At 71.3% G+C, this 43,657-nt stretch carries 44 protein-coding genes (1 of these 44 running past the window's edge); 22 read left to right on the top strand and 22 right to left on the bottom strand.

Annotated features, from left to right (window positions below; genetic code table 11):
* Positions 1 to 47: 47 nt before the first annotated feature.
* Together alc and allB are read right to left on the bottom strand one after the other, a co-directional pair.
* Entirely contained in the window at positions 48 to 1,163 is a 1,116-nt protein-coding gene (alc, locus tag ACFVXA_RS33310) for an allantoicase (RefSeq protein WP_362024788.1), read from the bottom strand.
* Positions 1,164 to 1,260: 97 nt separating this feature from the next.
* Complete coding sequence (allB, locus tag ACFVXA_RS33305; RefSeq protein ID WP_383741496.1) at positions 1,261 to 2,610, bottom strand: allantoinase AllB; 1,350 nt, start codon at positions 2,608 to 2,610, stop codon at positions 1,261 to 1,263.
* 331 nt (positions 2,611 to 2,941) lie between these two features.
* Between allB and ACFVXA_RS33300 the strand changes: the two genes are divergently transcribed.
* Positions 2,942 to 3,745, top strand: a complete 804-nt coding sequence (locus tag ACFVXA_RS33300) for an IclR family transcriptional regulator (RefSeq protein ID WP_362024782.1) — start codon at positions 2,942 to 2,944, stop codon at positions 3,743 to 3,745.
* A gap of 4 nt (positions 3,746 to 3,749) precedes the next feature.
* Here the strand turns inward: ACFVXA_RS33300 and ACFVXA_RS33295 are convergent, their stop codons facing one another.
* Positions 3,750 to 4,424, bottom strand: coding sequence for an ABC transporter ATP-binding protein (locus tag ACFVXA_RS33295; protein WP_383741494.1), 675 nt, complete (start codon positions 4,422 to 4,424; stop codon positions 3,750 to 3,752).
* On the bottom strand, positions 4,421 to 5,458 hold the full coding sequence (locus tag ACFVXA_RS33290; RefSeq protein WP_390028137.1) for an ABC transporter permease: 1,038 nt from the start codon (positions 5,456 to 5,458) through the stop codon (positions 4,421 to 4,423). Before ACFVXA_RS33290 ends, ACFVXA_RS33295 begins: the two co-directional genes overlap by 4 nt.
* A gap of 200 nt (positions 5,459 to 5,658) precedes the next feature.
* On the opposite strand from ACFVXA_RS33290, the gene ACFVXA_RS33285 reads away from it, so the two are divergent.
* Together ACFVXA_RS33285 and ACFVXA_RS33280 are read left to right on the top strand one after the other, a co-directional pair.
* On the top strand, positions 5,659 to 6,936 hold the full coding sequence (locus ACFVXA_RS33285) for a sensor histidine kinase (RefSeq protein WP_362024773.1): 1,278 nt from the start codon (positions 5,659 to 5,661) through the stop codon (positions 6,934 to 6,936).
* Positions 6,933 to 7,565: a response regulator gene (locus tag ACFVXA_RS33280; RefSeq protein ID WP_384401387.1), complete on the top strand. Its 633-nt coding sequence runs from the start codon at positions 6,933 to 6,935 to the stop codon at positions 7,563 to 7,565. Before ACFVXA_RS33285 ends, ACFVXA_RS33280 begins: the two co-directional genes overlap by 4 nt.
* Before the next feature lie 186 nt (positions 7,566 to 7,751).
* Here ACFVXA_RS33280 and ACFVXA_RS33275 read toward each other — a convergent pair whose 3' ends face one another.
* On the bottom strand, positions 7,752 to 8,066 hold the full coding sequence (locus ACFVXA_RS33275; RefSeq protein ID WP_362024766.1) for a DUF5955 family protein: 315 nt from the start codon (positions 8,064 to 8,066) through the stop codon (positions 7,752 to 7,754).
* Between the two features lie 211 nt (positions 8,067 to 8,277).
* On the opposite strand from ACFVXA_RS33275, the gene ACFVXA_RS33270 reads away from it, so the two are divergent.
* Complete coding sequence (locus tag ACFVXA_RS33270; protein WP_384401390.1) at positions 8,278 to 8,877, top strand: NTP transferase domain-containing protein; 600 nt, start codon at positions 8,278 to 8,280, stop codon at positions 8,875 to 8,877.
* A 291-nt stretch (positions 8,878 to 9,168) separates the two neighbouring features.
* Complete coding sequence (aceB, locus tag ACFVXA_RS33265) at positions 9,169 to 10,803, top strand: malate synthase A (protein ID WP_383741481.1); 1,635 nt, start codon at positions 9,169 to 9,171, stop codon at positions 10,801 to 10,803.
* 257 nt (positions 10,804 to 11,060) lie between these two features.
* Here aceB and ACFVXA_RS33260 read toward each other — a convergent pair whose 3' ends face one another.
* The 3 genes from ACFVXA_RS33260 to ACFVXA_RS33250 are packed head-to-tail and all read right to left on the bottom strand — an operon-like array spanning position 11,061 to position 13,834.
* Positions 11,061 to 11,351 (bottom strand): SelT/SelW/SelH family protein, encoded by a 291-nt coding sequence (locus ACFVXA_RS33260; protein ID WP_383741478.1) that lies wholly within the window; start codon positions 11,349 to 11,351, stop codon positions 11,061 to 11,063.
* The gene (locus ACFVXA_RS33255) at positions 11,348 to 12,262 is read right to left on the bottom strand and encodes a HipA family kinase (RefSeq protein ID WP_362024755.1); all 915 of its coding nucleotides are present in this window, start codon (positions 12,260 to 12,262) and stop codon (positions 11,348 to 11,350) included. The genes ACFVXA_RS33260 and ACFVXA_RS33255 overlap by 4 nt, the downstream gene beginning before the upstream one ends.
* A 42-nt stretch (positions 12,263 to 12,304) precedes the next feature.
* Positions 12,305 to 13,834 (bottom strand): IucA/IucC family protein, encoded by a 1,530-nt coding sequence (locus tag ACFVXA_RS33250; RefSeq protein ID WP_384024873.1) that lies wholly within the window; start codon positions 13,832 to 13,834, stop codon positions 12,305 to 12,307.
* 105 nt (positions 13,835 to 13,939) lie between these two features.
* Between ACFVXA_RS33250 and ACFVXA_RS33245 the strand changes: the two genes are divergently transcribed.
* The 3 genes from ACFVXA_RS33245 to ACFVXA_RS33235 all read left to right on the top strand — a co-directional run bounded on the left by ACFVXA_RS33245 (position 13,940) and on the right by ACFVXA_RS33235 (position 17,978).
* Positions 13,940 to 15,724: an IucA/IucC family protein gene (locus tag ACFVXA_RS33245; RefSeq protein WP_390028135.1), complete on the top strand. Its 1,785-nt coding sequence runs from the start codon at positions 13,940 to 13,942 to the stop codon at positions 15,722 to 15,724.
* A 140-nt stretch (positions 15,725 to 15,864) separates the two neighbouring features.
* Positions 15,865 to 17,130 carry a VWA domain-containing protein gene (locus ACFVXA_RS33240; RefSeq protein ID WP_390028134.1) on the top strand — a complete coding sequence of 422 codons (1,266 nt, stop codon included), beginning with the start codon at positions 15,865 to 15,867 and terminating at the stop codon, positions 17,128 to 17,130.
* Positions 17,130 to 17,978, top strand: a complete 849-nt coding sequence (locus ACFVXA_RS33235; protein ID WP_390028132.1) for a hypothetical protein — start codon at positions 17,130 to 17,132, stop codon at positions 17,976 to 17,978. The genes ACFVXA_RS33240 and ACFVXA_RS33235 overlap by 1 nt, the downstream gene beginning before the upstream one ends.
* A gap of 140 nt (positions 17,979 to 18,118) precedes the next feature.
* Here ACFVXA_RS33235 and ACFVXA_RS33230 read toward each other — a convergent pair whose 3' ends face one another.
* Positions 18,119 to 18,754, bottom strand: coding sequence for a winged helix-turn-helix transcriptional regulator (locus tag ACFVXA_RS33230; RefSeq protein WP_390028130.1), 636 nt, complete (start codon positions 18,752 to 18,754; stop codon positions 18,119 to 18,121).
* A gap of 85 nt (positions 18,755 to 18,839) precedes the next feature.
* Here ACFVXA_RS33230 and ACFVXA_RS33225 point away from each other — a divergent pair, with 85 nt between their 5' ends.
* From ACFVXA_RS33225 to ACFVXA_RS33210, 4 genes are all read left to right on the top strand, one after another.
* Entirely contained in the window at positions 18,840 to 20,048 is a 1,209-nt protein-coding gene (locus ACFVXA_RS33225) for a pyridoxal phosphate-dependent aminotransferase (protein ID WP_390028129.1), read from the top strand.
* Positions 20,049 to 20,223: 175 nt separating this feature from the next.
* Positions 20,224 to 20,886: a histidine phosphatase family protein gene (locus tag ACFVXA_RS33220; RefSeq protein WP_383741464.1), complete on the top strand. Its 663-nt coding sequence runs from the start codon at positions 20,224 to 20,226 to the stop codon at positions 20,884 to 20,886.
* 42 nt (positions 20,887 to 20,928) lie between these two features.
* A complete protein-coding gene (locus tag ACFVXA_RS33215) occupies positions 20,929 to 21,570 on the top strand; it encodes a hypothetical protein (RefSeq protein WP_390028127.1) in 642 nt (213 codons plus the stop codon).
* A 94-nt stretch (positions 21,571 to 21,664) separates the two neighbouring features.
* The gene (locus ACFVXA_RS33210) at positions 21,665 to 22,087 is read left to right on the top strand and encodes an acyl-CoA thioesterase (RefSeq protein WP_390028125.1); all 423 of its coding nucleotides are present in this window, start codon (positions 21,665 to 21,667) and stop codon (positions 22,085 to 22,087) included.
* A 95-nt stretch (positions 22,088 to 22,182) separates the two neighbouring features.
* Here the strand turns inward: ACFVXA_RS33210 and ACFVXA_RS33205 are convergent, their stop codons facing one another.
* Entirely contained in the window at positions 22,183 to 23,553 is a 1,371-nt protein-coding gene (locus ACFVXA_RS33205) for an ATP-binding protein (RefSeq protein WP_362032533.1), read from the bottom strand.
* Positions 23,554 to 23,702: 149 nt separating this feature from the next.
* On the bottom strand, positions 23,703 to 24,359 hold the full coding sequence (locus ACFVXA_RS33200) for a response regulator transcription factor (protein WP_384024855.1): 657 nt from the start codon (positions 24,357 to 24,359) through the stop codon (positions 23,703 to 23,705).
* A gap of 292 nt (positions 24,360 to 24,651) precedes the next feature.
* Here ACFVXA_RS33200 and ACFVXA_RS33195 point away from each other — a divergent pair, with 292 nt between their 5' ends.
* From ACFVXA_RS33195 to ACFVXA_RS33180, 4 genes are read left to right on the top strand one after another with little or no spacing between them, the layout of a single operon-like run.
* Positions 24,652 to 25,176 (top strand): hypothetical protein, encoded by a 525-nt coding sequence (locus ACFVXA_RS33195; protein WP_362032492.1) that lies wholly within the window; start codon positions 24,652 to 24,654, stop codon positions 25,174 to 25,176.
* Positions 25,169 to 26,425, top strand: a complete 1,257-nt coding sequence (locus ACFVXA_RS33190) for a peptidoglycan-binding protein (RefSeq protein WP_390028124.1) — start codon at positions 25,169 to 25,171, stop codon at positions 26,423 to 26,425. Before ACFVXA_RS33195 ends, ACFVXA_RS33190 begins: the two co-directional genes overlap by 8 nt.
* Positions 26,422 to 27,228 (top strand): ABC transporter ATP-binding protein, encoded by an 807-nt coding sequence (locus ACFVXA_RS33185; RefSeq protein ID WP_384024858.1) that lies wholly within the window; start codon positions 26,422 to 26,424, stop codon positions 27,226 to 27,228. The genes ACFVXA_RS33190 and ACFVXA_RS33185 overlap by 4 nt, the downstream gene beginning before the upstream one ends.
* Entirely contained in the window at positions 27,225 to 28,430 is a 1,206-nt protein-coding gene (locus tag ACFVXA_RS33180; protein ID WP_362032483.1) for an FtsX-like permease family protein, read from the top strand. Before ACFVXA_RS33185 ends, ACFVXA_RS33180 begins: the two co-directional genes overlap by 4 nt.
* An 84-nt stretch (positions 28,431 to 28,514) precedes the next feature.
* Here the strand turns inward: ACFVXA_RS33180 and ACFVXA_RS33175 are convergent, their stop codons facing one another.
* Complete coding sequence (locus ACFVXA_RS33175; RefSeq protein WP_383741449.1) at positions 28,515 to 28,916, bottom strand: winged helix-turn-helix transcriptional regulator; 402 nt, start codon at positions 28,914 to 28,916, stop codon at positions 28,515 to 28,517.
* 90 nt (positions 28,917 to 29,006) lie between these two features.
* Between ACFVXA_RS33175 and ACFVXA_RS33170 the strand changes: the two genes are divergently transcribed.
* Positions 29,007 to 30,566, top strand: a complete 1,560-nt coding sequence (locus ACFVXA_RS33170) for an MFS transporter (RefSeq protein WP_390028122.1) — start codon at positions 29,007 to 29,009, stop codon at positions 30,564 to 30,566.
* Here ACFVXA_RS33170 and ACFVXA_RS33165 read toward each other — a convergent pair.
* Together ACFVXA_RS33165 and ACFVXA_RS33160 are read right to left on the bottom strand one after the other, a co-directional pair.
* Complete coding sequence (locus ACFVXA_RS33165; protein ID WP_384024864.1) at positions 30,512 to 31,018, bottom strand: hypothetical protein; 507 nt, start codon at positions 31,016 to 31,018, stop codon at positions 30,512 to 30,514. The two genes, ACFVXA_RS33170 and ACFVXA_RS33165, sit on opposite strands and share 55 nt — an antisense overlap.
* A gap of 65 nt (positions 31,019 to 31,083) precedes the next feature.
* The gene (locus ACFVXA_RS33160; RefSeq protein ID WP_383741441.1) at positions 31,084 to 31,701 is read right to left on the bottom strand and encodes a TMEM175 family protein; all 618 of its coding nucleotides are present in this window, start codon (positions 31,699 to 31,701) and stop codon (positions 31,084 to 31,086) included.
* 221 nt (positions 31,702 to 31,922) lie between these two features.
* Between ACFVXA_RS33160 and ACFVXA_RS33155 the strand changes: the two genes are divergently transcribed.
* Positions 31,923 to 32,738: a chitosanase gene (locus ACFVXA_RS33155; RefSeq protein WP_362032471.1), complete on the top strand. Its 816-nt coding sequence runs from the start codon at positions 31,923 to 31,925 to the stop codon at positions 32,736 to 32,738.
* Positions 32,739 to 32,854: 116 nt separating this feature from the next.
* On the opposite strand, the gene ACFVXA_RS33150 is transcribed toward ACFVXA_RS33155, so the two are convergent.
* The 7 genes from ACFVXA_RS33150 to ACFVXA_RS33120 form a co-directional block, all read right to left on the bottom strand.
* Positions 32,855 to 34,228, bottom strand: coding sequence for a nucleobase:cation symporter-2 family protein (locus tag ACFVXA_RS33150; protein WP_362032530.1), 1,374 nt, complete (start codon positions 34,226 to 34,228; stop codon positions 32,855 to 32,857).
* A 412-nt stretch (positions 34,229 to 34,640) separates the two neighbouring features.
* Positions 34,641 to 36,017 carry an 8-oxoguanine deaminase gene (locus ACFVXA_RS33145; RefSeq protein ID WP_390028121.1) on the bottom strand — a complete coding sequence of 459 codons (1,377 nt, stop codon included), beginning with the start codon at positions 36,015 to 36,017 and terminating at the stop codon, positions 34,641 to 34,643.
* Between the two features lie 185 nt (positions 36,018 to 36,202).
* On the bottom strand, positions 36,203 to 37,126 hold the full coding sequence (gene pucL / locus ACFVXA_RS33140; protein ID WP_390028119.1) for a factor-independent urate hydroxylase: 924 nt from the start codon (positions 37,124 to 37,126) through the stop codon (positions 36,203 to 36,205).
* A gap of 5 nt (positions 37,127 to 37,131) precedes the next feature.
* On the bottom strand, positions 37,132 to 37,533 hold the full coding sequence (uraH, locus tag ACFVXA_RS33135; RefSeq protein WP_390028118.1) for a hydroxyisourate hydrolase: 402 nt from the start codon (positions 37,531 to 37,533) through the stop codon (positions 37,132 to 37,134).
* Entirely contained in the window at positions 37,530 to 38,045 is a 516-nt protein-coding gene (gene uraD, locus ACFVXA_RS33130; RefSeq protein WP_362032460.1) for a 2-oxo-4-hydroxy-4-carboxy-5-ureidoimidazoline decarboxylase, read from the bottom strand. The genes uraH and uraD overlap by 4 nt, the downstream gene beginning before the upstream one ends.
* Positions 38,046 to 38,191: 146 nt before the next feature.
* Entirely contained in the window at positions 38,192 to 38,569 is a 378-nt protein-coding gene (locus ACFVXA_RS33125; protein ID WP_362032457.1) for a helix-turn-helix domain-containing protein, read from the bottom strand.
* Entirely contained in the window at positions 38,566 to 38,817 is a 252-nt protein-coding gene (locus ACFVXA_RS33120) for a hypothetical protein (RefSeq protein WP_362032454.1), read from the bottom strand. The genes ACFVXA_RS33125 and ACFVXA_RS33120 overlap by 4 nt, the downstream gene beginning before the upstream one ends.
* 171 nt (positions 38,818 to 38,988) lie before the next feature.
* On the opposite strand from ACFVXA_RS33120, the gene ACFVXA_RS33115 reads away from it, so the two are divergent.
* The 4 genes from ACFVXA_RS33115 to ACFVXA_RS33100 all read left to right on the top strand — a co-directional run bounded on the left by ACFVXA_RS33115 (position 38,989) and on the right by ACFVXA_RS33100 (position 43,106).
* Positions 38,989 to 39,828 (top strand): TIM barrel protein, encoded by an 840-nt coding sequence (locus ACFVXA_RS33115; protein WP_383741432.1) that lies wholly within the window; start codon positions 38,989 to 38,991, stop codon positions 39,826 to 39,828.
* A 42-nt stretch (positions 39,829 to 39,870) separates the two neighbouring features.
* Positions 39,871 to 40,764 (top strand): 2-hydroxy-3-oxopropionate reductase, encoded by an 894-nt coding sequence (locus tag ACFVXA_RS33110; protein ID WP_362032449.1) that lies wholly within the window; start codon positions 39,871 to 39,873, stop codon positions 40,762 to 40,764.
* 258 nt (positions 40,765 to 41,022) lie between these two features.
* Positions 41,023 to 42,480 carry a catalase gene (locus ACFVXA_RS33105; protein ID WP_384401436.1) on the top strand — a complete coding sequence of 486 codons (1,458 nt, stop codon included), beginning with the start codon at positions 41,023 to 41,025 and terminating at the stop codon, positions 42,478 to 42,480.
* A gap of 380 nt (positions 42,481 to 42,860) precedes the next feature.
* Complete coding sequence (locus tag ACFVXA_RS33100; RefSeq protein ID WP_362032443.1) at positions 42,861 to 43,106, top strand: hypothetical protein; 246 nt, start codon at positions 42,861 to 42,863, stop codon at positions 43,104 to 43,106.
* A 510-nt stretch (positions 43,107 to 43,616) separates the two neighbouring features.
* Here ACFVXA_RS33100 and gcl read toward each other — a convergent pair.
* Positions 43,617 to 43,657, bottom strand: partial view of a glyoxylate carboligase gene (gene gcl, locus ACFVXA_RS33095; RefSeq protein ID WP_390028116.1) — the 3' end only. Its footprint extends 1,744 nt past the window's final position; 41 of the gene's 1,785 nt are visible here — the last part of the coding sequence; the start codon falls outside the window, past its right edge; it ends in the stop codon at positions 43,617 to 43,619.

The raw sequence follows: 43,657 nt of genomic DNA, 5'->3' as shown, positions 1-43,657 counted from the left end.
CCTGAAAGGGCGCGGGGAACTGCGCGACAAGGGCGAAAACGCGCTTGTCAGCCGCCCAGTTCCTGGTGGCGGGCCGAGAGGCGGGTCGCGCCGTCTTCCGTCAGGGAGCCGAAGAGGCGCAGGCGGGAGATGCCGCCGTCGGGGAAGATGTCCACGCGCGCGTGCGTGGCGACGGTGGGGACGGCGAGGGTGAAGCGGTGGTTGGTGTCGGGCTGGAGGCGCGTCCGGGGGAGGATCTCGGTCCAGTCGCCGTCGTCGCCGTTCTTGACCGACACCGACGCCCAGCCCGCCGAGTTGCCCTTCAGGTACGCCGTGTCGATCTCGATCGCCCGGATCTCGGACTGGGCCACGAGCTGGTAGCGAATCCAGTCGTTGCCGTTGTCGCGGCGCCGACGGGTCTCCCAGCCGTCGTCCATCTTGCGGGAGCGGCCCGGCTGGATGGTGTTCGTGGCGGGTGAGTAGAAGAGGTTGGAGGCGTCCTCGACCTGGCCGCCGTTCTCCAGGGCGACGACGTCGAAGGTGCCGAGGACGGACAGCCACCGCGGGTCGGGCACGACCTCGCCGTACACGCGCAGTCGGGCGACGCCACCGTCCGGGTGCTGGTTGACGCGCAGGTGCGTGAAGCGCTGCTCGACGGAGACCGCGAAGCCGTTCGCGGCGTGGCCGCCGACCGCGGTCCGCGGCACGAGCGTCGTCCACTTGACGTCGTCGGCGAGGAGTTCCTCCGGGGACGGCGAGCCGGGTACCGAGGCGCCCTGGACCGACACCGCCTGCGGGTAGTTCCCGCGGAAGTGGGCCGTGTCGACGACGATGCCGCGGATCACGCCGGGCGCGCCCAGGCGGACCAGCGCCCAGTCGTGGTCCTCGGCCGTCGGCCACGGGTGCTCGGCCGAGGCACCGCGTCGGCGGCGGGTCTCCCAGCCGTCCATGATCTTGCCCTTGTGGCCGAAGTGCTCGGGATCGAACTCGGCGGCCTCGGGCACGAGGAGGTTCTCCCGCTCGGCGAAGAACTCGTCGTTGGCGGCGATGACACCGGCGCCGAGCTGCCGGTCGGCGAGGTTCGCGTACTGGGTGAAGGGGAAGTCGGCGGTGCGGTAGTCCGCGTACGGGTCGCCTCCTCCGTAGGGGTTCGCGTCGCCGGTGAAATGGGGAATCGCCGTCACGATGATCGATCTGCCTTTCGAGGGTCGGCCGTTGCGGGTGCTGGTGCTGAAGCGGGCGCGGGTGCTGGTGCCGCAGCGGGTGCGGGAGCGCGGGGTTCTATGGTCGGCGGGAGAGGAGTTGGCCGGCCGGCTCGCCGAACTCGCCCTCGGTCACGATGCGTTCGCCGCGCAGCCAGGTGGACTTGACGACGCCGCTGAGGGTCTTGCCCGCGTATGCCGTGACCCGGTTGCGGTGCTGGAGCGCCGCGGGGTCCACGGTGAAGGTCTCGTCGGGCGCGAGGACCGCGAAGTCGGCGTCGCGGCCGACCGCGATGGCACCCTTGCGGTCGTCGAGGCCGACCAGCCGCGCGGTACGCGACGACATCCAGCGGACGACGTCCTCGAGGCCGTAGCCGCGCTTGCGGGCCTCCGTCCAGACCGCCGACAGGCTCAGCTGGAGGCCGGAGATGCCGCCCCAGGCGGTCGCGAAGTCGTCCGTCTTCAGGTCTACGGTCGAGGGCGAGTGGTCGGTGACCACGCAGTCGATCGTGCCGTCGGCCAGCGCCTGCCACAGCAGGTCCTGGTTGGCGGCCTCGCGGATGGGCGGGCAGCACTTGAATTCGCTGGCGCCGTCCGGGACCTCCTCCGCGGTGAGCGTGAGGTAGTGCGGGCAGGTCTCCACCGTGAGGCGTACGCCCTCGGCCTTCGCGGCGGCGATCAGCGGCAGCGCGTCGCTGGACGACAGGTGCAGCACGTGCACGCGCGCGTTGAGCCGCCTGGCCTGGGCGATGAGGTTCTCGATGGCGGTGTCCTCGGCGTCGCGGGGCCGCGAGGCGAGGAAGTCGGCGTACTTCTGGCCGCCCTTGTGGGGGGCGGCGGCGAGGTGGTGCGGGTCCTCGGCGTGCACGATCAGCAGGCCGCCGAAGCCGGCGATCTCGGCCAGCGACTGCGCGAGCTGCTCCTGGTCCAGCTCGGGGAACTCGTCCACGCCCGAGGGCGACAGGAATGCCTTGAAGCCGAAGACGCCCGCGTCGTGCAGCGGCCGCAGGTCCTTGACGTTGTCGGGCAGCGCGCCGCCCCAGAAGCCGACGTCGATGTGCGCCTTGGGGCGGGCGACGTCCTTCTTGGTACGGAGGTTGTCGACCGTCGTCGTCGGCGGGAGGGAGTTGAGCGGCATGTCGATCAGCGTGGTGATGCCACCGGCGGCCGCGGCGCGGGTGGCGGTCCAGAAGCCCTCCCACTCCGTGCGGCCGGGGTCGTTCACATGGACGTGGGTGTCGACGAGGCCGGGCAGCAGGACGTCGTCGCCGAAGTCCTCGAGCCGGGCACCCGCCGGCACCTCGGCGTCGTGCGCGAGCACGGCCGTGATCTTCCCTCCGGAGACCGCGACCGATGCGGCGCGCGTCCCTTCGGGAGTGATGACGCGCGTCGAGCGCAGCACCAGTTCGACCAATCCGACGTCGGACACCCGGACCCCTCTCTCTGCCGCTGTTGACTCCCGATACCGCGGGTTTACTTCCACGTAACGAAATTCAACGTTCTGTTGAAGGAGTCTTCACTCCGGCCCCTGCGCCGTCAAGGGTCCGCATCTCCACTCTGCCTCCGATGCGCGCTCTCTGGACGTTTCCACAAAGTGGAATTAGACTTCCACGCAGCAGAACGTAGGTACGCACAACCCGGGGATCGACGGACTGCCGGGTAGGCTGCGTCCCTGCCCGCCCGTCACCCGCCGCCGCCCCGCCCTAATCGAGACCCTTCGGGTCGCCCCTCTCGATTCTGCGCCCTGAAAGGACCGCCTCGTGCCGCCGTCCAGCGCCAGCACCACCGACGCCGCCAAAACGCCCGCTCCCAGCGGCGGCGTCCAGTCCCTCGAGCGCGCCTTCGACCTGCTCGAGCGCATGGCGGACGCCGGGGGCGAAGTCGGTCTGAGCGAGCTCTCCGCGAGCAGCGGACTGCCGCTGCCCACCATCCACCGGCTCATGCGCACGCTGGTGGCCTGCGGTTACGTACGTCAGCAGCCCAATCGCCGGTACGCGCTCGGCCCCCGTCTGATCCGCCTCGGGGAGTCCTCCGCCCGGCTCCTGGGCACCTGGGCCCGCCCCTACCTGGCACGCCTCGTCGAGGAGACCGGCGAGACGGCGAACATGGCGCTGCTCGACGGCGACGAGATCGTGTACGTCGCCCAGGTGCCGTCCAAGCACTCGATGCGCATGTTCACCGAGGTGGGCCGGCGCGTGCTGCCGCACTCCACCGGCGTGGGCAAGGCGCTGCTCGCGCACACCCCGGACGACGAGGTGCGCGCGCTGCTGGCCCGTACCGGCATGCCCGCCGCGACGGAGAAGACCATCACCACGCCGGACGGCTTCCTCTCCGCGCTCGAAGAGGTGCGCGGTCTCGGCTACGCGATCGACGACAACGAGCAGGAGATCGGCGTCCGCTGCCTGGCCGTCTCCGTGCCCGACTCCCCCACCGCCGCGGCCATCTCGATCTCCGGGCCGGCCGGCCGCGTCACCGAGGCCGCCACCGACAAGATCGTGCCGGTACTCCAGCAGGTCGCGGCGGAACTGTCCCAGGCCCTGGCCAGCTCGGGCCCGGCCAGCTAGAACCTCACCGTCGTACGGCCGTCGTGAGCCGCCCGTCCGTCATCTCCCGTACCGCGTCCGCCTCGTCGAGGTGGGCGCGGTCGTGTGTCACGAGGACGGTGGCCGTGGCGCGCTCGCGGGTGAGGCGGGCCAGCAGGTCGAGGACGGCCGCGCCCCGCTCGTGGTCGAGCGCGCTGGTCGGTTCGTCGACGAGGAGTACGGACGGTTCGTTGACCAGCGCGCGGGCGATGTTCACGCGCTGCCGCTGACCGCCGGAGAGCTGGTGCGGCCGCCGGTGTGCCAGGTCGGCGAGCCCGACCGCGGCCAGCAACTCCCTCGCCCGGTGCGCCACGTGGCGACGTCCGTCCAGGTGGCCCATCACCTGGAGCTGTTCCAGGGCCGTCAGCGAGGGCAGCAGGTTCGGCTGCTGGAAGACGATGCCGATCTCGCGCCGCCGCAGCACCGCCCGCTCGCCGGGGCTCAGCGTTCCCGTCTCCGTACCGCCGACGAGGACGCGTCCGCGATCCGGCGTGACCAGGGTCGCGGCGACCGCGAGCAGACTGGACTTGCCGGAGCCGGACGGACCGACGACCGCCGTCACGGTCCCGGCCGGGACGTGCAGCGCGACCCCGTCGAGGGCGGTCAGCCGGCCCTCTCCGTCCGGATAGGTCAGCGTGATGTCGTCCAGAGACAGGCTCATCGGGCACTCCCCAGCGCGGTCAGCGGGTCGACGGCGGTGATCCGCCGGACGGACAGGCCCGCGCCGAGCGCCCCGAGGGCGATCATCACGGCGGCGGGCCGCAGGACGGTCGGCGTATCGAGGACGAACGGCACGTCGCCGCCGCGCACCAGCCCGCCGATCGCGGTGGCGAGCCCGGTGCCCAGGAGCGTTCCGGCGGTGAGCATCAGCACCGCCTGGCCGAGCGCGTCACGCAGCAGATACGGCGTGGAGGCGCCCAGCGCCTTCAGTACGGCGATGTCGCCGGAGCGCTGGATCGTCCAGACCGTGAAGAACGCCCCTATGACGAGCGCCGAGATGACGAAGAGGAATCCGCGCATCAGCTGGAGCGAGCCGTTCTCCGCCCGGTAGGAGCCGATGGCGCTGAGGGCGTCGTCCTTGGCGAGGGTCCTGGTGCCCGCGGCACGGTCGCCCGCCGCGAGGTCGGCGCCGTCGGTGCGGAGGGCGACCACGGTGGCGTCGCCGGACAGGGCGGTCCACACCACGGGCGTATGGCTGTACGAGGCGTCGCCCGCGACCGCCGCGACGCTCCACTCGGTGCCGCCGAGCCGTACCCGGTCCCCGGCTTCGGCGCGCAGCTCACCGGCGGCCTTCCCGGAGAGCACGATCCGACCGGGGCCGACTCCGTGCGGGGCGATCCCCGAGTCCGGGTCGACGGCGAACGTCGATACCGCCGCCGTACGGTCCCCGGCGGTCGCGTTCAGTGTGCGGATGCCGATCGGCTCCGCGGCGACGACGCCCGGCCGCAGCGCCCACGTCCGCCACACGCGCGTGTGGACCGACGAGTTGGTGAACGACACCGACTGGCCGGCGGCCGGCGCGGCGAAGGCGAGGTGGTCGGCGGGCAGGCCGGTGACCGCCGAGGTGTTCTCCTCGGCGAGCCCGGCGGTCAGCCCGGACAGCAGCCCCACGAGCAGGGTGATCAACACGATCACGGCCCCCATGAGGGTGAACCGGCCCTTGGCGAACCGGAGGTCTCTCCACGCGACGAACATGCCCCCACCCTGCGGCCCGGACGGCTCCCGGGGCATCGCGCCACGGCACGGTTCACCCGAATCGAAGGAGGGCGCGGGCATCGTCGAACGACGGAGCCCGGCCCGCCGAAGTAGGGCGCTCAGCGAGCCGAAATGCGCACCGCACTTTCAAACTTTCGGTTGACCGTGGCCCGCTCCCACCCGCCTACCCTGGAACGGCCATGGACGCCCTCCGCCGCCACACCTCCGTCGTCGCCACCCTGCGCCTGTGCCTGTACGCACTGCTCGCGGGGCTTCTGGTGCTGGCCGCGGTCCGTTCCGGGGACAGCGCGCATCCCCTGGCCGTCGTCCTGTCGGTCCTCGGGACGGGCGCGGTGTTCGCGGCGGGCGCGTGCCGCCCGGCGATGCACCGCTCGCGGCGTACGGCGGCGGTGTGGCTGGCCGCCCTGAGCGCGAGCTGGCTGGTGCTGCTCACCTTCTCGCCGGACGGCCTGTGGGTCGCGTTCCCGCTCTACTTCCTCCAGTTGCACCTGCTGCCCGTGCGCTGGAGCCTGCCCGCGGTCGCCCTGACCGCCGCCGCGGCCATCGCGAGTTTCCTGGCGCACGGCTCGCACATCACGCCCGGCGCGTTCATCGGCCCGCTCCTCGGGGCGGCGGTCGCGGTCGCCACGGTCCTCGGGTACGAGGCGCTGTACCGCGAGAGCGAGCGCCGCCGTGAGCTCATCGAGGAACTGATCGCCACCCGGGCCGAGCTGGCCGACGCCGAGCGCGCCGCGGGCACGCTCGCCGAGCGGGAGCGGCTGGCCCACGAGATCCACGACACGCTCGCGCAGGGCCTGTCCAGCATTCAGCTCCTGCTGCGCGCCGCCCAGCGTCTGCTGCCCGCCGGCTCCCCCGCGGCCCCGCACATCGAACAGGCCCGCTCGACCGCCCAGGACAACCTCGCCGAGGCCCGCCGCTTCGTCCGCGCCCTCGCCCCGCCCGGCCTGGAACACGGCTCGCTCTCCGGAGCCCTGGAGCGGCTCTGCCGTTCGAGCGCCGTCGACGCCCCACGGATCCGCTTCTCGGTGAGCGGCACCCCGGCCGCACTCCCGACGCCGTACGAGGTGGCTCTCCTGCGCATCGCCCAGTCGGCGCTCGGCAACACGCTGCGGCACGCGCGCGCCGACCGCGCCGAGATCACGCTGAGCTTCATGGACACGGCGGTCGCCCTGGACGTTGTGGACGACGGGGCCGGTTTCGCCCCCGAAGCCGTACGACCGGACCGGGCCCGGCAGGACGGCGGTTTCGGTCTGCCCGCGATGCGCTCGCGCGCGGAGTCCCTCGGCGGGACGTTCACCGTCGAGTCGGCGCCCGGGCAGGGCACGGCGGTGGCGGTCACGCTCCCGCTGCCGCTCGCGGGGGAAACGCCCGCCGCCGGGAAGGCGGCCGTCACCGAGGAGCAGGTGCGGCTGCCCCTTCGGCTGCCCTCTGCACGCGCCGCCGGGAGCCGCGCATGAGCATTCGTCTCCTGCTCGCGGACGACCATCCCGTCGTACGCGCCGGACTGCGCGCCGTCCTGTCCGCGGAGCCTGACTTCGAGATCGTCGCGGAGGCACCGACGGCGGAGGCCGCGGTCGAGCGCGCCGGGATCGGCGGCGTGGACGTCGTCCTGATGGACCTGCAGTTCGGGCCCGGTATGCACGGCGCGCAGGCCACGGCGGCGATCACGGCCCGCGCGGGCGCGCCCCGCGTGCTGGTTCTGACCACGTACGACACCGACGCGGACATCCTCGCCGCGGTCGAGGCGGGCGCGGCGGGCTACCTTCTCAAGGACGCCCCGCCGGAGGAGCTGTCCGCCGCGGTACGCACCGCCGCCTCGGGCCACTCCGCCCTCGCGCCGACGGTCGCCGACCGCCTCATGGACCGTATGCGCACCCCGGCAGCCGCCCTCAGCCGCCGCGAACTGGAGGTCCTCGACCTGGTCAGGGACGGCCTCTCCAACCAGCAGATCAGCAAGCGGCTCTTCCTGAGCCAGGCGACGGTGAAGTCCCATCTGGTGCACATCTACGCCAAGTTGAACGTGGATTCGCGCACCTCAGCGGTGGCGGTGGCCACGGAGCGGGGCGTCATCCGGCGCAGGGGCTGACAGGCGTCGTCCGGCGCGGAGGCTGGTGAGGCTGGTGAGGCGTCGTCCGGCGCAGCGGCTGGTGATGCCGATCAGGGGCCGTCCGGCGCATAGGCTGGTGATGCCGGTCAGGCGGCGTCCCGCGCAGAGGCTGCTGAGGCCGATCAGGCGGCGCCCGGCGCAGACGCTGGAGCCGGCGCCCCGGCGCTATCGCCGCGGCGGTTCCCCGAACAGTTCCACCGCGCTGCGGACATCGCCGAGGCTGGTGGCCAGTGCGCTGACCGAGCCGATCGCGCCCGCGATCAGCAGCAGGGAGCGGCGCAGGCGGGGGATCTCGGGGATGCCGCCGACGGCCATGGCGGCGAGGGCCGCGAGTTCGTCCTCGGCGATGCCGCGGTCGGGGAACTCGGCCGGATGCGCGGCGAGTTCACGGCGCAGCCGGGAGACGGCCGTGCGCAGTTCCGCCACCCTCGGGTCCTTGTCGCTGCCGGTCACTGGCCTCTGCCCCAAGCTTCGCAACACAGCTCTCCCCCCTCGCACGCCTTTGTGCGTCCATCCGTCGTACGTCGGCCCCAACGCCCCGTGGCGTTGGTCGGGCGCCGGGGGACGCGGGCCAGTAAACGCCACCCTGCGCGCCGTGCGCCACTCCGCGGACGGAAATTCAGCCCATGGACACCACGAGGCCGGTCCGGGTTCCGGAGCGCGCCGCGGCGGGGTCGGGTATGCAGGGGACATGACGGAGAACAAAGACCAGGTGGCCGGGTTGTTGCTGGCGGCCGGCGGCGGGCGGCGCCTCGGGGGTCGCCCCAAGGCACTCCTGTCCCACCGGGGCCGGCCCCTTGTCGAACACGCGGTCGGAGTGCTGCGCGCGGCGGGCTGCACCCGCGTCCATGTGGTGCTCGGCGCCCAGGCCGATGCCGTACGGCAGCGGGCGGAGCTGCCGGGGTGTGTCCTCGTGGACAACCCGGAGTGGGAGGAGGGGATGGGTTCCTCGCTGCGGGCGGGGCTCGACTCGCTCGCGGGCACGGGGGCGCGGGCCGCGCTGGTGTCACTCGTCGACCAGCCCGGGATCGGGCGGGAGGCGGTGGCGCGGGTGCTCGCCGCGTACGCGTCCCCGCGGTCGCTCGCCTCGGCGGCGTACGACGGGGAGCGCGGCCATCCCGTCCTCTTCGGGGCCGACCACTGGCCGGGCATCGCCGAGACCGCCACCGGCGACCGGGGAGCCCGCGCCTATCTCAAGGCCCATGAGGACGCGATCACGCTCGTGGAGTGCGGTGATGTGGCACAGGCGTACGACATCGACACCGAAGCCGACCTGGCCCGCCTCGAGTGAGGCCTTGAGTGACGCCTCCCGTGACACCTCCCGTGACACCTGCGGTGACGCCGTGGATCCCGCCCTCGCGAGAGCTTTCGTGACACCTTTGGTGAACGGGTTGGCACTGAGCGCCACCTTCTGTCGACCCTGAGAATCTCGACATCAACAAACCATTGAACTTCCACTATGAGGAAACTAGTATCCACTGCTCAGAAGGGCTGGACCGCCCAGTGGGCGCGGTCAGCCGTATCCGGTGCCCGTGGCACCCAGTGCCGTTTGTACGCAGCTCGCTGAAGGAAGTGACAGCTCATGTCCGCACCAGCGCCGTCGCCGCTGGCCATCGTCGACGCCGAGCCCCTGCCCCGGCAGGAAGAGGTCCTCACCGACGCGGCCCTCGCCTTCGTGGCCGAGCTGCACCGGCTGTTCACGCCCCGGCGTGACGAGCTCCTCACCCGCCGAGCCGAGCGCCGCGCCGAGATCGCCCGCACCTCCACGCTGGACTTCCTCCCGGAGACCGCCGCGATCCGCGCGGACGACTCCTGGAAGGTGGCCCCCGCTCCGGCCGCCCTGAACGACCGCCGTGTCGAGATCACCGGCCCCACCGACCGCAAGATGACCATCAACGCCCTCAACTCGGGCGCCAGGGTCTGGCTCGCGGACTTCGAGGACGCCTCCGCGCCCACCTGGGAGAACGTGGTCCTCGGCCAGCTCAACCTGATCGACGCGTACACCCGGAACATCGACTTCACCGACCCGAAGTCCGGTAAGTCGTACGCCCTCAAGGACAATGCCGAGCTGGCGACCGTCGTGATGCGTCCGCGTGGCTGGCACCTGGACGAGCGTCACCTCGTCGACGCGGACGGCAAGCCCGTCCCCGGCGCGTTCGTCGACTTCGGCCTGTACTTCTTCCACAACGCGCAGCGCCTGCTGGACCTCGGCAAGGGTCCGTACTTCTACCTCCCGAAGACGGAGTCGCACCTGGAGGCCCGCCTCTGGAACGACGTCTTCGTCTTCGCGCAGGACTACGTCGGCATCCCGCAGGGCACGGTCCGCGCGACCGTCCTGATCGAGACGATCACGGCCGCGTACGAGATGGAGGAGATCCTGTACGAACTCCGCGACCACGCCTCCGGATTGAACGCGGGACGCTGGGACTACCTTTTCTCGATCGTCAAGAACTTCCGTGACGGCGGCGCCAAGTTCGTGCTGCCGGACCGCAACGCGGTCACGATGACGGCCCCGTTCATGCGCGCGTACACCGAACTCCTCGTACGCACCTGCCACAAGCGCGGGGCGCACGCGATCGGCGGCATGGCGGCGTTCATCCCGTCGCGGCGCGACGAAGAGGTCAACAAGGTCGCCTTCGAGAAGGTCAAGGCCGACAAGGACCGCGAGGCGAACGACGGCTTCGACGGCTCGTGGGTGGCCCACCCGGACCTCGTCCCGATCGCGATGGCCTCCTTCGACGCCGTCCTCGGCGACCAGCCCAACCAGAAGGACCGGCTGCGCGAGGACGTCTCGGTCGCGGCCGGTGACCTGATCGCCATCGACTCGCTCGACGCCAAGCCCACGTACGACGGTCTCGTCAACGCCGTCCAGGTCGGCATCCGTTACATCGAGGCCTGGCTGCGCGGCCTCGGCGCGGTCGCCATCTTCAACCTCATGGAGGACGCGGCCACCGCCGAGATCTCGCGCTCGCAGATCTGGCAGTGGATCAACGCGGGTGTCGTGTTCGAGCACGACGGAAAGACCGTGGCGGCGACGCCCGAGCTGGCCCGCGAGGTCGCCGACCAGGAGCTGGCGAACATTCGCGCGGAGATCGGCGAGGAGGCCTTCGCGGCGGGCAACTGGCAGCAGGCGCACGACCTGCTGCTGAAGGTGGCGCTGGACGAGGACTACGCGGACTTCCTCACCCTGCCGGCGTACGAGCAACTGGCCGGCTGAGCCGGGTCGGCAAACCGTCAGCTCAGCCGGGGCCGGCAGCGCATAGCCGGTCCGCTCAGCCGGGGCCGGCAGCGAACAGCCAGTCGGCTCAGCCGGGGTCGGCAGCGAACAGCCGGTCCGCTCAGCCGTGGTCGGCAGCAAGCAACCGGTCAGCTCAGCCGGGGCCGGCAGCGAACAGCCGGTCAGCTCAGCCGGGGTCGGCAGCGAACAGCCGGTCCGCTCAGCCGGGGCCGGCAGCGAACAGCCGACCCGCTGGGTCAGATCGCCGGCTTCTCCGAGTGGCCCAGGGTCTTTCCCGGGGCCACTCGGTCGCGTACCAGCCTCTTCACGGCCGTGGGCTCCGGGAAGCCCTGCTCACGGCGGTCCCAGACGACCTCGTCGTCGACCCGTACGACGAAGACGCCGCCGGTACCGGGCTTGAGCGCCAGCTCGGTCAGCTCGGTCTCGAAGGTGGTGAGGAGCTCCTGGGCGAGCCAGGCCGCCCGCGGGAGCCAGCGGCACTGGGTGCAGTACTCGATCTGGACGCGGTGAGTGGTGTCCGTGGTCATCCGAGGTGCACCGACCAATCCTGTTCCGCGGCCGGTTTGCCGTGCAGGTCGGGGACCCGCTTCAGCCAGTTCGGCCGGCCTTCCTGGGTTTTCGCCGCGCGCTGGGCGTCCTCGGCGGCGAGCTCCTGCCGGGTGGGGAAGTCCGTGGGGAGCCAGGCCGCGGAGGCCCGGGCGCGGGCGTGCAGATAGCCGACGTAGGCGTCGCGGACCTCGTCCGGGTGGGCGAAACCGGGTTCGTCCATGAGCCAGGCGTCGGGCACCTCGGCCAGGACCGAGCGCAGCAGTTCCTCGGTCACCAAGGGGGCGAGTGCGGCGTCGGCCGCCCGGGTGTCCGGGGTGTAGCCGCCGAGCGCGTGGCGCCGGAAGTCGTACGCCTTCTGCGGCGCCGAGGCGTCCCAGCGGTGGTGGAAGACGAGGGCTGCGCCGTGGTCGATGAGCCACAGGCGCGGGGGCGCCGTGCCGAAGGTGGGCCAGATCATCAGGTTCGAGCTGTGCACGGTGCGGTCCACGTTGACCGTGAGGGCGTCCAGCCAGATCACCTTGCCGGCCTCCAGCGGGTCGACGGGGAACGTCTTGGCGATCTCGGGGGTGAAGTCCTTCGCGCCCGGCAGGTAGTCCATGCCCAGGTTCAGGCCGGCGCTGGAGTGGAGGAGGTCCTGGACCTCCTGATGGGGCTCATGTGCGGCGACCGCCGGGTCGAAGTGCACGAGGACCAGCTCGGGGAAGCGCAGCCCGAGGGCGCGCGCCAGCTCGCCCACGATGATCTCGGCCACCAGCGCCTTGCGGCCCTGCGCGGAGCCGGTGAACTTCACGACGTACGTCCCGAGGTCGTCGGCCTCGACGACTCCGGGCACGGAGCCGCCCGCCCTCAGCGGGGTCACGTATCGAACAGCGGTCACGTCGCGCAGCACACTCGCCACTGTAGATCAGCCGGTCACCGGGGCGGCCGGCAATTACGGCGCCCCTGTCCCACGCTCCCCCGCCAGCGGGTTCGGCAGGGGCACATAGCGCGCGTCCGCGCCGTCCGCGCCGGTCCAGCGCAGCAGCAGGTTCGTCTTGCCGGGGAGGGTGGGCGAGGAGAGCAGGCCGGCGATCTCGGGGAGGCCGCGCTCGGTGTCGTAACGGATCAGCTCCCGCCGTACGGCGGGCCACGGGTCCATGCCCGGGTGACGCTCGGCGAGGAGCGCGGCGAGCTCGGTGAGGTGGTTGACGACCAGGCAGTAGACGAGTCGCTCCCAGCCCGCCTCGCGCGTCACACCGGGCAGCAGCTTCACGCCTTCCGCGTCACGGAACAGCGCCTGTACGGGCATCCCCTCGGCGTCGACGGCCACCACCGTGTTCTGCACATGCGCCTCGACGACGACTCCGTGCCGGGCGAACGCCTCCAGCACGGGGGGCACGACCTGGCGCAGATACGCCGCCCACCAGGCGGACGGGTCGGTGAGTCCGTCGAGCGGGCTGCCGTCGAAGCCTTCCACGAGAGCGGCGGCCAGGAGCGGGGTCGCGCCGGGGACGAGGTGGTCGCGCAGTCCGTCGCGGACGAGGACGGCGAGTTCCTCGAAGGCGAAGTCGGCGGTGCGGTAGGCGCGGTCGGCGAGCCAGGCGGCGGGACCCGGCACGGCGGCGAAGGCCGTCGCGGTCGCCTTGTCGGTGCGGCGCATTTTCAACAGGTCGTGGCGCCACAGCCGGCGGATGTCGTTCGTGATGCGCACGTCGAGGCTGAACTTCACGAAGAGGTCGTCCTCGGGGGCGTACAGCGTGCGGATGGCGGCCGTCGGCCACAGCGGGCGCGCGGTGTGCCCGAGCCGGACGAGCCGGCCGTCCGCGAAGGCGTCCCGGATCTGCGGGCGGGCGCCGACCAGGTCGAGCTGCCAGGGATGGGCCGGGAGCAGCCGGTAGCCGGGCGGGGCCTCGCCGAAGACGTCGAGTGCCGTCGTGTCGCCCTCCTCGACGACCGTGTCCTCACGCACGGCGAGCAGGGCCGGCGGGAAGCGGGCGTACGCCTCGGGCGCGTAGGGCAGCCAGCCGGTGACCGGGCCGCCCCCGCGCGCCTTGGGAGCGGGGTGGTGCGGGTGCCCGGTGATCAGGGACTGTTCGGAGCGCAGATAGAGGTCGTCGGGCGGTGTCGCGCGGGCCCGTGCGGTGAGCAGCGCGGCCACCGCGTCACGGCTGTCGATCATCTCCGCGGGCAGCTCGGAGTTGGCCAGGCCGGTGGCGCGGCGCAGTTCCTCGGCGGTGAGTTCGACCAGCTCGGGGTGGGTGAGCCGGTGCCAGGCGCCGGCGGCGTACACCTCGGGTTCCGTGGGTCTCCTGGTCCCCCGCACGCGCAGCAGCCGGCCGCCGGCCCGGAGCCGGAACACACCGGGGTCCTGGGTCGGCTCTCCCAGCTCCCGCAGGAGACAATTGAGCAGCGGCGCGGCGGCGTACGCGTCGGCGGCCTCTTCGATCGTGCCCCTGTCGAGCGGGGGAAGCTTGGGGGGCATGGAGTCCACGCGGCGGTCCATTCGTTCCATACGGTGCACTGGTGATCAGTATGTCTGCCGTCCCGGACGACCGCGACGCAGTCCCCGTACGCAAGGAGCCCGACCGTGCACCGTCCCCCCACGCCCGAGGCCGAGGCCGTGCTCGCCGAGGAACTGAGCGTCGTACGACCCGCCCTGTCGGCGCCGTACGCGGCGGCGCTGCCCGGTGCCCGGGCGGCCGTGCTGACCCGGTTGTGGCGGGCGCTGGCGTATGAGCCGCTGCCGTGGATCACGCGCCGCGAGCCGGGGGGCGGGCCTGGGGACGAGACGCGGGGCGGGGCCGGGCTGGGGAGGCGCGGGGCTGGGGACGGGTCGGGGCGCGAGCCGGGGGGTGGGGCGGGCCGCGAGGCCGGGCTGGGGCGCGCATCCGGGCACGGGCAGGGGAGCGCGCCTGGGGGTGGGCCGGGGCGCGGGGCCGGGCGTGGGCTGGGCAACGAAGGTGCGCCGGGGCGGGGCCGCGAGGCTGGGCCGGGGCGGGGCTCCGGGGGTGAGGGGCTGACGCTCCATCTGGCCGACGGCCGCCGGCTGCGCGGCCCGCACGCGGACCCGTACTCCACCTCCGGGTACGTCACCGAGGTGCGCCTCGACGGCCGGCCCTACGACCATCCGGCCCGGCTCCTCGACGCCCTCGCCGTGCCGCACGGCGCGGCCTTCGCGGCCGAACTCGCCGACAGCGTGGCCTCCTTGGCACTGTCCCGGGCGGGTCAGCCGGCCACGTCCGCGGCCGATCGGGCCGAATCTCAAGAGAGTTGGCCGTGGGAGCAGCGGATCGTCGACGGACATCCGTACCACCCCAACTGCCGTTCGCGGCCCGGGTTCTCGGCGGCCGAGCAGCTCGCGTACGCGCCCGAGCACCGGCCGCTCGTGGAGCTGGGTCTTGTGGCCGTGGACGACTGCCTGGTCACGGGCGAGTGGCCGAAGTGGCTGCGCGACGGGGACCAGGTGCTGATTCCGGTGCATCCCTGGCAGTCGGCCCATGTGCTCGACCGTCCGGTCCAGGAGCGTTTCACCGCACACCCGTTGATGTCCCTGCGCACCCTCGCCCTGCCGGACGGCGGCCCGCACGTCAAGACCGCGTTGAGCGCCCGGCTGACCTCCTCGGTGCGCGACATCTCGGTGTACTCGGTCGAGACGGCCGAGACCGTCTCGGCGTTCATGGAGGCGGTCACCGATCGCCTGACCGATCACCTGGACGTTCCGCTGCACATCACCCGGACCCTGGGGGCGGTCACCGCCAACAGCCCTGATCTGGCGGCGGTGTTGCGGGAGTCCCCGGACGGGTACGCGCGGCCGGGTGAGCGGGTCGTCCCGGTGGCCGCGCTGCCGCTGACCGGATTGCCCGAAGACCCCGTCTGGCTCACGGAGTTCACCCGGCTCGTCCTCACGGTCGGGCTGCGGCTGCTCGACCTGGGCGTGGCCCTGGAGGCGCACGGCCAGAACCTGCTGGTGGTCCTCTCCGCCACGGGCGCCCCGCTCCGGCTGATCTACCGCGACCTGGCCGACATCCGGATCAGCCCGGCCCGGCTGGCCCGGCACGGCATCCCGGCCCCGGACCTCTCCGGGCGGATCGTCACGGACGACGAGACGACCCTGCGCCGCAAGCTCTTCGGCTCCCTCGTCGGCGGTGCGCTGGGCGCGACGGCGGGCTCGACGCACGCTCTGCGGGAGGCCCTGGAGACCGTCGTACGGGATCTTCCGGCCACCCCCGACCTCACGGCCCTGCGCGAAGAACCGCTGCCCACCAAGGCGCTGACCCTGATGCGCCTGTCACCGGGAACGCCCGGTGACCTCTGGGCGGAGCTGCCCAATCCGCTCACGGGACGACCGGGCTCCGCCGGCCTCGCGCGCTGAAACCCCTGTCCGAAGCCCCCTGCCCGAGCCCGCTGCCTGAAGTCGGCTGCCTGCAATCCACTGCCTGAAGTCGGCTGCCTGAAGCCCCCTCGTGAGGTCTCGTTTTGAAGCACGGCACCTTTGATCAATAGGATCCGCCGATGATCACAAGACAACGGCTGGCAGCAGGAGTCTGCGCCCTGCTTGCCGCCCTGACGGCCGGGATCGCCTTCCCGACCGGAGCGGTCGCCGGCGAAACGGCGGAGCAGGCCGCTCCCAAGGTCGAACTCGTGCTGGACGTGAGCGGTTCGATGCGGGCTCGGGACATCGACGGCGGGACGCGGATGGCCGCGGCGAAGCAGGCGTTCAACGAGGTGCTCGACGCGACGCCGGAGGAGGTGCAGCTCGGCATCCGCACCCTCGGCGCCAACTACCGCGGCAACGACCGGAAGACGGGCTGCAAGGACACCGCACAGCTGTATCCGGTGGGGACGTTGGACCGCACCGAGGCGAAGACCGCCGTCGCGACGCTCACGCCCACCGGCTGGACGCCGATCGGTCCCGCCCTGCTCAAGGCGGCCGACGACCTGAACGGCGGTGAGGGCACCCGGCGGATCGTGCTGATCAGCGACGGCGAGGACACCTGCCAGCCGCTCGATCCGTGCGAGGTGGCCCGCGAGATCGCGGCCAAGGGCATCGGCCTGACCATCGACACGCTCGGCCTGGTGCCGGACGCCAAGACCCGCGACCAGCTCAGCTGCATCGCGGACGCCACCGGCGGTACGTACACCTCGGTCCGGCACAAGGAGGAACTCGCCGACCGTGTAGGGCAGTTGGTGGACCGGGCTGCCGATCCGGTGGTGACGCCGGTCGCCGTGGAAGGTGCCGCGGAATGCGCGAAGGCGCCCACGGTGAAGTCGGGACTCTACACCGACCGCGAGGAGTTCGCGCAGCACCGCTGGTACCGCGTGGACGTCGAGCCGGGCCAGGAGCTGCGGGCCTCGGTGAGCGTCGCGGCGGACCGCGAAGTCAACCCGGACTACGGGGTGTTGCTGCGCGCCGTCACCGGGCACGGACGTGAGATCGTCCGCGGTGAGGCGGCGGGCAACGGCCGTACCGATGTCATCTCGACCGGTCTGCGTTACCCGAAGCCGGAGAGCGACGACGAGAACGCCACCGCCGAGGCCGTGTGCCTCGAAGTCTCCAACTCATTCTCCGCCGCGAGCGGAGTGAAGACCACTCCCGGGCTGCCCCTGGAGCTGACGGTCGACGTCGTCGACGGGCCCGACCAGGCGGGCGACGTGGCCTCGTTCGGCCTCGGCCGCGGCTGGTGGCTGCTCGGCGCCCTCGTACTCACCGGCTTCCTCGCGGGTGTGCTGTGGGGCTGGATCTCGCGCTGGCGGGTCGCGGTCTGGAGGAGCAACTGATGCGTATTCGACGTGTGTTGACCACGACGCTGTTCATGCTGGGCGTCGCCGCGACCCCCGCTCTGCTCGGGGTGACCGCATCCTCCGCCGTGGCCGACTCCTCGCCCTCGCCGTCGGCCAGTGCGTCGGGCGACGGCGGTGCCCCCACGGAGGCCGGTACGTCGTTCCGTACGGCGACGGAGATCGAGCAGGGCCGGGAAGCCACCGCCAGCGGGTCCTCGGGTGACTACCTGTACTGGTCGTTCCCCGCGGACGCCGGGCAGCGGCCCACCGTGAAGGCGACGGTGAAGTTGCCGGAGGCGTCGACGCGGAACGCCGCCGAGACCTGGCAGATCGACGTGTACGACGGACTGCGGCGCCGCCAGGCGTGCCAGTACGGGGCGCAGACGCGGACGGCGGCGCGGGACGCGGCCTCCGTGGCCCTGTCCTGCACCCTGCGCACCGTCCGCGCCTGGTCGGAGCAGTGGGCCGACGACCCGCTGCCGGGCACGTACTACATCCGGCTGACCGCCACCGGCCTCGGCGCCTCCGAGCTGGGCCTGCCGGTGAGCGCCGAGGTCAAGGTGGACTCCAAGGACATCGGCGGCGCGGCGGCGGTCGACGGCTCGCTCGCCAAGCCCCTGGTCCCGGGCATCGCGACGACCGCCGAGAAGTCCGACTCGGGCTCCACCTCGTCGACGGCGGCGCTGTCGTCGATCGAGCCCGACGACGGCTGGGCCTCCGGCTGGTGGTCCGACCGCTGGGTGTGGACCGCGATCGGCGGCATTCTCGCGGCGCTGGCGGGCATCGGCGGCTACGCGCTGACGCGGGGTTCGGGCCGACCTTCACGGATACCGCCGGGCGCCTGACCTGCCTGACTCCCCAGACGCCGGACGGGCTGATTCCTGCAGCCCCTCCGGCGTTTGAGGACGAGGTCGTTCAGGGGGAGGGCAGGAGCGGAGGGGAAGGGCAGGAGCGGAGGGGAAGGGGGCGGAAAACCCGTTCCGCGTCACACCTCCCGCAGCACCTTCGCCACCGTGCCCTCCCCCGTCACCACGACCCGCCCCGCTCGCACCGCGTCCAGCAGGGTCAAGCCCCCACGGCTCACCGCCTCACACGTCTGGGTGTCCAGCGCCAGCCGAGCGTCCGGCTCCCCCGGCGCGGCCCCCTCCCCGTACACGGGCCCGCCCTCAGCACCGAGCCGCACATGGAACTCCCCCTCCTCCAGCCGGACTTCGACCAGCCCCTCCCCTGAAAGCCCCTCAAGCCCGCGCAGCAACGGCAGCGCGAACCAGTGCGCCCGCACCGCATCGGTGGCCCGCCGCTCCCCCAGCGCGGCCGCCCCCCACTCCCCGAGCGCCTGCAGCACGGGCAGCAACTCGCGTCCGCGACCGGTGAGTTCATAGACGTACACCGCACCCGGAGGCGATAGCCGCCGCCGGGTCGTCAGCCCGTCGCGCTCCATGTCCTTGAGCCGGGAGGCGAGCACGTCGGTGCTCACCCCCGGCAGGTCGGCGTGCAGATCGGTGTAGCGGCGCGGTCCGCCGAGCAGCTCGCGGACGATCAGGAGGGTCCACCGGTCACCGACGGCGTCGAGCGCCCGGGCGGCGGAACAGTACTGGTCGTAGCTTCGGCGAGGTGACATGCGACGCAGTCTAGCTATCGTGTTGGACTTTCCAAGCGCCTACTTGGTAAAACCAAGCATCACCACGAACCGGAGGGCGCAGCGCATGGAGTTCCGGCAGTCGAGCAAGCTCAGCGAGGTCTGTTACGAGATCCGCGGCCCGGTGATCGAGCACGCCGACGCGCTGGAGGAGGCGGGCCACAGCGTGCTGCGCCTCAACACCGGCAACCCCGCGCTCTTCGGCTTCGAGGCGCCGGAGGAGATCCTCCAGGACATGATCCGGATGCTGCCCCAGGCGCACGGCTACACCGACTCACGCGGCATCCTGTCCGCCCGCCGCGCCGTCGCCCAGCGTTACCAGGAGCGGGGCCTGGAGGTCGGCGTGGACGACGTCTTCCTCGGCAACGGTGTCTCCGAACTCGTCTCGATGGCGGTCCAGGCACTCGTCGAGGACGGCGACGAAGTCCTCATCCCCGCACCGGACTTCCCCCTGTGGACGGCCGTGACGACGCTCGCCGGCGGCAAGGCGGTCCACTACCTCTGCGACGAACAGTCCGACTGGTACCCGGACTTGGCCGACATGGAGTCGAAGATCACCGACCGCACGCGCGCGGTCGTCATCATCAACCCGAACAACCCCACCGGCGCCGTCTACCCGAAGGAGATCGTCGAGGGCATCCTCGACCTCGCGCGCCGCCACGGCCTGATGGTCTTCGCGGACGAGATCTACGACCAGATCCTGTACGACGGCGCGGTGCACCATTCGGCCGCCGCGCTCGCCCCCGACCTGGTGGTCCTCACCTTCTGCGGCCTCTCCAAGACGTACCGAGTCGCCGGATTCCGCTCCGGCTGGCTGGTGGTGACGGGCCCGAAGCAGCACGCCCGCAACTACCTGGAGGGCCTGACCATGCTGGCCTCCATGCGGCTGTGCGCCAACGCTCCGGCGCAGTACGCCATCCAGGCCGCGCTCGGCGGCCGCCAGTCCATCCACGAACTGACCGCGCCCGGCGGCCGCCTCCACGAACAGCGCAACCGCGCCTGGGAGAAGCTGAACGAGATCCCCGGCGTCTCCTGCGTCAAACCGAAGGGCGCGCTGTACGCGTTCCCGCGCATCGTCCCCGAGGTCCACAAGATCCACGACGATGAGAAGTTCGTCCTGGACCTCCTCCTCCGCGAGAAGATCCAGGTCGTCCAGGGCACCGGCTTCAACTGGCCCCGCCCCGACCACTTCCGCATCCTCACCCTCCCGCACGCCGACGACCTGGACGCGGCGATCAGCCGGATCGGACGGTTCCTGAGCGGGTACCGGCAGTAAGGCGGGCCGGCGACAGGAGGGCAGTCCGGGGAGTAGGACAGGTCCGGGGAGTGGGACGGCCCTGGGCGGTAGGGCCGACCGGCGCAGCCGGTTCTGCGGTCACCGCCGCCCGGTGTCACCGTACGAGGGGAGGGATCGTACGCAGGGACAGAACAGGGACAGAAAGGGTTCGGCGATGGGTGACCTGCTCCTCGTACGGCACGGTGAGACCGAGTGGTCGTTGTCCGGGCGGCACACCGGGTCGACCGACGTCCCGTTGACCGACAAGGGCCGCGAGCAGGCGCGCAGGCTGGCTCCGCTGATCGCCCGGCATCACCTCGCGACGGCGTTCGTCAGCCCGATGCGGCGGGCGCGGGAGACGGCGTCGCTGGCCGGGGTGGGCGGGGCGGTGGTCGACGCGGATCTGTCCGAGTGGGACTACGGCGGATACGAGGGGATCACGACCGTCGAGATCCACCGGAGCAGGCCCGACTGGTTCCTGTTCACGGATGGGGTCACGGCCGGGCCGCCCGAGCACCCCGGGGAGAGCCCGGACGAGATCGGGGCGCGCGCGGAGCGGATGCTGGCCAAGATCGACGCGGCGCTCGCCGAGGGTGAGGGCAGTGTGCTGGTCGTGTCGCACGGGCACTTCCTGCGGGTGCTGACCGCGCGGCGGCTGGGGCTGCCCGCCGAGGCCGGCGCGCTCTTCCAGCTGGGCACCGGGACGATGAGCCGGCTGAGCACGGAGCACCGGCGGCATGTGGTGGCCGGCTGGAATGTCAGACCCGACGCGTACTGTTCCCATGAGCCGCTCCCCTCGGCAGGACAGACACCCGGGGAACAACTGACGGGCGGCTGAGGGAGCCGCCGCGGCCCGACCGGCGGCGGGAGGGAGCGCGCCGTGACACGACCGCCGACCGCCGCGCAGCGGCGCCTCATGGAGGCCGCCGATCCCGTGACCGGACGGCTGAAGGGCACCGAGGCGCAGCTCGCCGCGCTGGTGAGTCGCGGGCTCGCCTTCCGGCATCCGCGGCCGCCGCACGACCACTTTCTGACGCCCGCCGGGCATCGCATACGGGAGACACCCGAGCCGGTCGCCGCCGTCGAGGCCCCCGTCGCTCCCGAGGCCGGCGTCTTCATGGCGCGGATCGGCGGCGAGGAGTCGGGAGACGCCGGGCCCTCACGCGTACACGAGGTGCACAGTGCCTGGCAGGGGCTCCTGGAACTGCGCCGGATGACCAACCCGGACGGTGCCGCCGACCGTCCGTGCGGGTGGGAGCGTACGCATCTGGTGCGGGCCGCCGCGCTCGCGCTGGAGGCCGCGGGGCACCGGCCCGCCGGCGCGGAGGGTGGCGGCACGGAGGGCGGTGGGTACCGGGTACGGGCGACACCGCAGCCTGAGGCAGTCGCCGTGCGCGAACCGGACCCCGGGGCGCTCCGCGCCTGCGCGGCCACGCTGGAGGAGTCGGGCTGGCAGGTCGGCGAGCACACGGAGCCGCGCACGGGGGTGCGGTATGTGCTGGCCTCGCCGCGACGGGTGTGAGGGACGAGGCCGGAATGCCTTGCAGTACAAGGGAGTTGGATGGATCAAGTCCTCCAGTCCTGACCGCAGTTGAAGCGTCGTTGAAGGGGAAGTCGTGGCAGAGCAGTTTTCCGTCCCAGTGACCGTCCGCGGGTACGAGACCGATGTGCAGGGACACCTCAACCAGAGCGTGTATCTGCAGTACGCGGAGCACGCGCGCTGGTCGCTGCTGCTGGCGGCCGGGATCAGCCAGACGGAGCTGATAGGCAAGGGCGTGGGCCCGGTCGCCCTGGAGACGACCATCCGCTACATACGGGAGCTGCGCGCGGGGGACGATGTCGAGGTGACGTGCGCGTTCGTCTGGGGCAAGGGCAAGAGCTTCCGCGTCGAGCAGACGATCCGGAAGACGGACGGGACGGTGTCCGCCGAGATCTCGGCGGTCGGCGGACTGCTGGATCTTGAGCGGCGCAGGCTGGTGGCCGACCCCCGGGAGGTCTTCAAGGCGCTGGCGTCCGATCCGGAGGCGTTCGGGTTCTGAGCCGCAGCCGGCCGTAGGGCCTCCTATGCCCTTCGCCGGAGGGGCGGGACCCTACCCGTCGGCCCACACCTCCACCGGAAGCCTGACCACCACCGTCAGACCACCTCCACCGGAAGCCTGACCGTCACCGTCAGGCCGCCGTCCTCGCGTGGGCGGGCGGCGACCTCCCCACCGTGGGCGCGGGCGATGGAGCGGACGATGGACAGGCCGAGGCCCGCACCCTTCGAGGTGACCACGCGATCGGCGCCGAGGCGGCGGAAGGGTTCGAAGAGGGAGGGCAGTTCGTACGGCGGCACGGCGGGACCGGAGTTGGTGACCTCCACCTCCACCCGGCCGTCATCACCGGTGCGGCTGACCACCTGGACCCATCCGCCCTCCCCGGTGTTGTGCCGGATGCCGTTCTCGACGAGGTTGTGGACGAGGCGTTCGAGGAGCAGGGCGTCGCCGAGGACGGGCGCCTCCCCGGCCTTCTCCTGCACGGTGACACCGGCCCGCCCGGCCTCCCCCACGACCTGGGCAGCCACATGGGTCACGACGTCGGCGAGGTCCACGGGCAGCCGTTCGGCGATCTCGTGCTCCGAACGGGCGAGGAGCAGCAGTCCGGTGATGAGGCGCTCGTGCCGGGTGTTGATCTCCAGGAGGTGCTCGCCGAGCTGTTTGACGTCCTCGGAGGCGGTCGCGCGGTGCATGGCGACCTCGACCAGGGCGCGGCCCAATGTCAACGGGGTGCGCAGTTCGTGGGAGGCGTTGGCGACGAAGCGACGCTGGCCGTCGAAGGAGCGGTCGAGCCGCTCGACCATGGTGTCGAAGGTGTCGGCGAGATCCTTGACCTCGTCGTCCGGGCCGCGTAGCGCGATGCGCTCGTGCAGGCCGCGGTCGGCGGCGGGCGCGCTGGCGATCCGGTGCGCGGTGTCCGTGACCCGGTGCAGCGGTGTCAGTACGCGCCCCGCGATCAGCCAGCCGAAGCCGGCCGCGGCGCCGCCGACGACGAGCAGTGCGAGGCCGCCCTCGGTGAGCAGCGAGGAAGTGGCGGCCTTGCGGAGCCTGTCGCGCTCGGCGTCCATCCACTTCTCCAGGTCGGTGACGCCCGGCGGAGGGGTCCTGCCCCCGGCGGAGACGAGGGTCCGCTCGTTGTGGGGTTCGGCGGAGGGACCGCTGCCGGACTCGGCGGAGGGAGCGCTGCCGGACCCGGTGGACGGCGCGCTGCCGGACCCGGCGGAGGGCGCGGGCGCACCGTGCGGGGCGCCGGTCGGCGCGCTCCCTTTCGCCCGCGTCTCGGAGACGACCTTCTGGCCGGAGTGGTCGAGCTGCTGTGTGAGCAACGCGTAGGTGACGCCGAGCAGAACCACGCCGCCGGCGAAGAAGAGGCCGCCGTAGACGAGGGTGAGACGGGCGCGCAAAGTCGTCCGGCGCGGTAGGAGCCGACGCCGGCGGCGCGACGACCGGGCCGGTGCGGCGGCGGGCAGGCTTGCGGCCCGCTCCTCGGAAGGCGGGGCGGCCGCGCCTCGCTCCCGCTCCCGCGCCCGCTCCAAGGACGACACGGCAGCCGACCCCCCGGCCCGCTCCACGAAAGACGATCCTCCGGTCCGCGCCCGGGCGCGCGGCTCCGCCCCGCTCACGGGATCCGGTATCCGACGCCCGTCACGGTCTCCACGACGGGCGGGTCCCCCAGCTTGCGGCGCAGCTTGAGCACCGCGAGGCGGACGGCCCCGGTGAAGGGGTCGGCGTGTTCGTCCCACGCCTTCTCCAGGAGCTGCTCGGCGGAGACCGGGGCCCCCTCGGCCCGCAGCAGCTCGGCCAGTACCGCGAACTCCTTCTTCGACAGGGGCACATAACGGCTGCCCCGGAACACCTCGCCCCGGGCCGGGTCCAGGGTGAGCGCCGCCCGGCGCAGCACCGGAGGCGCCGCAGGCCGCGAGCGGCGCCCCAACGCCAGTACGCGAGCGGTGAGTTCAGGGAAGGCGAAGGGTTTGACGAGATAGTCGTCGGCGCCGAGACCGAGACCGATGACCCGGTCGGTGACCTCGGCCGCGGCGGTGAGCATCAGTACCCGCGCGGTCGACTCGGAGGCGACCAGTTCACGGCACACGTCGTCACCGTGCACGAGTGGCAGGTCGCGGTCGAGCACGACCACGTCGTAGTCGACGACCGTCGCGCGTTCCAGCGCCGCCGCGCCGTCGTACGCCGTATCGACCGCGTGGGCGTGACCGCGCAGCCACTCCGCGATCGCGTCGGCGAGCATCGATTCGTCCTCGACCACCAGTACCCGCATTCGGGGCCACACCTTCCTCTGGGCAGCGCGCTCGGCACGGCGCAGGACGCGCGACGCGACAAGCGACAAGCGACAAGCGACAAGCAAGCAGCACGGCCAGAGTGCAGGGAGGTGTGTTTCCTTTCCGTTAGTGATCGTTCCCGGATCCGTCAGAAGTCGTCCCCCGGCGCGCGCAGGGCAGGAGCCCCCAGGCACACAAGTGCCGTGGAAACGCTGGGGAAACACCCGTTCCTGTTCCCTCCTGGCGAGCGGTCGGAGAGCACCTCCGGCCCCGAGACGAGGAGACGACACGATGCGGACGCGGACCCGCGGCACTCCGACCGCCCTCCCACCAGCGCTCGCCCTGGCGTTGACCCTGCTCCTGTCCGGATGCGGCTCCGACGGCGACGGTACCTCCACAGCAGGTGCGGCGGCGAGCAAGAGCGCGAAGGACGACCAGGGCGTCAAGTTCGCGCAGTGCCTGCGCGAGCACGGCGTGGACGTCGAGGACCCGGAGCCCGGAAAGGGGCTCCGGATCACCGGCCACCTCCCCAAGGCCACGGTGGACAAGGCGATGGAGGACTGCCGCAAGTACGACCCCATGCAGAACGGGGACGCCAGTGCCGACCCCGAGGCGGAGGCACGGGTGCGCAAGCTGGCCCAATGCATGCGTGACAACGGTGTGGAGGCCTTCCCCGACCCCGAGCCGGGCAAGGCCGGCCTTCAGATCACGGGAGACATCGCCAACGACCCCGACTTCGCGAAGGCCCAGAAGACGTGCGACAAGTACGCCCCTAAGGGCGACGGCCCGTCCAACGACAAGGCCGGCAATGGGTGAGGCGGCGATCGTGCCCGACGACGCCTCACCCGAGCAGGTGCCTCCCGAGCAGACGCCTCCCAGGCAGGCACACCCCGAGCAGACCCATCCCGAGCAGACACACCCCCAGCGGACGCCGCAGGAGCAACCGGAAACCCACCCCGCACACACCCCAGCCGAACCCCACCGCTCCGGGCGCCCCAAACGACGCGGCCGGCAAGCCGTCATCGCCGTAGGTCTGCTCGCGGCGGTCGGCGGAGCGGCCGCCGCCGGGCTGGGCCTCGCCGGACCCGACGGCTCCGGCGATCCGGCCGCCGGACTCCCCCCGGCCACCGCCGACGTGACCCGCCAGACCCTCGAGGACAGCCAGTCCGAGGACGGGGAACTCGGCTACGGTACGGCGAGCTCCGCGACCGGCCGCCTCCCCGGCACCGTCACCCGACTCCCGGACACCGGCGAGAAGATCACCCGGGGCGAGACGCTGTACGAGGTGGACGGCAATCCCGTCACCCTGCTGTACGGCGCGACTCCCGCGTACCGCGATCTGAAGCCCGGCGTCGAGGGTGCGGACGTGGAGCAGCTGGAGAGGAATCTCAAGGCGCTCGGCTACGGCGGCTTCACGGTCGACGACGAGTACACCGACGCCACGGCCGACGCGGTGAAGGCGTGGCAGGAGGACCAAGGTCTCGAGGAGACCGGCGCCGTAGAGCTCGGCCGTGTGGCGTTCGCCCCGGGGGCCGTCCGTGTGGACTCCCTCGACGCCCAGGTGGGTGCGGCGACGGGCCCCGGCCAGAAGGTGCTGTCGTACACCGGCACCGCCCAGGTCGTCGGCCTCGAACTCGACACGGCGGACCAGCGGCTGGCGAAGAAGGGCACGAAGGTCGCCGTCGAGCTGCCGGACGGCACACGGGTCGAGGGCCGCGTCCGGGACGTCACCACCGTGGTCGATCCCGGCAACGGCACGGACCAGGAAGCGACGACCAAGGTGAAGGTGACGGTCGCGCTGGACGGTGCCAAGGCGCAGAAAGCTGCCAGGTCCTACGTACTGGCCGCGGTGCACGTCTTCTTCACGGCGGGCGAACGCAAGAACGTCCTCACCGTCCCGGTCGCGGCACTCATCGCGCTTCCGCGGGGCGGCTTCGGCGTCGAGGTCGTACGGGGGTCGACCACGGCGTACGTGCCTGTCGTGACCGGGCTGTTCGCGAACGGGCGGGTGGAGATCACCGGCAAGGGGATCACCGAGGGCACGAGGGTGGGGATGCCCGCATGATCTCGCTGACGGATGTCACCAAGGTGTACCCCGGCGACGTCACCGCCCTGGCCGGGGTGACCCTGACGGTCGCGCGCGGCGAACTCGTCGCGATCGTGGGCCCGTCGGGTTCCGGCAAGTCGACCATGCTGCACATGCTCGGCACGCTCGACCGGCCCACGTCGGGCAGCGTACGGGTGGAGGGGTACGACGCGGGCGCGCTGTCGGACGCCCGGCTCTCGGCACTGCGCGCACGGCGGATCGGCTTCGTCTTCCAGCGGTTCCATCTGGCGGGCGGGACCTCGGCGTTGGAGAACGTGGCGGACGGTCTGCTCTACTCCGGGCTGCGGCCGGCCGAGCGGCGCCGTCGTGCGGCGGTCGCGCTGCGCCGGGTGGGTCTGGGCCACCGTATGCACCACGAACCGCACGAGCTGTCCGGCGGCGAGCGCCAACGGGTCGCCGTGGCACGCGCGGTGGCCGGCGACCCCCCGCTGCTGCTCGCCGACGAGCCGACCGGCGCGCTCGACTCCGTGGCGGGCCTGGGCGTGATGAAGCTGCTGCGCGATCTGCACGCCACCGGAACCACGGTCGTGATCATCACCCACGACCGGGAGATCGCCGCGTCGCTGCCACGGCGCGTCCGCATGCGGGACGGCCGGCTGGTCGAGGACTCGGCCGACGAGGCACCGGGGGCTGTCCCGGAAGCACCACAGGAAGCGGCACAGGAAGCGGCACGAGGATCGGCACAAGAAGCAGCACTAGAAACAGCACAAGAAGCGGCGCGGAAGGCGGCACAACGAGCGGCACGGAGGGCGGTCCGATGACCATCGACATACTGCGCCCCGCCCGCCTCAGCCCCGCCGACGTCGTCCGAGTCGGCGCCGTGGGCCTGCGCACCCGGCCGTTGCGGGCCTTCCTCTCGGCGCTCGGCATCGCCATCGGCATCGCGGCGATGGTCGCCGTCGTCGGTATCTCGTCCTCGTCCCGAGCGGATCTGGACCGCGCGCTGGCGGCGCTGGGCACCAATCTGCTCACGGCGTCACCGGGCACCAGCCTGACCGGCGGCCAAGCCCAACTCCCCTCCACCGCCGAGACGATGGTGTCCCGCATCGAGGGTGTGGAGGCGGTGTCGGCGGTCGGCAGGGCCGAGGGCGCGAAGGTCTACCGCACCGACCGGATCCCCGAGGCGCAGACGAACGGCATCGCGGTGTACGCGGCCCGTACGTCGCTACGGGCCACGATCGGGGCGGAGTTGGCGAGCGGCAGCTGGCTGAACGGTGCCACGGGCCGTCACCCGGCGACGGTGCTCGGCGCGACGGCCGCCCAGCGGCTCGGGGTCGGCCACGCGAGCCCGGACGCCCAGGTGCTGGTCGGCGGCAGCTGGTTCACGGTCGTCGGGATCCTCCAACCTTCGCCGCTGACACCGGAGTTGGACACGGCGACCCTGGTCGGCTGGCCGGTGGCCGAGTCGGAGCTGGGCTTCGACGGTCACGCCACCACGGTCTACACCCGTTCCGCCGACGCCTCCGTCCCCGCCGTCCGCTCGGTACTGGGCGCCACCGCCAACCCCGAGGCGCCGAGCGAGGTCCAGGTCTCCCGGCCCTCGGACGCGCTGGCGGCCAAGCAGGCCGCGGGCGAGGCGTTCACCGGGCTGCTGCTCGGGCTGGGCGCGGTGGCACTGCTCGTCGGCGGGGTGGGCGTGGCCAACACGATGGTCATCTCGGTCCTCGAGCGCCGGGCCGAGATCGGGCTGCGCCGCTCGCTGGGCGCGACGCGAGGACAGATCCGTACGCAGTTCCTCGCCGAGTCCCTGCTGCTGTCGGCCCTTGGCGGCGCGGCCGGCGCCCTGCTGGGCCTGGCCGTCACCACCGGGTACGCCCTCTACCAGGGCTGGCCGACCGTCGTACCGCCGTGGGCGCTGGCCGGAGGCGTCGAGGCCACCTTGGTGATCGGCGGCCTCGCCGGGCTGTATCCGGCGATACGGGCGTCGCGGCTGTCCCCGACCGAGGCGCTCGCGACGCCCTGAAGCAGGCCCCCTGAAGCCGACCGATCCCCTGAGGTCGGCGCAGTGAAGCCGGCGCCATGGATCCGGGCGTCCTCGGAGCATGGCCTACACGTCCAGCAACTCCGGCCGGTGCTGGGCGTCGTAGGCCGCGCGGGACTCGGCGATCGTGACGCGATGCCGCTCGGCCCAGTCGGTCAGCGACAACAGAGTGGCGTGCAACTCACGGGCCACAGGCGTGAGTTCGTACTCCACCTTCGGCGGCACCGTCGGATGGACGGTGCGCGTGACGAGCCCGTCGCGCTCCAGATTGCGCAGGGTGAGGGTCAGCATGCGGCGGCTGATGCCCTCCACACTGCGCTCCAGTTCGGTGAAGCGGATCGGGCCGTGCGCGGCGGCCACGATGATCAGCACGCTCCATTTTCCGGCGACCCTGTCAAGAACTTCGCGGACCGGGCACGCCTGCGCGAGCACGGCCTGCGAGGTAACACCGGTGTTCCCCTGGGACATCGAGGTGCCTCCTTATGCCGGTCTCCATGGTCACCCACGATGTACCCCGTTACAAGTCGTGCACCTTTGGAGAAAGCCGAGGCCATCGCCATGCCGTCCCCGACCGAGCCACCCACGACGCCGGCCCCGACGCCGACAGCAAGGCCGGCCGCGGCCGCGGCACCGACACCGACACCGACACCGACACCGACACCGACACCGACACCACGAACGTACTCCCGCTGGGCCTCACTCGTCGTGCTGTGCGCGGGCACGCTGATGACGATCCTGGACGGGAACATCGTCACGGTCGCGATGCCCGCGATCCAGAGCGATCTCGGCTTCTCGGGTCCGGGACTCGCCTGGGTCGTGAACGCCTATCTGATCCCCTTCGGCGGGCTGCTGCTGCTCGTGGGACGGCTCGGGGACCTGGTGGGCCGCAGGCGGATGTTCGCCGCCGGGCTCGCCGTGTTCACGGCGGCGTCCGTGCTGTGCGGGGTCGCCACCAGCCAGGGCCTGCTCGTCGCGGCCCGCGCGCTGCAGGGTGTCGGCGGGGCGATGACCTCGGCCGTCGTCCTCGGCATGCTCGTCGCGCTCTTCCCCGAGCCGGGTGAACAGGCCCGCGCCATCGCCGTGTTCAGCGCGGTCGGCGCGGCGGGCGGAGCACTCGGCACCTTCCTCGGCGGAGCGCTGACGCAGGCGCTCGACTGGCACTGGATCTTCCTGATCAACCTGCCCATCGGAGTGGTGGCATGGGTCGCCGCGCTGCGGATTCTCGCTCCCGACAAGGGAGTCGGGCTCGGCAAGGGCGCCGACTACCCAGGAGCGGCCCTGGTCACGGGCGCCCTCATGCTGACGGTGTACGCGATCGTCGGCGCCGGAGGCCGAGGGCTCGGGGGCACCCTGGTCCTCGCGGCGGTCTCGCTCGCTCTCTTCGTGGCGTTCACCGTGCGCCAGGCGCGCGCGGCCCGCCCCCTGCTGCGGCTGCGGCTCTTCCGCTCGCGCGTGTTGACCAGCGCGAACGGCGTCCAGATCCTGATGATCGCGGGGATGTACGGCTTCCAGTACATCGGCGCGCTCTATCTCCAACGGGTGCTCGGGTACGGCGAGTTGCTCACCGGAACAGCGTTCCTGCCCGCGCCGATCGCGATCGGGATGCTGATGCTCGGCCTGTCCGCGCGCACGAACGCCCGCTTCGGCCCGTACCGGGTGCTGCTCGCCGGACTCGCCTTCATCACGGCGGGCATGGCCCTGCTGAGCCGGGCCCCGGTCGACGGCGCGTACGTCACCGACGTCCTCCCGCCGCTGCTCCTGCTCGCCGCCGGTTTCGCGGCCGCCATGCCCGCGGTGACCGGGCTCGCCATGTCGGGCGCCCGCGAGGAGGACGCGGGGCTGGCTTCCGGGCTGTTCAACACCACGCAGGTGGTGGGCGGTTCCCTGGGTCTCGCGGTGCTGACGACCCTGGCCGCGAGCCGTACCGACCATCTCCTGGGCGGGGGCCGGGAACTCGTCGCGGCCACGGCGGAGGGCTACCGGCTGGCGTTCACGGTGGCCACTGGGATCGCGGCGGCGGCCCTCGCACTGGCCGCGGCGCTCCTGCGGCCGAAGCGCGTCGTTCACGCCCCCGCGGCGGAGGCCGACCGTCGGACCCGCGCGAACGCCTCCCTGTGATCGCGCGCCCACTGCGTATACGTACGCGGCGCACGGCCGAGCACCTCGCGCACGTCCTCCGTGAGCAAGGCGTTCCCGCCGCCGCGCGCATACGCGACGCCTGCCGGCACGCCCTCGACGTAGACCTCGGACATGCCGGCCTCGAGGTACTGCTCACGGGCCGCGTCCGGGTGCACGTCCACGGTGGTGACCGGGCGGCCGAGGACCTCCGCGAGGGTGGCCGCCTGGTCAGCGGTGGTGAGGAGTTCGGGGCCGGTCAGCGTGTAGAAGCGGCCCCTGTGTCCGGGTGCGAGCAGCGCCTCCACCGCGACCTCGGCGACATCGCGCGGGTCGATGACGCCCCGCGCGCCCGGCCCGGTCAGGTCGGGCACCGGCGTGCCGGAGCTGATCGCCGCCGCCCAGCCGAGGATGTTGGAGGCGAACGACGAGGGACGTGGGATCGTCCACTCCAACCCGCTTGCCCGGACGGTACGACCGGCCGCGTCCCGCCCGGCGCGAGACCGGGCACGGCGCGCTTTCAGGAGGTGGCCTCGGCCCGCGTCGGCACCGGTACCTGGTTGAAGCCGTAGTAGACCGCGATCAGGCCGTGCACGGCCAGGGTCAGCGGGGCGGAGACAAAGGCCAGGCCGACCGTCGCGGGGTAGGCGAGGGAGCCGACGGCGAAGCGGACGCGGGTGCGGCGGGCCGCCTCGACGTCGACGCGGGTGTCGAAGAGGTGGCCGGTGCGGGTGAGGTGCCACCACAGAGCCTGGAAGGCCAGGGCCATCGCGACCATCACCATGCTGTAGACGGCGGCCGCGACATGGGACGTCTCGTCCTCGCGCAGATACTCCGCGAGCATCGCCGTCGGCCAGGGCACGGCGGCCACGACCATCAGCACGAGCAGATTCAGGAACATCAATGTGCGGTCGACCCGGGCGACATAGCCGAAGACCTGGTGGTGGTTGATCCACATGATGCCGATGACCAGGAAGCTGACCACGTAGGCGGCGTACGAGGGCCACTGGGCGCCGAGAGCGTGCCACAGTCCGCCGTGCTCGCCGACCTCGGGGACCTTGATCTCCAGGATCAGCAGGGTGATGGCGATGGCGAAGACACCGTCGCTGAAGGCCTCCACGCGGCCCGACTCGTTCATGACCGACTCTCCCCGTTGCGAGCAAGTCCGTACGTGGCTCGTGCACGCGCCACGTACAGCCCATGCGTGATCTGTGGGCTCAGACCGTAGCCCAGCGGAGCACGACTGAGGGCGCGGGTCCGTCAACTCCCCCTCTCTTGACGGGTATACGTCACGTTCAATCTCTGGTAGGAAACTTTCCTAACAGTAAGTGCCCATGACACACCCCCATCGGAGGTACCGTGCACACCCCCCACATAGGCACGTCCCGTCGCACCCTGCTCGCCCTGATCGGAGCCTCGCTGGTGGCAGGCCCCGTCCTCGCGACCCAGTCGGCGACCGCCGCACCGGCCGGCCTGGACGACCCGGCGAAGAAGGAGATCGCCATGAAGCTGGTCTCCAGCGCGGAGAACTCCTCGCTGGACTGGAAGGCGCAGTACCAGTACATCGAGGACATCGGTGACGGGCGGGGCTACACCGCCGGGATCATCGGCTTCTGCTCGGGCACCGGCGACATGCTCGACCTCGTCGAGCTCTACACCCAGCGCAAGCCCGGCAACGTCCTCGCCAAGTACCTGCCCGCGCTGCGCGACGTGAACGGCAGCGACTCGCACCAGGGCCTCGACCCCGGCTTCCAGGGCGACTGGCGCAGGGCGGCCCAGGACTCGGCGTTCCAGCAGGCCCAGAACGACGAGCGGGACCGCGTCTACTTCAACCCGGCCGTCAAGCAGGGCAAGGCCGACGGCATCGGTGTCCTCGGACAGTTCACGTACTACGACGCCATCGTGATGCACGGCGACGGCGGCGACAGCACCGGCTTCAGCAGCATCCGCAGGCGTGCGCTGGCCAAGGCCAAGCCGCCCGCCCAGGGCGGCGACGAGGTGACGTATCTGAACGCCTTCCTCGACGCGCGCGTGTGGGCGATGAAGCAGGAGGAGGCGCACTCGGACACCAGCCGGGTCGACACCGAGCAGCGGGTCTTCGTGCGCAAGCGGAATCTGAACCTGGATCCGCCGCTGGACTGGAAGGTGTACGGGGACAGCTACCACATCGGCTGAGGCCCACCCCCGGCCACCGGCCACGGGCCCGCCGGGATCCGCTGGTGTGACGGGCCCGCGGGCGCCGGGCGGCTGTGACCCCCCGCCGCCCGGCGCCCTCCGGATGCCCCTTGCCGTCAGTGGGCCGGTACCGCCTTGAGGTCCTCACCCGCCTCCATCGGATGCGTGACCTCGTCCGCGTCCTGGCCCTTGCCGAGGTGGTTGAAGACGAGGTTGAGGACCACGGCCGCCACGCAGCCCGTGGAGATGCCCGAGTCCAGGACGATCTTCGCCGTCTCGGGGAACGCGTGGTAGAAGTCCGGCGCGGTGATCGGGATGATGCCCACGGCGAGCGACACGGCGACGATCAGGACGTTGTTGTCCTTCTCCAGGCCCGCTCGTACCAGCGTCTGGATGCCGCTCGCGGCGACCGAGCCGAAGAGGACGACGCCCGCGCCGCCGAGGACGGGACGCGGGACGACGGCGATCAGCGACGCGGCCATCGGGCACAGGCCCATCAGCACGAGGAATCCGCCGCCGGTGGCTACGACGTACCGGCTGCGGATCCGCGTCATGGCGACCAGCCCGATGTTCTGCGCGAAGGCGCTGCACATGAAGCCGTTGAAGAGCGGGCTGAGCGCCGAGCCGAGCGTGTCGGCGCGCAGGCCGGCCGCGATGGTCTTCTCGTCGGCGGGACGGCCGACGATCTCGCCCAGCGCCAGCATGTCCGCGGTCGATTCGGTCATCGAGACGACCATCACCACGCACAGCGAGAGGATCGCGGCGAGCTGGAACTGCGGCGCGCCGAAGTGGAACGGGGTCGGGAAGCCGATCACGTTCGCGTCCGCCACCGGGCCGAAGTCCGTGACGCCGAAGGGGATCGCGACGAGCGTGCCGATGACCAGGCCGAGCAGTACGGCGATCTGCTTGACGAAACCGCGGGTGAAGCGGCGCAGCAGCAGCACGATGACGAGCGTCGCGGCCGCCAGGCCCAGGTAGGTGGTCGAACCGTAGTCGTCCGCCGCCGGGTTGGGCCCCTGCGCCCAGCCGAAGGCGACCGGGAGGAGTGAGACGCCGATGAGCGTGATCACGCTGCCGGTGACGACGGGCGGGAAGAAGCGCACGGCCTTGCTGAAGAAGGGCGCCGCTATGAAACCGAGGACGCCGGCGACGATGACCGCGCCGAAGATGATCGGCAGCGCGTCGCTCTTGTCCTTGGCCGAGGCGACGACCGCGGTCATGGGGGCGACACCGGCGAAGGTGACACCGTTGACGAACGGCAGCCGGGCTCCGATCTTCCAGAAGCCGAGCGTCTGGAGGAAGGTGGCGAGCCCCGCGGTGAAGAGGCAGGCGCCGGTGAGGAAGGTCAGTTCGGTGGCGGAGAGACCGACGGCGGCGCCGACGATCAGGGGCGGGGCGACCACTCCCGCGTACATGGCGGCCACGTGCTGGAGACCGCTGGTCGCCATTTTCAGGGCGGGGAGTTTCTCGTCAACTGGATGCCTGGGCAGCTCAGTTGGTTCTGCATCGGTGCTGGGCGCGGGCTGGGCGGCCACGGCGGCTCCTCCGGTCGGGTACGCATCGGCTCTGACACGGGTTTCAGGGAGGTGATGCACGGTCGGGCAGGGTGGGGGTACCACCCGCTCGAACGCAGTGGAGAGTGGGGGAGGGACGGAGACCGTTCCGGGGCGCGCACGTACATGCACGCCCCGGATACGGCCGCCATGGACCCCGCTCGGGTCCACGGCTACCGGCCGAGGGCCGTCCCCCTCAGCCGGAGATCTCCAGTTGTCAGACCTGTACGTCGATCGGCGCGAAGCTGGGCTCCGGCCACGCCGATCGACGCGAGGCCTGGTTCGACCCCGTACGCCGATCGAAGCGAGGCCTGTCCGGCCCGGTACGCCGATCGAAGCGAGGCCTGGTTCAGCCCTGCGCGGCGATCTGCGCCAGGCGCTGTGCCTCAGCCCGCGTGGAGCGGGCGATGGCGTCCTCGTCGACGTGCAGCAGGCGGCTGTCCTCGACGACCGGCTTGCCGTTGACGAGCGAGAGCGTGACCGGGGCCGCGGCGCCGAAGACCAGCGCGGTCACCGGGTCGGCGATCGAGGCGTGCGCCAGGGTGTCCAGCTTCCACAGGACGAGGTCGGCGAGCTTGCCCGGCTCCAGGGAGCCGATCTGCGTGGCACGGCCGAGAACCTGGGCGCCGCCGTACGTGCCGAGGCGCAGCGCCTGACGGGCGTTCAGAGCGGCCTCGCGGTGGGCGCCGAGGCGGTTGATGAGGAGGGCGTTGCGCAGCTCGGTGTGCAGCTCGCCCGACTCGTTCGAGGCGGTGCCGTCGACGCCCAGGCCGACCGGGACGCCGGCCGCGAGCATGTCCGGGACGCGGGCGATACCGGCCGCCAGCCGGGCGTTGGACGAAGGGCAGTGGGCCACACCCGTCTTCGTACGGGCGAAGGCGGCGATGTCGGAGTCGTTCATGTGGACGCAGTGCGCCATCCACACGTCCTCGCCGAGCCAGCCGGTCGACTCGAAGTACTCGGTCGGGCCCATGCCGAACAGTTCCTTGCAGAACTGCTCCTCCTCCACGGTCTCCGAGCCGTGCGTGTGCAGCCGTACGCCCTTGCGGCGGGCCAGCTCGGCGCCCTGCTTCATGAGTTCGGTGGAGACGGAGAACGGCGAGCAGGGGGCCACGGCCACCTGGGTCATCGCGTCGAAGGACGCGTCGTGGTGCTCGTCGACGGTCGCCTCGGTGGCGGCGAGGGCGCCTTCGAGGGTCTCGACGGCGAAGTCCGGCGGCAGCCCGCCGTCCTTCTCGCTGCGGTCCATGGAACCGCGGGCGAGGGTGAAGCGGACGCCCGTCTCGCGGGCGGCCCGGATGATGGCGCCGGACAGGTCGCCGGAACCCTGCGGGTACACGTAGTGGTGGTCCATGGCGGTGGTGACACCGCCGCGGGCCATCATGGCGAGCGACCCCTGCGCGGCGGAGTACGCCATCTGCTCGTCGATGCGCGCCCAGGTCGGGTAGAGGGCGACGAGCCAGTTGAAGAGGTTGTGGTCCGTGGCCAGGCCGCGGGTGATCCACTGGTAGAAGTGGTGGTGGGTGTTGACCAGGCCGGGGGTGGCCAGGTGCCCGGTGCCGTCGATGCGGCGGACCACGTTCTCCAGGTTCTCGGGGGCCTTTCCGGCACCCACCGACTCGATCCTGTTGTCGGCGACGACGATGTAGCCGGAGGCGTACTCGCTGTCACCCGCGTCCACAGTCGCGATGGAACAGTTCTCGATCACGATGCGCGAAGCTGCCACGGCGGTTCCTCGTTCTTCCCATTGGCGGACGGATCCGGGGGTCGAGCGGGGTGACGACCGGATCCGTGGTGCTGTTGTTGCGCAGATGCCCCCGCTCTCCCCTGGGATCTGGGGTCTGTCCGCCGGACAGACCCCGACGCCGGCGCACGCGTCGGGGGTCGAGCAAGTAGTCCTGCCGTGCAGTCCTACAGGTTGGTGAGGTCCACCGGGATGTGCGGCTCGCAGCCGTCGCGCAGGATGGTGGCCTCGATGAGTCCGTATGGACGGTCGGCGGCGAAGTAGACCTCGTTGTCGTTCTCGAGCCCGAACGGCTTCAGGTCCACCAGGAAGTGGTGCTTGTTCGGGAGGGAGAAGCGGACCTCGTCGATCTCGATGCGGTTGTTGATGATCCGCGAACCCATTTGGTAGAGGGTCTGCTGGAGCGACAGGGAGTAGGTCTCCGCGAAGGCCTGGAGCATGTGCTTCCTGACCTGGTCGTAGGACTTCTCCCAGTTGGGCATCTTCTGCTCGTCGCCGGTCCAGTTGAAGCGCCAGCGGCCGGAGACCTGGGTGGCCAGGATGCGGTCGTAGGCCTCCTGGAGCGTCGTGTACTTGTCCTTGACGTAGCCCCAGAACTCGGAGTTCGTCGAGTTCATCACCACGAGGTCCTTCAGGCCGGAGATGACCTCCCACTTCTCACCGTCGAAGGTGATCTGGGTGACCCGGGTCTCCTGGCCCTTGCGCACGAAGGAGTGCTTGACCGCGTCGGCGCCGATGAACTTGGAGTTGGCGTCGGAGGTCTCGATGCGCTCCCAGGCGTACTCCTCGATACGGATGCGCGCCTGCTTGATCGGCTCCTGGCTCGTCACGAAGTGCCGCGCCAGGTGGATGCCGAACTGCTCGGCGGACTCGATGCCGTACTCCTTGGCGAAGGCGTACACCGTGTTCTTGGTGGTGTCCGTCGGCAGGACGTTCGCGTTGGAGCCCGAGTAGTGGACCTCCTCCATGTCGCCGCTCAGCGCGACCGACACGTTCAGGTCCTTGATGTGGTGCGTGTCGCCGTCACGCGTGATCTTGACGACTCGGTTCTCGGCCTTGCCGTACTGGTTCTGTCCCAGAATCGTGGGCATGTCTGCTAGCTCCCTCGGTAAACGGAGTAGCCGAACGGGTTGAGCAGCAGCGGTACGTGATAGTGCTCGCCCGGCTTGACGGCGAACGTGATCGCCACCTCGGGGAAAAACGCACCGCTGTCCCGATTCGCGGGGGCGTCCTGCTGCGCATCGGCTTGCTTTTTTTCTGAATCCGACTCGAAGTACCGCTCGACCGCGAAGTCGAGCCGCACGTGGGTCGTCCCCTCCGGCAGCACCGGAAGGTCCTTGCACCGGCCGTCCGCGTCGGTGGCGGAGCCGCCGAGCGCCTGCCACTCGGCGTCACGGCCGCCGCGGGCCGCGAGCTGGACGGCGACGCCCTCGGCGGGACGTCCGACGCTGGTGTCCAGAATGTGGGTGGACACGGAGGCCGTGGTGTCGGTGCTCATGCCTCTTCTTCCTGTACGAGATTGGCCAGACGGATGCGGTTGATCTTGCCCAGCTCTGCGCGGACGATCTCGCGCTCCTGCTCGGGCGAGTTGCCGATCCGCTCCTTGACCGCGTCGCGCATCTGCTCGCCGGTCCGGCCGGTGGCGCAGATGAGGAAGACGTGGCCGAACTTCTCCTGGTAGGCCAGGTTCAGTTCGAGCATCTCCTCCTTGAGCTCCTCGGAGGCGCCGGCCATGCCGCGCTGCTCCCGGGAGGAGGTCGGGTCCCCTGGCTTCGGCCGGCCGATCGGCGGATGCCCGGCCATCGCCTCCGCCAGGTCCGCGGTGGTCAGCTCGGCCATGACCGCGTCGCTCGTGGCGAAGAGGTCGGCGAGGCTCGCGAATGGACGGCGGGCGAGCAGGCCGCTGCCGTATGCCGATGAGGCGCACACCTCGTGGAGGGCGGCGTGGGCCGCGTGCTCCTCCAGGGTGTTGAACCGGGCGAGGCCGCCAGGTGTCGTACTCGAAGTCACGGGAAGCCTCCGTGGCCTTGTGCTGGACGGGCTGCGGATAGCTAACGCCTTCGGAAACACCACGTCAACACTTTGTTGAAAACTTCGGGTAACAAAAACCGCCGCCCGGACGTTCCGGACGGCGGTGGGTCGTACAGGGGACGGGCTCAGTCATCCTTCGCCGCGTTTTCCCTGTTCAGATAGTTGTAGACGGTGAAGCGGCTCACGCCGAGGGCGCTCGCCACCGTCTCCACACCGTGCCGTACGGAGAACGCTCCGCGCGCTTCCAGTATGCGCACGACCTCCTGTTTGGCCTTGCGGTCCAGGTCCGCCAGAGGCTTGCCCCGCTTGCGCTCCAGGGCGGCCAGGATGTGGTCGAGGGAGTCGGCGAGCTGGGGCAGGCGTACGGCGATGACGTCCGCACCCTCCCAGGACAGCACGACGTCGTCGATGCCGGCCTGGTCGGGCGGCAGCATCTCGCCCCCCATGGCATCGACCAGCGGCTTGACCGCCGTCACGAAGGGGTCGTCCCCGATACCGGTCACTTATCGCCCTCCCCGACCACGTTCACCTGGAGCGAGACCCGCGTGGCGCCCGCCTCCAGGGCCTTGCGCAGCAGCGCGTCGACGGCGGTGAGCACCGCGTCCGCGCCGCCCTCCGCGGTGTTGCCGAACGGGCCGACGTCCACGGCGTCCAGTTCGGCCGCCTCGATGACCTCGCGGGCGACCCGCGCGTGCGGGGGCGCCTCGTCGAGGTCGAAGGGCTCGGTCGTGAACTCCACTCTCAATCGCACGCGCTCAACCTACTGCGCGGTGTCGTTTTTCCGGCAGCCCCCTCTTGACAAGCGGCGACACACGGCGGCAATCTTCCATTAAGCAGAAACGAACTTCCGCAATACGGAACTAGCCGGATCCGCACCGGCCCTCCGTACGGATCTCGACAACGGAAGGGAGCGCCGACCCCCATGGGATTCGCAGACCAGCGCTTCAACGTCAACCTGTCGATCCTCTTCACGGAACTCCCGCTCCTGGAGCGCCCCGCGGCCGCCGCCGCGGCGGGCTTCACCGCGGTCGAGCTGTGGTGGCCCTGGGTCGACTCCCCCACCCCCGAGCAGTCCGAGCTCGACGCCCTGAAGAAGGCGATCGAGGACGCGGGCGTCCAGCTCACGGGGCTGAACTTCTACGCCGGGCAGCTGCCGGGCCCGGACCGGGGCGCGCTGTCGATCCCCGGCGCCGAGTCGGAGAAGTTCCGCGCCAACATCGACGTGGCCGCGGACTTCGCCCAGTCGCTCGGCTGCAAGGCGCTCAACGCCCTGTACGGCAACCGCGTCGAGGGCGTGGACCCGGCCGAGCAGGACACGCTCGCGCTGGAGAACCTGGCGCTCGCGGCCCGCGCGGCCGACCGCGTCGGCGCGATCCTCCTGATCGAGGCGCTGAACAAGCCCGAGTCGCCGCTCTGCCCGATCGTGAGCGCGCCCAAGGCGGTCGAGATCGTCGACAAGGTCAACGAGGCGACCGGCCTCGGCAACGCCAAGTTCCTCATGGACCTGTACCACCTGTCCATGAACGGCGAGGACCTGCCGTCGGTGATCGAGCAGTACGCCTCGAAGACCGGCCACGTGCAGATCGCCGACAACCCCGGCCGCGGCGCCCCCGGCACCGGCACCCTCCCCCTCGCGGACCTCCTCGACCAGCTGAAGAAGTCCGGTTACGAGGGCTGGGTCGGCCTGGAGTACAAGCCGGGCGAGCGCCCGAGCGCGGAGGCCTTCGAGTGGCTGCCCGCCGAGGCCCGAGCCGCCCGCTGAGCGGCAACCCCCAGACGTAAGAGAAGTCAGAGAGGCACCCTCATGAGCAACAACCTCCCCAAGGTCGCATGGATCGGTCTCGGCATCATGGGCTCCCCCATGTCGGAGAACCTGATCAAGGCCGGGTACGACGTCACCGGCTTCACCCTGGAGCAGGACAAGCTCCAGCGCCTGGCCGCCGCGGGCGGCAGCGCCGCCGGTTCGATCGCCGAGGCCGTCCGCGACGCCGACGTGGTGATCACGATGGTGCCGGCGTCCCCGCAGGTCGAGGCCATCGCGTACGGCCCCGACGGCATCCTGGAGAACGCGAAGTCCGGCGCGCTCCTGATCGACATGTCCTCCATCACCCCGCAGACCTCCGTGGACCTGGCCAAGGCCGCGAAGGACAAGGGCATCCGCGTGCTCGACGCTCCGGTGTCCGGTGGCGAGGCCGGCGCCATCGAGGCCGTGCTGTCGATCATGATCGGCGGCGAGCAGGCCGACTTCGACGAGGCCGAGCCGATCTTCGAGGCGCTCGGCAAGACCATCGTGCTGTGCGGTCCGCACGGCTCGGGCCAGACCGTGAAGGCCGCCAACCAGCTGATCGTCGCCGTGAACATCCAGGCGTGCGCCGAGGCCGTGGTCTTCCTGGAGAAGTCCGGCGTGGACCTGAAGGCCGCGCTCGACGTCCTCAACGGCGGCCTCGCGGGCTCCACCGTGCTGACCCGCAAGAAGGACAACTTCCTCAACCGCGACTTCAAGCCGGGCTTCCGCATCGACCTGCACCACAAGGACATGGGCATCGTCACGGACGCCGCCCGCAATGTGGGCGCGGCCCTCCCGGTCGGTGCCGTGGTGGCCCAGCTGGTGGCCTCGCTGCGCACCCAGGGCGACGGCGGCCTGGACCACTCCGCGCTGCTGCGCGCGGTCGAGCGCCTCTCCGGCGCCCAGCTCTGAACCGCTGAGACGTCCGCCCTCAGCCTCTGAGACTTCCGAGACGTCCGCTCTCCGCCCCTTGAGACTTCCGGGCCACGGCGGCGCTGACACCTGTCCTGTCGCGCCCAAGCTCCGCCGTGGCCCGGATTCATGCCCAGTACTTCAACAAACTGTTGACGTTCTGAACCCTCGAACCTAGGCTCCACGAAGCGGAAGAGGTCCACGAAGCGGAAGAAGATTTCCGCTGACCCCGCTGCCCCCTCGTACGGAAGGTCCCCGATGTCGAAGCGCGTGCTTACGACCGAGTCCGGCGCCCCGGTCGCCGACAACCAGAATTCCGCCACCGCCGGCGTCGGTGGCCCGCTGCTCCTCCAGGACCAGCACCTCCTCGAGAAGCTCGCCCGGTTCAACCGCGAGCGCATCCCGGAGCGCGTGGTGCACGCCCGCGGCTCCGGCGCGTACGGCTACTTCGAGGTCACGGACGACGTCACCGGCTTCACGTACGCCGACTTCCTGAACACCGTCGGCAAGCGCACCGAGGTCTTCCTGCGCTTCTCCACGGTGGCCGACAACCTCGGCGGCGCGGACGCGGTCCGCGACCCCCGCGGCTTCGCGCTGAAGTTCTACACCGAAGAGGGCAACTACGACCTCGTCGGCAACAACACGCCGGTCTTCTTCATCAAGGACCCCATCAAGTTCCCCGACTTCATCCACTCCCAGAAGCGCGACCCGTTCACGGGCAAGCAGGAGCCGGACAACGTCTGGGACTTCTGGGCGCACGCCCCCGAGGCGACGCACCAGATCACCTGGCTGATGGGCGACCGCGGCATCCCGGCCTCGTACCGCCACATGAACGGCTACGGCTCGCACACCTACCAGTGGACGAACGCCGAGGGTGAGGCCTTCTTCGTCAAGTACCACTTCAAGACGAACCAGGGCATCCGCTCGCTGTCGTCGGAGCAGGCCGCGGAGATCGCGGGCAAGGACCCCAACTCGCACCAGACGGACCTGCTCCAGGCCATCGAGCGCGGTGTGAACCCGTCCTGGACGCTGTACGTCCAGATCATGCCGGCGGCGGAAGCGGCCGACTACCGCTTCAACCCCTTCGACCTCACCAAGGTGTGGCCGCACAAGGACTACCCGCTGCAGCGCGTCGGCCGCCTGGTGCTGGACCGCAACCCCGACAACGTCTTCGCCGAGGTCGAGCAGGCCGCCTTCTCCCCGAACAACTTCGTTCCGGGCATCGGCCCCTCCCCCGACAAGATGCTCCAGGGCCGCCTGTTCGCCTACGCGGACGCGCACCGCTACCGCCTGGGCGTCAACCACACCCAGCTGGCCGTCAACGCCCCGAAGGCGACGAAGGCCGACAACTACGGCCGCGACGGCTTCATGGCGAGCAACGCCTACGGCCGCGAGCGCAAGAACTACGAGCCCAACTCGTACGACGGCCCCGCCGAGACCGGCCGCCCGCTGTCGGCGCCGCTCGCGGTGAACGGCCACACGGGCACCCACGAGGCCCCACTGCACACCAAGGACGACCACTTCTTCCAGGCGGGCGAGCTGTACCGCCTGATGTCGGCCGAGGAGCGGTCCCGGCTGATCGCGAACATCGCCGGCGGCCTCTCGCAGGTCTCCCTCGACGACGTGATCGAGAAGAACCTCGCCCACTTCCACGCCGCCGACCCGGAGTACGGCCGGCGCGTGGAGGAGGCCGTCCGCGCCCTGCGCGAGGACTGAGCCTCGACTCAAGCCGCCCGCGACGGCGTTGGACCCGGATGAGGGGTGGTCCAGCGCTGTCCGGGCAGGACCGGGACCGCGGCGGTGTGCGAGCCAGTGCGGTGGTCAAGGTTCCGGGCCTCCTTCTCGACCTGAGGGAAGAAGGCGCCGGTTCCATCGCATCCGCCGCGGTCCCAGCCACACCTGTGCGGTGTGGCCCCCGTACTCCGTCCGGCGGCGCGAACGTCCTGTCGCGCCCAGCCTCGCGCCGTCGGACGGCAACAACATCACAGGTCACCGGCAGAGCGCCGGGTACGGACGGTCCCGTACCCGGCGCTCTGCCGTGTGCTCCGGGTGGAACTCCGGGTGCGGATTCGGCCGCCGCGCAGCAGCCTGAAGGCATGGAGCCCGAAGGCAAGGACTATCCCAGCATCGTCGTGCACACCCCGGGTCTGGACGGGTCACGGCGGGTCACCGCGGGGGACGAGACGCTCGGCATCGCCTACCACCTCGACGACGTGATCGAGATTCTGCGGCGGGCGGACGTCGACCTCGACGAGGTCGAGGTCGAGGAGAGCGACATCATCGAGTGGCAGGGCGGCGGCCCCGACGACTGGCCGGGGCTGACGGAGCACCCGGACGCATGACTCGCACGGCCCTGAGGCGGCCCCCGACGTACGGGCCTGACTCGGCCCCGCGCGCGAACGGCCCTGAGGCGGCCCCCGACGTACGGGCCTGACTTGGCCCCGGGCGTACGGGCTCTGACACGGCTCCGGGCGTACGGGGCCTGACTCCGCACCGGAGACACACAACCTGACTCCTGGCGTACACAAGGGGACGTAGACGCCCTACGGAACCCTCAAATCAACCTCTGAACAGTGCCCGAGGGGCTTCAACTCCCCCTGCCTGAGGGCACATTCTCGACACACGGGACCCGCCGGCACGGGGGCGGCGGGCCCCGTAACGGGGGTACGGGGGTACGGGGGTACGAGGAAGCGCGGCGGTCGGGCTCGAGCCTCAGACCGTCGCGCTGCCGCGTGTGACGTGCGCGCCGGACACGCGAAGAGGCGGCTCACCCCCGGATGAGCCGCCCCTGTCGAGAAGCGCGTATCAGAGCTTCGGCGTCCTGTTCGAAGCCTCGGCGTCTTGTCGGATCGTCAGACCTTCAGGGTCCTGATCGAGGTCGGGGCGTGCCCCG

Origin of the sequence: Streptomyces sp. NPDC058246, assembly GCF_042881985.1 — a bacterium.
Classification (GTDB): domain Bacteria; phylum Actinomycetota; class Actinomycetes; order Streptomycetales; family Streptomycetaceae; genus Streptomyces.
The sequence above is the reverse complement of the archived record's forward strand: the minus strand, read 5'-3'. Positions and strand labels throughout refer to the sequence as shown.

Coding starts and splice junctions, on each gene's coding strand:
- ACFVXA_RS33100 (WP_362032443.1), top strand. CDS start 42,861: ATGGAGCCCGAAGGCAAGGACTATCCCAGCATCGTCGTGCACACCCCG.
- ACFVXA_RS33270 (WP_384401390.1), top strand. CDS start 8,278: ATGACGGAGAACAAAGACCAGGTGGCCGGGTTGTTGCTGGCGGCCGGC.
- ACFVXA_RS33225 (WP_390028129.1), top strand. CDS start 18,840: ATGGAGTTCCGGCAGTCGAGCAAGCTCAGCGAGGTCTGTTACGAGATC.
- ACFVXA_RS33235 (WP_390028132.1), top strand. CDS start 17,130: ATGCGTATTCGACGTGTGTTGACCACGACGCTGTTCATGCTGGGCGTC.
- ACFVXA_RS33195 (WP_362032492.1), top strand. CDS start 24,652: ATGCGGACGCGGACCCGCGGCACTCCGACCGCCCTCCCACCAGCGCTC.
- ACFVXA_RS33285 (WP_362024773.1), top strand. CDS start 5,659: ATGGACGCCCTCCGCCGCCACACCTCCGTCGTCGCCACCCTGCGCCTG.
- pucL (WP_390028119.1), bottom strand. CDS start 37,126: ATGCCCACGATTCTGGGACAGAACCAGTACGGCAAGGCCGAGAACCGA.
- ACFVXA_RS33170 (WP_390028122.1), top strand. CDS start 29,007: ATGCCGTCCCCGACCGAGCCACCCACGACGCCGGCCCCGACGCCGACA.
- ACFVXA_RS33295 (WP_383741494.1), bottom strand. CDS start 4,424: ATGAGCCTGTCTCTGGACGACATCACGCTGACCTATCCGGACGGAGAG.
- ACFVXA_RS33200 (WP_384024855.1), bottom strand. CDS start 24,359: ATGCGGGTACTGGTGGTCGAGGACGAATCGATGCTCGCCGACGCGATC.
- ACFVXA_RS33115 (WP_383741432.1), top strand. CDS start 38,989: ATGGGATTCGCAGACCAGCGCTTCAACGTCAACCTGTCGATCCTCTTC.
- ACFVXA_RS33110 (WP_362032449.1), top strand. CDS start 39,871: ATGAGCAACAACCTCCCCAAGGTCGCATGGATCGGTCTCGGCATCATG.
- ACFVXA_RS33260 (WP_383741478.1), bottom strand. CDS start 11,351: ATGACCACGGACACCACTCACCGCGTCCAGATCGAGTACTGCACCCAG.
- ACFVXA_RS33240 (WP_390028134.1), top strand. CDS start 15,865: ATGATCACAAGACAACGGCTGGCAGCAGGAGTCTGCGCCCTGCTTGCC.
- ACFVXA_RS33280 (WP_384401387.1), top strand. CDS start 6,933: ATGAGCATTCGTCTCCTGCTCGCGGACGACCATCCCGTCGTACGCGCC.
- ACFVXA_RS33160 (WP_383741441.1), bottom strand. CDS start 31,701: ATGAACGAGTCGGGCCGCGTGGAGGCCTTCAGCGACGGTGTCTTCGCC.
- ACFVXA_RS33290 (WP_390028137.1), bottom strand. CDS start 5,458: ATGTTCGTCGCGTGGAGAGACCTCCGGTTCGCCAAGGGCCGGTTCACC.
- ACFVXA_RS33175 (WP_383741449.1), bottom strand. CDS start 28,916: ATGTCCCAGGGGAACACCGGTGTTACCTCGCAGGCCGTGCTCGCGCAG.
- aceB (WP_383741481.1), top strand. CDS start 9,169: ATGTCCGCACCAGCGCCGTCGCCGCTGGCCATCGTCGACGCCGAGCCC.
- uraH (WP_390028118.1), bottom strand. CDS start 37,533: ATGAGCACCGACACCACGGCCTCCGTGTCCACCCACATTCTGGACACC.
- ACFVXA_RS33105 (WP_384401436.1), top strand. CDS start 41,023: ATGTCGAAGCGCGTGCTTACGACCGAGTCCGGCGCCCCGGTCGCCGAC.
- ACFVXA_RS33190 (WP_390028124.1), top strand. CDS start 25,169: ATGGGTGAGGCGGCGATCGTGCCCGACGACGCCTCACCCGAGCAGGTG.
- ACFVXA_RS33185 (WP_384024858.1), top strand. CDS start 26,422: ATGATCTCGCTGACGGATGTCACCAAGGTGTACCCCGGCGACGTCACC.
- ACFVXA_RS33220 (WP_383741464.1), top strand. CDS start 20,224: ATGGGTGACCTGCTCCTCGTACGGCACGGTGAGACCGAGTGGTCGTTG.
- ACFVXA_RS33230 (WP_390028130.1), bottom strand. CDS start 18,754: ATGTCACCTCGCCGAAGCTACGACCAGTACTGTTCCGCCGCCCGGGCG.
- ACFVXA_RS33250 (WP_384024873.1), bottom strand. CDS start 13,834: ATGCCCCCCAAGCTTCCCCCGCTCGACAGGGGCACGATCGAAGAGGCC.
- ACFVXA_RS33180 (WP_362032483.1), top strand. CDS start 27,225: ATGACCATCGACATACTGCGCCCCGCCCGCCTCAGCCCCGCCGACGTC.